The organism is Nonomuraea sp. NPDC048916 (assembly GCF_040649575.1).
Lineage (GTDB): Bacteria > Actinomycetota > Actinomycetes > Streptosporangiales > Streptosporangiaceae > Nonomuraea.
The window spans coordinates 55,833-113,503 of the sequence record NZ_JBEZFS010000014.1 but is presented as its reverse complement, the minus strand read 5'-3'; the positions used below and the strand labels follow the sequence as shown (position 1 = coordinate 113,503).

The 57,671-nt window shown below is 70.8% G+C and carries 51 protein-coding genes (2 of these 51 cut by a window edge); 19 read left to right on the top strand and 32 right to left on the bottom strand.

Annotation, left to right across the window (positions count from 1 at the left end):
* The 8 genes from AB0C16_RS17595 to AB0C16_RS17560 all read left to right on the top strand — a co-directional run.
* Positions 1-309, top strand: the 3' end of a protein-coding gene (locus tag AB0C16_RS17595; protein ID WP_357683979.1) for a sugar-binding domain-containing protein. 651 nt of this gene lie to the left of the window's left edge; only the last 309 of its 960 coding nucleotides appear in the window; its start codon lies beyond the left edge, outside the window; the stop codon is at positions 307-309.
* Positions 310-507: 198 nt separating this feature from the next.
* A complete protein-coding gene (locus AB0C16_RS17590; protein WP_357683976.1) occupies positions 508-1,596 on the top strand; it encodes a sugar ABC transporter substrate-binding protein in 1,089 nt (362 codons plus the stop codon).
* A 16-nt stretch (positions 1,597-1,612) separates the two neighbouring features.
* Positions 1,613-2,404 (top strand): ATP-binding cassette domain-containing protein, encoded by a 792-nt coding sequence (locus AB0C16_RS17585; RefSeq protein ID WP_357683973.1) that lies wholly within the window; start codon positions 1,613-1,615, stop codon positions 2,402-2,404.
* The gene (locus tag AB0C16_RS17580; RefSeq protein WP_357683970.1) at positions 2,401-3,645 is read left to right on the top strand and encodes a sugar ABC transporter permease; all 1,245 of its coding nucleotides are present in this window, start codon (positions 2,401-2,403) and stop codon (positions 3,643-3,645) included. The genes AB0C16_RS17585 and AB0C16_RS17580 overlap by 4 nt, the downstream gene beginning before the upstream one ends.
* Positions 3,645-5,144: an FGGY-family carbohydrate kinase gene (locus AB0C16_RS17575; protein ID WP_357683967.1), complete on the top strand. Its 1,500-nt coding sequence runs from the start codon at positions 3,645-3,647 to the stop codon at positions 5,142-5,144. The genes AB0C16_RS17580 and AB0C16_RS17575 overlap by 1 nt, the downstream gene beginning before the upstream one ends.
* Positions 5,141-6,580, top strand: coding sequence for an FGGY family carbohydrate kinase (locus tag AB0C16_RS17570; RefSeq protein ID WP_357683964.1), 1,440 nt, complete (start codon positions 5,141-5,143; stop codon positions 6,578-6,580). The genes AB0C16_RS17575 and AB0C16_RS17570 overlap by 4 nt, the downstream gene beginning before the upstream one ends.
* The gene (locus AB0C16_RS17565; protein WP_357683962.1) at positions 6,577-7,191 is read left to right on the top strand and encodes a histidine phosphatase family protein; all 615 of its coding nucleotides are present in this window, start codon (positions 6,577-6,579) and stop codon (positions 7,189-7,191) included. The genes AB0C16_RS17570 and AB0C16_RS17565 overlap by 4 nt, the downstream gene beginning before the upstream one ends.
* Positions 7,188-8,207: a 2-hydroxyacid dehydrogenase gene (locus AB0C16_RS17560; RefSeq protein ID WP_357683959.1), complete on the top strand. Its 1,020-nt coding sequence runs from the start codon at positions 7,188-7,190 to the stop codon at positions 8,205-8,207. Before AB0C16_RS17565 ends, AB0C16_RS17560 begins: the two co-directional genes overlap by 4 nt.
* Positions 8,208-8,222: 15 nt before the next feature.
* Here AB0C16_RS17560 and AB0C16_RS17555 read toward each other — a convergent pair whose 3' ends face one another.
* From AB0C16_RS17555 to AB0C16_RS17545, 3 genes are read right to left on the bottom strand one after another with little or no spacing between them, the layout of a single operon-like run.
* Positions 8,223-9,080 carry a carbohydrate ABC transporter permease gene (locus AB0C16_RS17555; protein WP_357683957.1) on the bottom strand — a complete coding sequence of 286 codons (858 nt, stop codon included), beginning with the start codon at positions 9,078-9,080 and terminating at the stop codon, positions 8,223-8,225.
* Positions 9,077-9,958: a sugar ABC transporter permease gene (locus AB0C16_RS17550; protein WP_357683955.1), complete on the bottom strand. Its 882-nt coding sequence runs from the start codon at positions 9,956-9,958 to the stop codon at positions 9,077-9,079. Before AB0C16_RS17550 ends, AB0C16_RS17555 begins: the two co-directional genes overlap by 4 nt.
* 57 nt (positions 9,959-10,015) lie before the next feature.
* Positions 10,016-11,305, bottom strand: coding sequence for an ABC transporter substrate-binding protein (locus AB0C16_RS17545; protein ID WP_357683952.1), 1,290 nt, complete (start codon positions 11,303-11,305; stop codon positions 10,016-10,018).
* A gap of 743 nt (positions 11,306-12,048) precedes the next feature.
* Here AB0C16_RS17545 and AB0C16_RS17540 point away from each other — a divergent pair.
* Complete coding sequence (locus tag AB0C16_RS17540; RefSeq protein WP_357683949.1) at positions 12,049-12,453, top strand: hypothetical protein; 405 nt, start codon at positions 12,049-12,051, stop codon at positions 12,451-12,453.
* Positions 12,454-12,671: 218 nt separating this feature from the next.
* On the opposite strand, the gene AB0C16_RS17535 is transcribed toward AB0C16_RS17540, so the two are convergent.
* The 3 genes from AB0C16_RS17535 to AB0C16_RS17525 form a co-directional block, all read right to left on the bottom strand.
* Entirely contained in the window at positions 12,672-13,232 is a 561-nt protein-coding gene (locus tag AB0C16_RS17535) for a GtrA family protein (protein ID WP_357683946.1), read from the bottom strand.
* A 301-nt stretch (positions 13,233-13,533) separates the two neighbouring features.
* Positions 13,534-14,988 (bottom strand): penicillin-binding transpeptidase domain-containing protein, encoded by a 1,455-nt coding sequence (locus AB0C16_RS17530; protein ID WP_357683943.1) that lies wholly within the window; start codon positions 14,986-14,988, stop codon positions 13,534-13,536.
* Positions 14,989-15,048: 60 nt separating this feature from the next.
* Positions 15,049-15,420, bottom strand: a complete 372-nt coding sequence (locus AB0C16_RS17525; protein ID WP_357683941.1) for a MerR family transcriptional regulator — start codon at positions 15,418-15,420, stop codon at positions 15,049-15,051.
* Positions 15,421-15,537: 117 nt separating this feature from the next.
* Between AB0C16_RS17525 and AB0C16_RS17520 the strand changes: the two genes are divergently transcribed.
* Positions 15,538-16,461, top strand: coding sequence for an aldo/keto reductase (locus AB0C16_RS17520; protein ID WP_357683938.1), 924 nt, complete (start codon positions 15,538-15,540; stop codon positions 16,459-16,461).
* Positions 16,462-16,660: 199 nt separating this feature from the next.
* Here AB0C16_RS17520 and AB0C16_RS17515 read toward each other — a convergent pair whose 3' ends face one another.
* Positions 16,661-17,299 carry a TetR family transcriptional regulator gene (locus AB0C16_RS17515; RefSeq protein ID WP_357683935.1) on the bottom strand — a complete coding sequence of 213 codons (639 nt, stop codon included), beginning with the start codon at positions 17,297-17,299 and terminating at the stop codon, positions 16,661-16,663.
* A gap of 93 nt (positions 17,300-17,392) precedes the next feature.
* Between AB0C16_RS17515 and AB0C16_RS17510 the strand changes: the two genes are divergently transcribed.
* On the top strand, positions 17,393-18,706 hold the full coding sequence (locus AB0C16_RS17510; RefSeq protein WP_357683932.1) for a GH1 family beta-glucosidase: 1,314 nt from the start codon (positions 17,393-17,395) through the stop codon (positions 18,704-18,706).
* Positions 18,707-18,808: 102 nt separating this feature from the next.
* On the opposite strand, the gene AB0C16_RS17505 is transcribed toward AB0C16_RS17510, so the two are convergent.
* Positions 18,809-19,705: a hypothetical protein gene (locus tag AB0C16_RS17505; RefSeq protein WP_357683929.1), complete on the bottom strand. Its 897-nt coding sequence runs from the start codon at positions 19,703-19,705 to the stop codon at positions 18,809-18,811.
* Between the two features lie 220 nt (positions 19,706-19,925).
* On the opposite strand from AB0C16_RS17505, the gene AB0C16_RS17500 reads away from it, so the two are divergent.
* Positions 19,926-22,928 (top strand): M14 family zinc carboxypeptidase, encoded by a 3,003-nt coding sequence (locus AB0C16_RS17500; RefSeq protein WP_357683927.1) that lies wholly within the window; start codon positions 19,926-19,928, stop codon positions 22,926-22,928.
* A gap of 144 nt (positions 22,929-23,072) precedes the next feature.
* Complete coding sequence (locus AB0C16_RS17495; protein WP_357683924.1) at positions 23,073-24,506, top strand: aldehyde dehydrogenase; 1,434 nt, start codon at positions 23,073-23,075, stop codon at positions 24,504-24,506.
* A gap of 246 nt (positions 24,507-24,752) precedes the next feature.
* Here AB0C16_RS17495 and AB0C16_RS17490 read toward each other — a convergent pair whose 3' ends face one another.
* The 4 genes from AB0C16_RS17490 to AB0C16_RS17475 are packed head-to-tail and all read right to left on the bottom strand — an operon-like array spanning position 24,753 to position 29,224.
* Positions 24,753-25,505, bottom strand: coding sequence for an alpha/beta fold hydrolase (locus AB0C16_RS17490; protein ID WP_357683922.1), 753 nt, complete (start codon positions 25,503-25,505; stop codon positions 24,753-24,755).
* Positions 25,506-25,521: 16 nt separating this feature from the next.
* Positions 25,522-25,911 carry an AMP-binding protein gene (locus tag AB0C16_RS17485; RefSeq protein WP_357683919.1) on the bottom strand — a complete coding sequence of 130 codons (390 nt, stop codon included), beginning with the start codon at positions 25,909-25,911 and terminating at the stop codon, positions 25,522-25,524.
* Positions 25,912-25,968: 57 nt separating this feature from the next.
* Positions 25,969-28,428, bottom strand: coding sequence for a LuxR C-terminal-related transcriptional regulator (locus tag AB0C16_RS17480; RefSeq protein WP_357683916.1), 2,460 nt, complete (start codon positions 28,426-28,428; stop codon positions 25,969-25,971).
* 52 nt (positions 28,429-28,480) lie between these two features.
* Entirely contained in the window at positions 28,481-29,224 is a 744-nt protein-coding gene (locus AB0C16_RS17475) for an AMP-binding protein (RefSeq protein ID WP_357683914.1), read from the bottom strand.
* A gap of 106 nt (positions 29,225-29,330) precedes the next feature.
* Here AB0C16_RS17475 and AB0C16_RS17470 point away from each other — a divergent pair, with 106 nt between their 5' ends.
* Positions 29,331-29,873 carry a TetR/AcrR family transcriptional regulator gene (locus tag AB0C16_RS17470; RefSeq protein WP_357683911.1) on the top strand — a complete coding sequence of 181 codons (543 nt, stop codon included), beginning with the start codon at positions 29,331-29,333 and terminating at the stop codon, positions 29,871-29,873.
* Between the two features lie 71 nt (positions 29,874-29,944).
* The gene (gene typA / locus AB0C16_RS17465; protein WP_357683908.1) at positions 29,945-31,795 is read left to right on the top strand and encodes a translational GTPase TypA; all 1,851 of its coding nucleotides are present in this window, start codon (positions 29,945-29,947) and stop codon (positions 31,793-31,795) included.
* Positions 31,796-31,862: 67 nt separating this feature from the next.
* On the opposite strand, the gene AB0C16_RS17460 is transcribed toward typA, so the two are convergent.
* The 6 genes from AB0C16_RS17460 to AB0C16_RS17435 form a co-directional block, all read right to left on the bottom strand.
* Positions 31,863-33,329 (bottom strand): DUF2079 domain-containing protein, encoded by a 1,467-nt coding sequence (locus AB0C16_RS17460; RefSeq protein ID WP_357683905.1) that lies wholly within the window; start codon positions 33,327-33,329, stop codon positions 31,863-31,865.
* Between the two features lie 9 nt (positions 33,330-33,338).
* Positions 33,339-33,989: a DUF2461 domain-containing protein gene (locus AB0C16_RS17455; RefSeq protein WP_357683902.1), complete on the bottom strand. Its 651-nt coding sequence runs from the start codon at positions 33,987-33,989 to the stop codon at positions 33,339-33,341.
* 20 nt (positions 33,990-34,009) lie between these two features.
* Positions 34,010-34,801 carry a polysaccharide deacetylase family protein gene (locus AB0C16_RS17450; RefSeq protein WP_357683899.1) on the bottom strand — a complete coding sequence of 264 codons (792 nt, stop codon included), beginning with the start codon at positions 34,799-34,801 and terminating at the stop codon, positions 34,010-34,012.
* A 27-nt stretch (positions 34,802-34,828) separates the two neighbouring features.
* Entirely contained in the window at positions 34,829-35,134 is a 306-nt protein-coding gene (locus AB0C16_RS17445; protein WP_357683896.1) for a hypothetical protein, read from the bottom strand.
* A 200-nt stretch (positions 35,135-35,334) separates the two neighbouring features.
* Positions 35,335-35,631: a helix-turn-helix transcriptional regulator gene (locus AB0C16_RS17440; RefSeq protein ID WP_357683893.1), complete on the bottom strand. Its 297-nt coding sequence runs from the start codon at positions 35,629-35,631 to the stop codon at positions 35,335-35,337.
* A gap of 118 nt (positions 35,632-35,749) precedes the next feature.
* Positions 35,750-36,334: a sigma-70 family RNA polymerase sigma factor gene (locus AB0C16_RS17435; RefSeq protein WP_357683890.1), complete on the bottom strand. Its 585-nt coding sequence runs from the start codon at positions 36,332-36,334 to the stop codon at positions 35,750-35,752.
* Positions 36,335-36,572: 238 nt separating this feature from the next.
* On the opposite strand from AB0C16_RS17435, the gene AB0C16_RS17430 reads away from it, so the two are divergent.
* Complete coding sequence (locus AB0C16_RS17430; protein ID WP_357683887.1) at positions 36,573-37,646, top strand: PLP-dependent cysteine synthase family protein; 1,074 nt, start codon at positions 36,573-36,575, stop codon at positions 37,644-37,646.
* 31 nt (positions 37,647-37,677) lie between these two features.
* Here AB0C16_RS17430 and AB0C16_RS17425 read toward each other — a convergent pair whose 3' ends face one another.
* The gene (locus tag AB0C16_RS17425) at positions 37,678-38,652 is read right to left on the bottom strand and encodes an iron-siderophore ABC transporter substrate-binding protein (protein ID WP_357683885.1); all 975 of its coding nucleotides are present in this window, start codon (positions 38,650-38,652) and stop codon (positions 37,678-37,680) included.
* A gap of 93 nt (positions 38,653-38,745) precedes the next feature.
* Here AB0C16_RS17425 and AB0C16_RS17420 point away from each other — a divergent pair, with 93 nt between their 5' ends.
* Genes AB0C16_RS17420 through AB0C16_RS17410 form a run of 3 tightly spaced genes read left to right on the top strand, consistent with a single transcriptional unit; the run spans position 38,746 to position 41,602 of the window.
* Entirely contained in the window at positions 38,746-39,780 is a 1,035-nt protein-coding gene (locus tag AB0C16_RS17420) for an iron ABC transporter permease (protein WP_357683882.1), read from the top strand.
* On the top strand, positions 39,777-40,823 hold the full coding sequence (locus tag AB0C16_RS17415; RefSeq protein ID WP_357683879.1) for an iron chelate uptake ABC transporter family permease subunit: 1,047 nt from the start codon (positions 39,777-39,779) through the stop codon (positions 40,821-40,823). The genes AB0C16_RS17420 and AB0C16_RS17415 overlap by 4 nt, the downstream gene beginning before the upstream one ends.
* Positions 40,820-41,602: an ABC transporter ATP-binding protein gene (locus AB0C16_RS17410; RefSeq protein ID WP_357683876.1), complete on the top strand. Its 783-nt coding sequence runs from the start codon at positions 40,820-40,822 to the stop codon at positions 41,600-41,602. Before AB0C16_RS17415 ends, AB0C16_RS17410 begins: the two co-directional genes overlap by 4 nt.
* Before the next feature lie 74 nt (positions 41,603-41,676).
* Here the strand turns inward: AB0C16_RS17410 and AB0C16_RS17405 are convergent, their stop codons facing one another.
* The 13 genes from AB0C16_RS17405 to AB0C16_RS17345 all read right to left on the bottom strand — a co-directional run.
* Positions 41,677-43,350: a tetratricopeptide repeat protein gene (locus AB0C16_RS17405; protein WP_357683873.1), complete on the bottom strand. Its 1,674-nt coding sequence runs from the start codon at positions 43,348-43,350 to the stop codon at positions 41,677-41,679.
* Between the two features lie 249 nt (positions 43,351-43,599).
* Positions 43,600-44,778 carry a signal recognition particle-docking protein FtsY gene (ftsY, locus tag AB0C16_RS17400; protein WP_357683870.1) on the bottom strand — a complete coding sequence of 393 codons (1,179 nt, stop codon included), beginning with the start codon at positions 44,776-44,778 and terminating at the stop codon, positions 43,600-43,602.
* 52 nt (positions 44,779-44,830) lie between these two features.
* On the bottom strand, positions 44,831-48,523 hold the full coding sequence (gene smc / locus AB0C16_RS17395; protein WP_357683867.1) for a chromosome segregation protein SMC: 3,693 nt from the start codon (positions 48,521-48,523) through the stop codon (positions 44,831-44,833).
* Positions 48,524-48,736: 213 nt separating this feature from the next.
* The gene (locus AB0C16_RS17390; protein ID WP_049556952.1) at positions 48,737-48,931 is read right to left on the bottom strand and encodes a hypothetical protein; all 195 of its coding nucleotides are present in this window, start codon (positions 48,929-48,931) and stop codon (positions 48,737-48,739) included.
* A 191-nt stretch (positions 48,932-49,122) separates the two neighbouring features.
* Positions 49,123-49,398 (bottom strand): acylphosphatase, encoded by a 276-nt coding sequence (locus AB0C16_RS17385; protein WP_357683865.1) that lies wholly within the window; start codon positions 49,396-49,398, stop codon positions 49,123-49,125.
* Between the two features lie 241 nt (positions 49,399-49,639).
* On the bottom strand, positions 49,640-50,485 hold the full coding sequence (mutM, locus tag AB0C16_RS17380) for a bifunctional DNA-formamidopyrimidine glycosylase/DNA-(apurinic or apyrimidinic site) lyase (protein ID WP_357683863.1): 846 nt from the start codon (positions 50,483-50,485) through the stop codon (positions 49,640-49,642).
* Position 50,486: 1 nt separating this feature from the next.
* Positions 50,487-51,206 (bottom strand): ribonuclease III, encoded by a 720-nt coding sequence (gene rnc / locus AB0C16_RS17375; protein ID WP_357684162.1) that lies wholly within the window; start codon positions 51,204-51,206, stop codon positions 50,487-50,489.
* A gap of 211 nt (positions 51,207-51,417) precedes the next feature.
* The gene (rpmF, locus tag AB0C16_RS17370) at positions 51,418-51,597 is read right to left on the bottom strand and encodes a 50S ribosomal protein L32 (RefSeq protein ID WP_033409409.1); all 180 of its coding nucleotides are present in this window, start codon (positions 51,595-51,597) and stop codon (positions 51,418-51,420) included.
* A 1-nt stretch (position 51,598) separates the two neighbouring features.
* Positions 51,599-52,150 (bottom strand): YceD family protein, encoded by a 552-nt coding sequence (locus AB0C16_RS17365; RefSeq protein ID WP_357684160.1) that lies wholly within the window; start codon positions 52,148-52,150, stop codon positions 51,599-51,601.
* Positions 52,151-52,221: 71 nt separating this feature from the next.
* A complete protein-coding gene (gene coaD / locus AB0C16_RS17360; protein WP_357683860.1) occupies positions 52,222-52,698 on the bottom strand; it encodes a pantetheine-phosphate adenylyltransferase in 477 nt (158 codons plus the stop codon).
* 14 nt (positions 52,699-52,712) lie between these two features.
* Entirely contained in the window at positions 52,713-53,342 is a 630-nt protein-coding gene (locus AB0C16_RS17355) for an RsmD family RNA methyltransferase (RefSeq protein ID WP_357683858.1), read from the bottom strand.
* Between the two features lie 428 nt (positions 53,343-53,770).
* The gene (recG, locus tag AB0C16_RS17350) at positions 53,771-55,945 is read right to left on the bottom strand and encodes an ATP-dependent DNA helicase RecG (protein WP_357683855.1); all 2,175 of its coding nucleotides are present in this window, start codon (positions 55,943-55,945) and stop codon (positions 53,771-53,773) included.
* A 274-nt stretch (positions 55,946-56,219) separates the two neighbouring features.
* Positions 56,220-57,671, bottom strand: partial view of a DAK2 domain-containing protein gene (locus AB0C16_RS17345; RefSeq protein ID WP_357683852.1) — the 3' portion only. The gene runs 93 nt beyond the window's last position; the window shows 1,452 of its 1,545 coding nt (coding positions 94-1,545); the start codon falls outside the window, past its right edge — the gene reads right to left on this strand; it ends in the stop codon at positions 56,220-56,222.

Genomic DNA, 57,671 nt, shown 5'->3' with positions numbered 1-57,671 from the left:
GGCTCGCCGCCGCTGATGCGGCAGGTCGTGCCCGCCTTCGTGCCCCGCTACGCCGACAGCCTGCGCCAGGCCGTGGGCGACGTGTGCTCGCGCTTCTACGACCGCGACGGCGAGCCCGTCGGTTATCCGGGCAGCGAGCGGCTGGTGGCGACCGGCCTGGAGGACCTGCGTCGCATCCCCTACTCCATCGCGGTGGCCGTGGGCCCCGAGAAGGTGGTGTCGATCATCGCCGGCGCGCGGGGCGGCTACTTCAACCGGCTCGTCACTGACGCGCTGACGGCCGAAAGTCTCCTCGCGGCCACCCGCTGACTAGTCTGGAGCGATTAACAGCAGGTCACAGGCGTTTAAAGTCTCTGAACACTTTTGCTGGACAAAAGTTCTGAGGGCGCGCTAGCGTGAGTCGCACCGCAGCGCGTTGCCGTGTGTGAGCGGTCCTGTGCCCTGCGGCACTCGGGGGAACGCGACGCAACCACCTCCGCGAGGACGTAGCAAGTGAGGAAAAGACCCGTGAACAGAACCCAGATGCGGACCACGGCGTTCGCCGCGGTGGCAGTCATCGCAAGCGCGGCCCTGTCCGCCTGCGGCTCCGGCACCAGCACCACGGACGCCGGCTCCGGCGGCAACGGCGGCGCGGAGAACGCCAAGGTCGCCTTCCTCATGCCCGACCTCGCGTCGACCAGGTACGAGCTGCAGGACAAGCCGCTGTTCGAGGCCAAGATGAAGCAGCTCTGCCCGAGCTGCACGGTCATCTACCAGAACGCCGACTCCGACGCCGCCAAGCAGCAGCAGCAGGCCAACTCGGCGCTGGCGCAGGGCGTCAAGGCCATCGTGATCGACCCGGTCGACTCGGCCGCCGCGGCCACCATCGTCAAGACGGCGCAGGCGCAGCAGGTGCCGGTCATCGCCTACGACCGGCCGATCCCGGCGACGCCCGCCGACTACTACATCTCGTTCGACAACGAGAAGATCGGCTCCATGATCGGCCAGTCGCTGGTCGACCACCTCAAGGCCGAGAAGATCGAGGGCGGCCTGCTCCAGGTCAACGGCTCCCCCACGGACGCCGCGGCCGGCCTGATCAAGAAGGGCATCCACAGCGCGATCGACCCGAGCGGCTTCGAGCTGCTCGCCGAGTACGACACCCCCGACTGGCAGCCGGAGAAGGCGCAGACCTGGGTCAGCGGCCAGATCACCCAGTTCGGCGACAAGATCGCCGGCGTCGTGGCGGCCAACGACGGCACCGGCGGTGGCACCATCGCGGCGTTCAAGGCCGCGGGGGTCAAGGTGCCGCCGGTCACGGGCAACGACGCCGAGACGGCCGCCGCCCAGCGGATCATCTCTGGCGACCAGTACAACACGATCTCCAAGCCGATCAAGATCGTGGCCGAGGCCGCGGCCGACGTCGCCTGGCAGTTCATGCAGGGCGAGAAGCCCGCCGGCAAGACCACGCTCTACGACACACCGTCGGAGCTGTTCATCCCCACGGTCGTGACCAAGGAGAACATCAACAAGGTGCTCTTCGACAGCGGGATCATGAAGGCCTCCGAGGTCTGCACCGGCGCCTACGCCGAAGGCTGCGCCGAACTCGGCATCAAGTAGAGCTCGAGGAGCCTCCTTGTCCTCCAACCGGCAATCAGACAGCGTCCTGTCCCTGCGCGGGATCAGCAAGACGTTCGGCGCGGTCGCCGCGCTGACCGGCATCGACCTCGATGTGGCCGCGGGACAGGTCGTGGCCATCGTCGGAGACAACGGCGCGGGCAAGTCGACGCTGGTCAAGATCCTGTCGGGCGTGCACCCGCCGGACTCGGGAACGATCACCTTCGGCTCGAAGACGGTCGACATCCCGACTCCGGCGGCGGCTCACCGGCTCGGCATCGCCACCGTGTTCCAGGACCTCGCGCTGTGCGAGAACCTGAACGTGATCCAGAACCTGTTCCTGGGTCAGGAGCTTCGGCCGCTGCGGCTCAACGACGTGGCGATGGAGACCCGTTCGTGGGAGCTGCTCCGCCAGCTCTCGGCCAAGATCCCCAGCGTGCGGGTGCCGGTGGCCTCGCTCTCCGGCGGTCAGCGGCAGACCGTCGCGATCGCCAGGTCGCTGCTCGGCGACCCCAAGGTCATCATCCTCGACGAGCCGACCGCCGCCCTGGGCGTCGCCCAGACGGCCGAGGTGCTCAACCTGGTCGAACGGCTCCGCGAGCACGGCCTCGGCGTCATCATGATCAGCCACAACATGGCCGACGTGAAGGCCGTGGCCGACAGCGTCGCCGTTCTCAGGCTCGGCCGCAACAACGGGGTCTTCGCCGTCGACGACGTCTCCACCGAGGACATCATCGCCGCCATCACCGGAGCCACCGACAACGCGGTGACCCAGCGGCAGGCGCGCCGGAAGGAAGGGCACTCCTCGTGAACACCACGGTCAACGGCACGACCACCGATCGCCAGGACGAGCGGCTGCAGCCGCGAGAGGGCCTGCGCGGCGCGATCTCCGACGTGGTCGAGCGGGCCCGGGGCGGCGACCTCGGCGTGATCCCGGTCGTGGTCGGCCTCATCGTGATCTGGAGCGTGCTGCAGATCCTCAACCCGGTCTTCCTGTCCAGCGCCAACCTGGTGAACCTCACGCTGGAGTCGGCGGCCGTCGGCATCATCGCGCTCGGCATCGTGTGCGTCCTGCTGGTGGGTGAGATCGACCTGTCGGTCGGCTCGGTCAGCGGGCTGTCGGGAGCGGTCCTGGCCGTGCTGTTCGTCAGCCAGGGGATGACCGTCTGGGTGGCGATCCTGGGCTCGGTCATCATGGGCGCGGTGATCGGCTGGGTCTACGCGCAGCTGTTCAACCGGTTCGGGGTGCCGAGCTTCGTCATCACGCTGGCCGGTCTGCTGGCCTTCATGGGACTGCAGCTGTACGTGCTCGGCAGCAAGGGCTCGATCAACCTGCCGTTCGACTCCGGGCTGGTGAACTTCGCCCAGCTGGCCTTCGTGCCCGACTGGCTCTCGTACACGTTCGCGGTGGTGACCGCGGGCTGGCTGTTCGCCACCGGCTACCTCCACGCGCGCGAACGCCGCAGGGCCGGGCTGTCGTCCAAGACGACGTCCATGCTGGTCATCAGGAGCGCGGCGCTGCTGGCGGTGCTGGTCTTCGTGGTCTGGTACCTCGGGCAGACGCGGGGCATCGGCTGGATGTTCGTCTTCTTCGTCGGGATGGTGCTGGTCATGCACTACCTGCTGTCCCGCACCAAGTGGGGCAGGGCCGTCTACGCCGTCGGCGGCAACGTGGAGGCGGCCCGCCGGGCCGGCATCAACGTCAAGGCGATCTACACCTCGGTGTTCGTGCTCTGCTCGTCCTTCGCCGCGGTGGGCGGCATCCTGGCCGCCGCCCGGCTGGCCGCGGCCAACCAGAGCAGCGGCGGGGGCGACGTCAACCTCAACGCCATCGCGGCGGCCGTGATCGGCGGGACGAGCCTGTTCGGCGGGCGCGGCACGGCATTCGGCGCGCTGCTCGGCATCATCGTCATCCAGTCGATCTCCAGCGGCCTGACCCTGCTGAACCTCGACTCCTCCATCCGGTTCGTGGTCACGGGCGTCGTCCTGCTGCTCGCCGTGGTCGTCGACTCGATCGCGCGCAAGTCGCGGACCTCACACGGAAGAGCCTGATGGCGGCGATCTGCGTCGATGCCGGGACCACGGTGGTCAAGGCGGTCGGCTACGACGGGACGGGCGCGGAGGTCGCGATCGCCCGGCGGGAGACCGGTGTGTCCCGGCCCGTGCCCGGCTGGGCCGAGCAGGACATGGGGATGGTCTGGGACGCGGTCGCGCGCACGGTGCGCGACGTCGCGTCCCAGGTCGAGGGGCCGGTCGACTTCCTCGCGGTCACCGCGCAGGGAGACGGGGTCTGGCTGGTCGACGCCGCCGGCGAGCCCACCGGGACCGCGATCCTGTGGAACGACGGCAGGGCCGTCGCCACGATCGACGCCTGGACCCGCTCCGGAGTGGCCGAGCGCGCCTTCCGCCTCAACGGCTCCTCCGCCGCCTCGGGCCTGCCGCACGCGATCCTCAGCTGGCTGCGCGAGCACGACCCCGACCGGCTCGACCGCTCGGCCGCCAGCCTCACCTGCGGCGGCTGGATCTTCTCCCGGCTGACCGGCGAGATCGCCACGGACGAGTCCGACGCGTCGGCCCCCTTCATGGACCTGCGCACGCGCGCCTACTCCCCCGAGCTCATGGCCATGTTCGGCCTGGAGTGGGCCGAACGGCTGCTGCCCGAGCCGCGCGACGACACCCGCCGCGTCGCCGGGCTGACCCCGGACGCCGCCGGGCTGCTCGGCCTGCCCGCCGGGACACCGGTCGTGATGGCGCCCTACGACATCGCCTCGACCGCGTTCGGCGCCGGCGCCGTCCGGCCCGGCCAGGCCTGCGGCATCCTGGGCACCACGCTGTGCACCGAGACCGTCGCCGACCGGCCCGACCTGGACGGCGACGCGGTCGGCGTCACGATCGCGATACCCGGCGGCTACCTGCGGGCGTTCCCCACCTTCGCCGGGGGCGAGGTCATCCAGTGGGCCTGCCGGCTGCTCGGCCTGCCCGGCCCGGCCGCGCTGGGCGAGCTGGCCGCGCAGAGCCCGCCGGGCGCCCGCGGCCTCGCGTTCCTGCCGTACTTGTCGCCGGCCGGCGAACGGGTGCCGTTCTCCGACCCGCTGGCCCGGGGCGCCTTCCTGGGCATGTCGTTCGACCACGGCCGCGAGCACATCGCCCGCGCCGTGCTCGAAGGGCTCACACTCGTCATCCAGGACTGCCTGGCCGCCTCCGGGGTCGTCACCAGTGAGCTGCGCGTGTGCGGCGGCGGCTCGGCCAGCGCCCTGTGGGTGCGCATGATCTCCGACCTCACCGGCCTGCCCGTCTACCGGTCGAGCGACGCCGAGGTCGGCGCGCGGGGCGCCTTCCTCGTCGGGCTGGTCGCCACGGGCGCCGCCGCCGACGTCCGGGCCGCCGCCGACCGCTTCGTCCGGCTGCGCGAAGCCGTGCGCCCCGAACCCGGCCCGTACGGCACCGCCTACCGGGACTTCCTCGCCCTGCGCGACAACAGCGCCCGAGCCTGGCCGCTGCTCGCCGAGATGCGGAACCGTGCCGGGGACCATACCTGGGGGCGTACATGAGCGTGTGGATCGGCATCGACCTCGGCACGCAGAGCGTGCGCGCGATGGCCGTCACCGGGACCGGGCAGGTGCTCGGCGCGGCGAGCCGGGCCCTGACCAGCCGCCGCGACGGGCCGCGGCACGAGCAGGACCCCGAGCAGTGGTGGCGTGAGCTGGCCGCCGCCACCCGCGAGGCGCTGCGCGACGTGCCGCCCGGCCGGGTCGAGGGTGTGGCCGTCGACGCCACCTCTGGAACGGTCCTACTCACCGATCGCGACGGCGACCCGCTCACACCCGGCCTGATGTACGACGACCGGCGGGCGACCGGCGAGGTCGAGCGGGTCAACGCGGTGGGCGCGCCGGTGTGGGAACAGCTCGGCTACCGGCGCATGCAGGCCAACTGGGCGCTGCCCAAGCTGCTCTGGCTGCTGCCGGCCGCTCCGGCGGGGGCGCGGCTGGCGCACCAGAGCGACTTCGTCAACCGCCGCCTGACCGGCCATGACGTCGCGACCGACCTGAGCAACGCGCTGAAGACGGGCGTGCACCTGATCGACGAGCGCTGGCCCAGCGAGGTGTTCGACGCGCTCGGGGTGCCCGCCTCGGCGCTGCCCCGGGTGGTACGGCCCGGCAGCCGGCTCGGCACGGTGTGCGCCGAGGCCGCCGAGGCCACCGGCCTGCCCCCGGGCACCCCGGTGATCGCCGGCACCACCGACGGCTGCGCCGCCCAGCTGGGCGCGGGAGCCCTGGAGGTCGGCAGCTGGAACTCCGTGATGGGCACCACGCTCGTGCTCAAGGGCGTCACCCGCGAGCTCGTCCACGACCCGCTGGGCGTCGTCTACTCGCACCGCGCGCCCGACGGCTCCTGGCTGCCGGGCGGCGCCTCCAGCACCGGCGCGGGCGTGCTGGCCCGCGACCTCGCCGGTCGTGACCTCGACGCGCTCAGCGGGCAGGCGGCCACCCGCTCCTGGCCCGATCCCGGCGCCACCATCTACCCGCTGGTCTCGCGGGGCGAGCGGTTCCCGTTCGACGCGCCGGGGGCGGAGGGCTTCACGCTCGGCCACGTCTCGGACGACGTCGAGCGGTACGCCGCGATCCTGCGCGGGGCGGCCTACATCGAGCGGCTCTGCTTCGACTACCTCGACCTGCTCGGCGCGCCGGTGGACGGCGAGATCATCCTGACCGGCGGGGCGACCCGGAGCGCCTACTGGAACCGGCTCCGCGCGAACGTCCTCGGGCGGCCGGTGACCCTGCGGGAGAACGCCGAGCCCGCGCTCGGCATGGCCGTGCTCGCCGCGGGGCCGGACGCGTCGGCGCGGATGGTCCGCACCCGCGAGGTCGTCCGGCCGGACGGGACCGACCTGCGCGAGCACTACCTGCGCTTCGTCGACGAACTGGAAGACCGCGGCTGGCTCCCCTCGCCGGCCGCCGCCCACGCCCGCGAGAGGACCACACGATGACCGAGCTGGTGCTGGTGCGCCACGGCGAGACCGTCTGGCACGCCGAGAACCGCTACGCCGGGCTCAGCGACATCGAGCTGACCCCGCGCGGGCACGACCAGGCCGCACGCCTGGCCGGCTGGGCCGCCACCGCGGGCCTGTCGGCCGTCTACTCCTCCACCCTCGGCCGGGCCCGGATCACCGCCGCGGCCGGCGCCCGCGAGGCGGGAGTGGAGCTCCAGGTGGACGCCCGCCTGGTCGAGCTCGACTTCGGCCAGGGCGACGGGCTGACCGCCGCCGAGATGCACGAGCGCTTCCCCGAGGCCCGGGCCGCGTTCGAGGCCGACCCGGCCGCGCACCCGCTGCCCGGCGGCGAGGACCCCCACCGGGCCGCCGACCGTTTCGTGGCCGCCCTGCGCGACATCCACGCCGCCCACCCGGACGGCCGGGTGCTGGTGGTCGCCCACACGACCGCCATCAGGCTCGCCCTGTGCCGGCTCATCGGGGTGCCGCTCGGCTCGTACCGGCGGCTCTTCCCGCGCCTGGACAACTGCGCCGTCACCGAGCTCCGCGTACGTGCCGGACAGGTCGCGATCCTGCAGTTCAACTCCCCGATTGGAGTCCTTCGTTGACACTTCGAGTCCTCACCGCCGGTGACCATTTCGTCGAGAACCGCCTGTTCATCGACGCGCTCCGGCGCGAGGTTCCCGGCGAGGTGGAGATCCGCGAGCTCACGCTGCCGTGGCCGGTGGTGCCGTTCGGCCGGGTGGGCGAGGTCGACGAGGCGTCCGACGTGGAGGACGAGCTGATCGAGGCTTTGCGGGGCGTCGAGGTGTGCGTCACCCAGATGGCCCCTCTGACGCGACGCGTCCTTTCCGCCAGCCCCGACCTCAGGCTGTTCAGCGTCAGCCGGGGCGGCCCGGTCAACGCCAACCTGGAGGCGGCCACCGAGGCGGGCGTCGCCGTGACCTTCGCCCCCGGCCGCAACGCCGTCGCCACGGCCGAGCACACGATGTCCATGCTGCTGGCCGCCACCCGCCGCATCCCGCAGACCCACGCCGACCTGGCCTCGGGCGTGTGGCGGGGCGACTACTACCGCTACGAGATGGTCGGGCCGGAGCTCGACGGCAGCACGGTCGGCCTGGTCGGCTACGGCGCGATCGGCCGCCGGGTCTCCCGGATGCTGGCGGGCTTCGGCGCGCGGGTGCTGGTGCACGACCCGTACGTCGACGTGCCGGGCAAGGTGGGGCTCGACGAGTTGCTCACCCGCTCCCGCTTCGTCTCCCTGCACGCCAGGGCGACGCCCGAGACCGCCGGCATGATCGGCGCCGCCGAGATCGCCCGGATGCCCGCCGGTTCGGTGCTGGTCAACTGCGCCAGGGGGGCGTTGCTGGACTACGACGCGATGTGCGACGCGCTGGACTCCGGCCACCTGTTCGGCGCCGCCGTGGACGTCTTCCCCGAGGAGCCCATCCCCGCCGGGTCGCGGCTGCTCACCACGCCCAACCTGGTGATGACCCCGCACCTGGCCGGGGCGAGCAAGGAGACGGCGATCAAGGCCGCGCGGATCGTCTCGGCCGACGTGGCCCGCTACGTGCGCGGCGAGCCGCTGGCCCACTGCGCCAACCCGGCCTTCGCCGCCTCCTGACCGAGGCTCGGCGGCTCAGCCCTTGAGGGCGCCCGCCATGAGGCCGCGCATGAAGAAGCGGCCCAGCAGCACGTAGATCAGCATCGTCGGGATCGACGCCAGGATGGCCGCGGCCATCTGCTGGCTGTAGGGGGTGGCCTGCGCGCCGGCGATGTTGTTCAGCATCACCGTGGCGGGCCAGCTCGTCGGCCCGGTGAGGAAGACGGCGAACAGGAAGTCGTTCCACAGCGAGGTGAACTGCCAGATGATCACCACCGCGATCGCGGGAGCCGACACGGGCAGCACCACCGACCAGTACGTCCGCAGCATCCCGGCCCCGTCGACCCGTGACGCCTCGATGAGCTCGTCGGGGATCGTGACGTAGTAGTTGCGGAAGATCAGCGTGCAGATCGGGATGCCGTAGACCACGTGCGCGAGCACCAGCCCGGGGATGCCGCCGTAGAAGACGCCCTGCAGCCCGGTCAGCTCGTTGAGCCCGACCAGCAGCTGCACCAGCGGGATCATCACGCCCTGGTAGGGGATGAACATGCCGAACAGGAAGAGCGTGAAGAGCAGGTCGGCGCCCGGGAAGCGCCACTTGGACAGCACGTAGCCGTTCATGGAGCCGAGCACGCACGACAGCAGCGAGCCGGGCACCGCCAGCAGCACGCTGTTCCACAGGCCGGGGGCCAGCTTCTCCCACGCCACCCGCCACGCGTCGAGGGTCCAGGTCTGCGGCAGGTTCCAGGCCTGTCCGGGGTCGGCCTCGGTGAGCGGCTTGAAGCTGGTGACCAGCAGGACGTAGATCGGGATCAGGAAGATCACCACGAAGGCGATCAGCACCGCGAGCCGCACCCCGGTGAACACCCGCCTTCGTCCCGCCACCGCTGTCATGGACGCCTCTCCTTACGCACGGACCAGACGAGGTAGGGGATCACGAAGATCGCGACACTCAGCACGATGTACGAGGCGATGGTGGCGCCCTTGGCCGGGTCGTGGGAGTCGAAGACCGCGACCCACATGAACACCGCCGGCACGTCGGTGATGATCTGCTTGCCCGACACCGCCACGATCAGGTCGAACACCTTCAGCGAGATGTGACCCAGGATGATCAGCGCCGACAGCGTCACCGGACGCAGCAGGGGCAGCACGACGTGCCGATAGACGCCCCACTCGGTGCACCCGTCGACCCGGGCGGCCTCACGCAGCTCCTCGGGGACGCCGCGGAAACCCGCCAAGAACAATGCCATGACATATCCGGACATCTGCCACACAGCCGGGAGAGCCATCGCGGCCATCCCCCAGTCCGGATCCCGGAACCACTGCCACTGCGGCAACCCGATCGCGTCGAACAGCCGGTTGAGCCCGACCGCCCGCTCGTCCATGCCGGAGTTCATCAGCCACCGCCACACGATGCCGGTCGCGACGAACGAGATGGCCATCGGGAACAGGTAGATCGCCCGGAACGTGCCCTCGCCCCTGATCCCCTTCTCCATCAGGAAGGCCAGCAGCCAGCCGAGCACCAGCGCGCCCAGCACGAACACGACAGTGAAGACGATCGCGTGGTTGACCGAGATGTGCCACCGGGGCTGGTCCCAGAGGCTGACGAAGTTGTCGAGCCCGACGAACTTCCCCTCGGTCACCTCGTCGTGCTGGTCGGTCATGGCCAGCCGGAAGTTCCAGCCCAGCATGCCGTACACGAACACGCCGATCGCCACGATCGACGGCGCCACCAGGAGTAGTCCCGGCAGCCAGGTGCGTGCCCGCCTCACAACCACTCCCTCCAAGGAGTACGGCAGGCGCCCCGGTGGACGCCTGCCGTACATGGGTTACTGGGCGTTGGCCGTGGCCGCGTCGGCCAGGGCCTTCTGCAGCGCCGCGACATCCTTGGTGCCGAGGAACAGGCCGACCGCCTCGTTGATCGAGGCCAGCCACGGCTGGTTCACCGAGACGCCGTGCTGGATCGAGCCGGCCAGCTTGTTGCCCGACCAGTCCTTCAGCGCGTCGGCCAGGTAGTCGGTGTAGAGCGACTGGTCGGCGTCCTTGCGGGCCGGGATGGAGCCCTTCTTCGGGTTGAAGGCGTCCTGGCCCTCCTTGCTGGCCGCGACCTTGAGCCAGGCGAGGGCTCCGTCACGGTTCTTCGCGCCCTTGGGCAGGGTGAAGCTGTCGGACAGCCACATGTAGGTGCCCTCGGTGCCCGGAGCGGGCGCCCAGTCGAAGTCGGTCTTCGAGGTCTTGCCCAGGCCGCCCTCCGGCGGGTTGTGGAAGTAGCCGTAGGCCCAGTCGCCCATGATGTTGAAGGCCGCCTGGCCGTCGGCCACCTGCTTGGCGGCGGGCTGCCAGTCGTCCTGCGGGTCGCCCGCGTACGACATGATCGTCTTGAAGCTCTCCAGCGCCTTGGTCACCTCGGGGCTGTTCCAGTCGGCGCCCGGCTTGAACAGCGCGTTGTAGGCGTCGGTGCCGAGCGAGCCGAGCAGGACGTTCTCCAGCAGGTGGGTGACGGTCCACTCGGAGCCGATGGAGAGCGGGATCTTGCCCTTGGCCTTGACCTTCTCCAGCGCGGCGGTGAACTCCTCGATCGTCTTGGGCGCTCCGGCCACCCCGGCCTCCTTGAGGACCGCGGGGTTGAACCACAGGACGTTGGAGCGGTGGATGTTCACCGGCACCGAGTAGATCTTGCCGTCCACGCTGATCTGGTCGATCAGCTGGCTCGGGAAGACGTCCTTGAGCTTGAGCTCGTCGTAGAGGGAGTTGAGCTCCTCCAGGTCGCCGGCCTTGATGTAGCCCTGGAGCTCGGCGCCCGCGTGCCCCTGGAAGGTGTCGGGCGGGGTGTCGGCCTGGAGCTTCGACTGCAGCAGCGCCTTGGCCTTGTCGCCGGAGCCGCCCGCGACCGCCGCGTCGAAGAACGTGAACGAGGGGTTCTGCTGCTCGAAGATCTGTTTCATCGCCTGCAAGCCGTCGGCCTCTCCCGGTCCCGTCCACCAGGAGAACACCTCCACCTGCTTCTTCGCGTCGCCGCCACCTGTGGTCGGCTCTGCCGCCTGGTCGCCGCCACAGGCGGACAGGCTCAGCACGCTGGCCATAGTGATCGCGACGGCCGCCATCCACCTTCGTCGCATCGCACACCGTCCCTTCGATACCCCGAGGAGAGTTGACAACGACGAGAGTTGACAACGTTGTCAGTAGGGCAATCAAGCCACCCCGCACTCACGGGCGTCAAGGTATGTGCGGTAACAGGTCCGCATACTCCCCCGAAACGCTTAAAGGCACCTCCTCTGCCCGTCGTCACGGTCACGCCGAAGTCACGACCCGCGCTCCGCAGGCCGGCCGCGCCGAGACCGCGGCGACCACCTGGTCGCGCCGCGCACCCGCCGCACCAGCCCCGAGGCCGCCCGGGTCACCTCGGTCACCAGCCTGCGGCGACCACAGCATCCGCAGATGTATGTAGAGCGATGTGCATTCGCCCGGGAGGGCGGGCCCGAACCCTGCGCGGTCCGAGCCCGCTGTCACACGCCCTGAGCCCGGCCTCCACCCCTCCGAGGAGACCCGGCGCTCGCGGGAGCGCGTGACGTCACCGGCGGACCGGCCACGACGCGTCGTGCGCAGAAAGCCCCAGGCAGGAGGAGCACGTACGCGTCGCGCCGCGGCCGGCCACAGGCATGAACGCTAGACGCGGAGGGCACGGCCGCACATGCGCCGAGATGGCCATTCGAGGATGTACTCGCGCGCCCCCGATGTGTAGGGACGCTCAGCGGCTCTCGACCACCCCCGCCGGCGCCCAGACCGCATGGGTAACGCGATGCGCGGTGTCCAGACCGCATGGGTAAGAGGAACTGTCGGCCCCTCTGGGCACACTCACCCTATGGCCGACGAACCCCTCGAGCTCGGCGAGATCTCCCTGTCCGAGTGGCACATCCACATGGACCAGATGGCCGAGGTGGGTTTCCTGACCATCGCCAGGCGGCTGCCCTCGCTGGTCCGCCAGGCGATGGGCATGGCCTGGCAGGCCAGCCGGCGCGACACCGCGGCGACGGTCGTGCTCAGCCTGCTGGGCGGCGTGTTCACCGCGTTCGGGCTGCTGGCCACCACCGGCGTGCTGACCGCGCTCTTCCAGGAGGGGCCGACGCCCGAGCGGGTGCGGGCGGCGCTGCCCAGCCTGATCATGGTGGGTGTGGCGGCGGCGCTGCGCACCACCGTGCAGGCGGGCGCCGGCTGGGCGCAGCAGCGCCTCGACCACGGCCGCGATTCCGTGAGCAAGTGCGGCTGATGATGAGCACTGTCCGAGCAAATCCGCGTGATCATGAGCTTTTGATAACGCTCCGTGATGTCGGACTTACGAGACTTTGTGATCCGTGGCGTGGGACGTGCCGTAGATCCGTACGCTTCGGATATGTTGTTCGGCGGTCATCCGCGGGGCCAAGCCCGTGGGGCGCAGCAGCGGCATGAACCAGTCCAACCACCGAACGGCTTCCGGATTCGCTGCCATCAAGCCGCCTCGTCCGTGGAATCGGGAGTGGGCACCAGCCGCACGCGGCCGGACTGGGCCTTCTCGTCGGGGAAGACCCACTTCCGGAGCGCCCAGAAGCGGAAGACCATGGCGATCAGCGTGCCGATGATCTGCGCACTCATGAAGTCGGCGATCTCCTGGGTCACCAGGCTCACGTCCGGGGTCTCCAGGCGGAATGCGTACCGGGAGATCCATAGCGGCGCGGAGCTGAGCACCAGACCGACGCCACTGACCAGGAAGAACAGCGCCGCCTCGTGACGGCGCTCGCGGCCGCCCCTGGTCCGGAAGGACCATTCGCGATTCAACACGTAGGACACGATCGTCGCCACGAGCACCGCGATGACCTTCGCGGTCACCGGCTTCGGTTCCAAAATGGTCAGCTTCAGCCCATAGAACACCGTGTTGTCCACTAAGAACGCTGTTCCACCCACCACCGCGAACTTCAGCAGTTCACGATGCTTCAGCGCAAGTGCGTGCAGGGGTTTCGGTAATCTCGCGAGTACGGCGTTTGCTATTCGGAGCACCCCCGATCTTCTCACCAGCCGAACACCCTGGTAACAAGATCACGGACACGGCTGCTCCGGCTGCAGATGGGGCGTCGTCCCGATCACGTGGCGCTTGGGTTCATACAGCAGGACAACCACGTCATGAGCATGGCCGGGATCCGTCTGATTACTCATGGCCAGACGGTGCGGCTGCCGGAGGACCGTGACGCTACGTGTCCAGCGACTGCTCTCAGATCCGAGCCGCTGCTCATCCAGAGCCGGACACTCAGTGCGCATCAAGCACGGATTCCAGCAACATGTGCTCACGCGAGTGCGGATCCTACAGTCCCGGCGGTCACGACAAGGCGGCCTGGAGGACGGCGCGGGCGATGGGAATGGCGGCCGAGTCACCGGGAGGCGCGTGTTCGAGGACGACCCCCACCGCCACCTCGGGGGCATCGGCGGGGGCGAAGGCGGTGAAGACGGCGTGGTCCCGCGGGCCGGCGCCGGTCGCCGGCCGGATGCCGGAGAAGGCCGCCGGCGTGCCGCCCGCCGCCACCTCGACCCCGGCGATGGCGGCCGCCGTGCCGGTGCCGCCCGGCCGGGTGACGGCGGTCATCATCGACGCCAGTTGCCGGGCCAGCGGGGCGGCCAGGGTGGTGCGGTAGGGCGTGGCGTCGCCCCGGTTGATGATCGAGCCGTCGGGCAGGCGCACGTCCTGCACCAGGTACGGGCGCATCATGACGCCGTCGTTGGCCACGGCGGCCGACAGCATGGCGATCACCAGCGGGGTGGCGCGTTCGAGGTGCCGGCCGGCGGCCGTCAGCGCGGTCCCGGCCCGGTCCAGCTCGCGGGGAAGGGTGCTGGGAACGACCCGCAGCGGGATCGCGAGGTCGCCGGCGCCGAACCCGAACGCCTCCGCCTGGTCGCGCAGGCTGTCCTGGCCGAGCCGCAGGCCGAGGTCGGCGAAGGCGGTGTCGCAGGATCTCCGGAAGGCGCGGGCCAGCGAGGGCGTGCCGTCGCCGCACGGCCGGCCGCCCGGGTTGGACAGGTGGTCCGGGCGGCCGGGAAGCGGCAGCCGGGCGGGGCCGGAGAGCCGCGACTCGGGCGTGTATTCGCCGGAGGCGAGCGCGGTGGCCGCGGTGACCACGGTGAACGCCGAGCCCGGCGGGTAGCTCCGTTCCAGCGCTCGGTTGAGCAGCGGCCGGCCCGGGTCCAGGCTCAGGTCGTGGTCGACCCTGGCCAGCCTGTCCGGGTTGAGGGTGGAGTAGGCGTTGGGGTCGTACGAGGGATAGCTGGCCAGGGCCAGGATCGCGCCGGTCGCCGGGTCGATCGCCACCGCGGCGCCCGGCAGGCCCGCCGATCTGAGGCTCTGGTAGGCGGCCCACTGGACGCGTTGCCTGATCGTGAGCCTGACGTCGGCTCCGTCCACCTCGCCGTCCCTGACCAGCCTGCGCATCCGCATCCCCGGGTCGTCTCCGGACAGCACCCCGTTCTCCGCCTGCTCGATGCCGGCGGCCTGGTGCAGGGAGACGTAGCCGGTCACGGGCGCGTACATCTCGCCGTCGGTGTAGACCCGCCGGTACTCGTACGGCCCGCGCCTGCTCTCTCGGCTCCTGACGATGGTCCGGCCCTCGTAGGTGAGGATGTCGCCGCGTGGATGGCCGAACCTGGCGAGGAGGGCGCGCTCGTTGCGCGGATCGGCGTAGAGGCCGCGCGCGCCAACCGTCTGCACGTAGGTGATGTTCGCCAGCAGCGAGAAGAACATCGCGCCGCAGACCAGTGCGACCCGCCTCAGCGGGATGTTCATCCTCTTCGCCCTGGGCCCGGCCATGGATCATGGTCTAACAGGCGGCCCGCCAAGCCAGGGCTACAGGAAGCTCCGGTAGTAGGAGATCTTGTTGTGGATGTAGCGCTGACGTTCGGCGAGGTTGGCGATCTGCCCCTCGACCCGGCGGTCGTGCTCCTCCAGCAGCTTGATCCGGTCCTGGATCGTGTGGTCGCCCGCGCGGACCAACTCGGCGAAGCGGAGCATCTCGGCGATCGGCATGCCGGTGTCGCGCAGGCACCGGACCATGCCCAGCCAGCCCACGTCCTCCTCGCTGAAGCGGCGCTGCCCGGCGGAGTTGCGGCCGACGGGCTCCAGCAGGCCGATCTTCTCGTAGTAGCGCAGGGTGTCGAGGGTGAAGCCGGTCTCCTCGACCACTTCCGCGGGTGTGTAGACGCTCACGACCCAGAGCATCGCACCTGGAGTGCCCTCCAGGTCAATGCGATGTCCGCTTATCCCGAAAAATGCCCTGGTGTCGGTATTCTTTGATCACTTGACATGGAGTGCACTCCAGCTTCCACAGTCGTGCCCATGAACATCGCACTCGGCACGATTCCGTTCGGCACGACCGTCGGCGAGGACGATTCCTTCGCCATCCTGGACCGCTTCTTCGAGGCGGGTGGCACCATGCTCGACACCGCCAACAACTACCCGTTCTGGGTCGAAGGCCGCTCCGGCGACGAGAGCGAGCTGACCGTCGGCGCCTGGCTGGCCGCCCGCGGCAACCGCGACGAGGTGTTCCTGAGCACGAAGGTCGGCGCCCGCCCGACGATTCCCGGCGACACCACGCTGGACTCGGCGGAGGGCCTGTCCGCCCCGGTCGTCGCGCGGGCCGTCGAGGGCAGCCTGCGCAGGTTGCGGACGGACTACATCGATGTGTATTGGTCGCACATCGAGGACCGCTCCGTCCCGCTCGACGAGACCCTGGGCGCCTTCGACGAGCTGGCCCGGCAGGGCCGGATCCGCAGCGCCGGCGCGAGCAACGTGTCCGCCTGGCGGCTCGAACGGGCCAGGAGCCTGTCGGTCTCGCGCGGCTGGCTGCCCTACACGTACGTGCAGCTGCGCCACACCTACCTGCGCCCCCGCCCGCTGACCAGGCCGGTGGAGTCGGGCCACGTGCTCGCCACGGACGACATGCTGGACTACGTCAACGCCGAGCCCGATCTGACGCTGTGGGCGTACAACACGCTGATGGCGGGCTCCTACACGCGCCCCGACCGTCCGATCCCGGAGATCTACGACCATCCGGGCACGGCCCGGCGGCTCGCCGTCCTGCACGAGGTGTCGTCGGAGCTGGGCGCCACGCCCAACCAGGTGGTGCTGGCCTGGCTCATCGCCGACGGGTACGTCCCGATCGTCGGCGTCTCCACGATGGCCCAGCTCGACGAGGCCATCGGCGCGGCGGACGTCAAGCTGGACGACGAGCTCCGCACGCGGCTCGGTGCCCCGTGCTGAGCCACTGGCGAAACCGCCGCCGGTCCCGCGACGAGCCGACGCGCGAGGGCCGCGGCGGCGAGATTCCCGGCGAACGGCGGCGCCGGGGACGGGCTCTCTTCGAGGAGGGACGGCGCCCGCCGGCCCACGGCAGGCTGATGCTGTCGGGCGGCGGCCTGTGGCTGGTCGAGCACATCCCGGAGGACGGCCGCCCGGGCGGTTACGGGAGGTGTTCGGCGAGGTAGCGGCGGACCAGCAGCTTGCACTCGGCGATCATGAGCGGGTCGCCGTCGGGACGCGTCCGGAACGCCACCTTCAGCACCGCGTCGGTGGCCTCCACCGCCACCAGCAGCGCCCGGTCGAGGCCGTCGCCCGGCGGCGCGTCGAGCAGGTCGAGGGTGAGCGCCCGCAGGCGCTCGGCCACGACGACGTTGTTGTCCTGGGCCCGGTCGAGCATCCGGCGGGTGCCCTCAAGGGGCGGCCCCCCGGGCGTGGCGAGCACCTCGCCGAAATCCACCACCGCGAACCCCGGTGTGGTGCGCTTCATCACGACGAACTCGTCGATCGCCAGGTCCACCAGGTCGGTCCAGTGCTCCAGGTGGGCCTCGGCGATCCGCGCGCTCACCCGGCTCAGGAAGGCGTCGAGGTTGCGGATGGCCAGCGCCCTCACCAGGCCCTGCTTGTCGGGGAAGAACTGGTAGAACGTGCCGATCGGCACCTCGGCCCGGCGCGCGACCTCCTTGGTGGTCAACGCCTCGTAGCCGATCTCGTCCAGCAGGCGCGCGCACTCGTCGAGCATCCGCTCCACACGCTCCACGCTGCGGCGTTGGGCTGGACGGCGGCGCAGGGCACTGGTCATGTCCCCATCCTCGCCTATTTCCGGCAGCCACACGCTTCCGACGTGGCGAGCCGATTAACATGAGCGACACTCGCATAACTTGAGGAGCCGCGAATGTTTCTCTGGGGTACGGCCACGGCCGCCTATCAGATCGAGGGGGCCGTCTCCGAAGACGGCAGGGGTGTCTCCATTTGGGACACGTTCGCGCACGAGCCGGGCCGCGTCCGCGACGGGCACACCGGCGACGTGGCCTGCGATCACTACCACCGCTGGCGCGAGGACCTCGAACTCATGACGGAGCTCGGGGTGAACGCCTACCGCTTCTCGATCGCCTGGCCCCGGATCCAGCCGGACGGCACCGGCGCGGCCAACTCGGCGGGCCTCGACTTCTACGAGCGGCTGGTGGACGAACTGCTCGCGGCGGACATCACGCCGGTGCCGACGCTGTTCCACTGGGACCTGCCCCAGGCGCTGGAGGACCGCGGCGGGTGGCTCAACCGCGACACCTCCGGCTGTTTCGCCGAGTACGCCGGAGTTGTCGCGGAGCGTCTGGCCGACCGCGTCCCGATGTGGATCACACTGAACGAGCCGTTCGTGCACATGGCCTTCGGCTACGCCATGGGCGTCCACGCCCCGGGCCGGGCCCTGCTGCTCGACGCCCTGCCGGTCGCCCACCACCAGCTGCTCGGCCACGGCCTGGCCGTGCAGGCGCTGCGCGCGGCAGGGGCCGGTCAGGTGCTGATCACCAACAACTGCACCCCCGTCTGGCCGGCGTCCGGCTCCAAGGAGGACCTGGCCGCCGCGGACGCCTACGACACCCTGCACAACCGCCTGTTCAACGACCCGATCCTGCTGGGCGCCTACCCCGATCTGTCGGCGTACGGGGCCGAGGTGGAGGTCCGCGACGGCGACCTGGCCACGATCTCCGCCCCGCTGGACGGCCTGGGCGTCAACTACTACAACCCCACCAGGATCGCTGCCCCCACGGCCGACGGCCTCCCCTTCACGGACGCCGGCGTCACCGGCTACCCCACCACGGCCTTCGGCTGGCCGGTGGTCCCCGACGGCCTCCGCGAGCTCCTGACGGGTCTCGCCCACAGGTACGGAGCCGCCCTCCCGCCGGTCTACGTCACCGAGAACGGCTGCTCCCAGCCCGACGAGCTCACCCCGGCCGGGGTCGACGACCAGGAGCGCATCGCCTACCTCGACGGGCACATCGACGCGGTCCGGCGCGCCCGGCAGGAGGGCGTCGACGTGCGCGGCTACTTCGTCTGGTCGCTGCTGGACAACTTCGAGTGGGCCGAGGGCTACCACCAGCGGTTCGGCCTCGTCCACGTCGACTTCGACACCCAGCGCCGCACCCCCAAGGCGTCGTACCACTGGCTGAAACGCCGCCTCGCGGAGCGCGACGACACGTTCCGCAGGTGACGCACGGCAGCCCGCACCACTCCCCGCCCGCGCCGGGGACGAGGGGCGGTGGGTGCGCCGCCCCGACGGGCGCCACCTCGCCGGACCGGCCCGGAACGCGGGTCAGAACACCGACACGTGCACGTGGTCGTAGTGGTTGGCGGTGACCCCGCCACGGTCGGACATGGGGTCCCAGCCGCCGCCGGACCGGATGTCGTAGTAGCGCTGCTTCCAGATGATGTACATCACCCCGAGCCGCGACCCGTTCCTGATCAGGTATTCGGCCAGCGCGTCGCCCCGGTCGGCGTCGGCGCCGGTGGCCGCCCGGCCGCCGCTCGACATCATGAAGTCGCAGGCCCGCCCCTTGCCGTGCTCGCCGGGGTCGCCGGAGCGCAGGCAGCCCACGCCGTATTGCATCGGGAAGTTCTGCATGACCTCGGCCCGGACCATGACCATGCGCTGGGTGAGCCCGCTGGAGCCGCCGGGCTGCTGGAAGCCGTACTTGGCGAGCAGCCGCTCCATCTCGCGGCGCTTGCCCTGCATGACCTTGATCTCCTTCTTAAGTTTGTTGATCTTGTCGTTGGCGGCGAGCTTGGCCTTCTTGGAGTCCGCGATCAGCTTCTCGATGCGCTGGACCTGGCTGGTGCGCTCGTTGGCCATGTAGGCCATGTTGGCCGCCTGGCCGAGCGCCTTGTGCGGCTCGATGGCGGTGCCGAACAACTGGGTGCCGTCGAACGGGCCCACGATGTAGGCGTTGCGGGCGATGGCGGCCACGTCGGCCCTGGCCTTGTCGAGCCGCGCCTGCAGCGCGCCCGAGGTCTGGGTGGCCCGGCCGGCCTGGATCCTGATCTCTTCGAGGCTCTGGATCTGGCCCCGGTAGAGCTCGTTGAGCTGCGACGCCTGCTTGGTCAGTTTGCGCAGCTCAGCGGGGCTCGGTTCGGCCGAGGCCGACCGCGGTGGCGGGAGTGCGAGCAGCCCGGCGAGGACGACGGCGAGTGCGGCGAAGCGACCAAGTTTCAATGCCCGTCCTCCCCTCATAGACGGACCGAAACTATAGAAGATGATCTTGATTTCTGTCATCCGAACAGTGGAACTCATGCACCTTAGGTGGAGTATGCCTATTTTGTCGGAAATAAGAGCTCAATAAAGTTTGGGTCTTGCCGAGATCGCCAGGCCGGTTTGAGATGGCGACGAACTCTCTGCGAAGGGGCAGACCGTGTCTCGTTTATCGTCCTCAGTCATGGCCGTCGTTCTCGGCCTCGGCACCTGCCTGGTCGCCGTGCAAGCCCACGCCGAGGTGGACCCGCTTCCACCCGGCGACCGAATCGAGCTCTACCAGCTGGACAGCCCTCCCGGCACCGGGCAGATCCTCCGGGAGAAGGGCTTCGACGTCGTCCAGCAGGAGAACAAGGGCGGCCAGGAGCACGTCGAGCTGACCGCGGTCCAGGCCGACCTCGACGGCCTGCGCAAACTCGGTTACAAGCCCGAACCCGTGCGCAACCCGCAGGGCCAGACCCAGCTGGAGGCCGCGAAGGCTCAGGCCACGGGCGGCTACACGGTCTGGAAGTCCTACTCCGAACCCGGCGGCATCGCCGACCAGCTCAAGGCCATCGCCAACGCCAACAAGGACATCGTCAAGATCCAGTCCATCGGCAAGACGCTGAGGGGCCAGGACATCCTCGCCGTCAAGGTCAGCACGCTGGCCAGGGCGCTCCCCGACGGGCTCAAGCCCGCGACGCTGTACTCGGCGACGCAGCACGCCCGCGAGTGGATCGCCACCGAGGTGGACATGCGGCTGCTGAGGTACGTGGTGGCCAACAAGTCGTCGCTGCGCGACCTGCTCAACAAGACGGAGCTGTGGTTCGTGCCGGTGGCCAACCCCGACGGCTACGACTTCACCTTCACCGAGGGCAACCGCCTGTGGCGCAAGAACCTGCGCGACGTGAACGGCGACGGCCAGATCACCAACGGTGACGGCGTCGACCCCAACCGCAACTTCCCCACGAACTTCCACTACGACGAGGAGGGCTCCTCCTCGATCCCGAGCAGCGAGACCTACCGGGGCACCGGGCCGGCCAGCGAGCCGGAGACCAGGGCCATGGACGGGCTGCTGAAGCGCGTCGGGTTCGAGATGCAGCTCAACTACCACTCCTTCGGCCCGCTGCTGCTCTACCCGATCGGCTTCCAGATCGCCACCGAGACGGCCGACAACCCGATCTACGAGGCGCTGACCGGCAACGACGCCAACCCGGCCGTCCCCGGCTTCGACCCCGACCTCGGCGCCGAGCTCTACACGACCAACGGCGACACCAACGACCAGGCGCACCGGCAGTACGGCACGCTGTCCTGGACACCGGAGCTCAACGAGGGCTGCGACGGCTGCGGGTTCGTCTTCCCCGACGACGAGGCGCTGGTGCAGGCGGAGTTCGAGAAGAACCTCCCGTTCGCCCTCGACGTCGCGAAGTCCGCGGTCAACCCGGTCGAGCCGGTGAGCCACCTGGGCAACAAGACGCCCGACTTCGTGATCGACCCCTTCGAGGTCAGCCACGGCCGCGACCAGGTGGTCCAGGTCAACACCAAGCGCAAGCTGGGCTCCGTCGCGCTCAACTACCAGGTCAACGGCGGCCGTGCCAAGGCGGCCTCGACCAGCGAGTGGAAGGGCGGCGAGCGCTACGGCAAGGGCTACGACCGCTACTACCACTGGATGCGCGGCAAGATCACCGGCACCAAGCCGGGTGACAGCGTCAAGGTCTGGTTCACCGCGGGCGGCAAGAAGAGCGCCGACTTCACCTACAAGGTGGCCGACGACATCGGCGGCAAGGTGCTGGTGCTCGCCGCCGAGGACGTCACCGGCATCAGCCCGGCGCAGGGCGTGACCGAGGCCAAGTACGCCGACGACTACGCCAAGGCGCTCGACGAGGCCGGCTACAGCTCCGACGTCTACGACATGGACAAGATGGGCCGCAAGGCGCCGCACCCGCTCGGCGTGCTCAGCCACTACAAGGCCGTCGTCTGGGAGACCGGCGACGACATCATCCCGCGCAGCGTGGGCCAGGTGCCCGGCACCACCTCCAAGGCCGGCGTCGACACCGAACTGGCCGTGCGCGACTACCTGAACGAGGGCGGCAAGCTGCTGCACGCGGGCAAGTTCCCCTCGTACGCGGCCAACAACAACGGCGCCTACTACTACCAGCCCGACCAGCCGGCGCAGCCGGAGTGCACGACGCCGAACGACCCGCCGTGCATCCCGGTGTTCAACGACTTCCAGCAGTACTACCTGGGCGCCTACGTCTTCTTCGACGACGCGGGCACCGACCACGACACGGGCCAGCCGTTCGCGCTGAAGGGCGTGGGCGGCAGCTTCGACGGATTCGCCGGCACGCTGGAGCCGAGCCACACGAACTCGTTCGTGGCGACCTCGGCGATCCTGCCCGCCGACCAGTTCCCGCTGTTCGCCAGCTCCGCCCCGGTCAAGTGGGTACGGCCGGGCGGCCCGTTCGACCCGCACACCGGATCCTGGGACGTCTACAGCGGCATCGCCGACGTCTCGTGGAAGCGGCTGACCAAGACGATCGACCTCACCGGCAAGACCTCGGGCGACCTGTCGTTCTGGACGTCGTACGACACCGAGGCCGACTGGGACTTCCTGACCGTGGAGGCCCGCACCGCCGGCGGCGACGACTGGACCACGCTGCCCGACGCCAACGGCCACACCACGCAGTCCACGGGCAGCAGCTGCGCGCCGCCGAGCGGCGGCTCGGGCTGGCGCACGATCCACCCGTTCACCCAGCGCTACCAGGGCGCCGACTGCTCGCCCACGGGCACCTCTGGCTCGTGGAACGCGGCCAGCGGCAACTCCGCGGGCTGGCAGCAGTGGAAGATCGACCTGACCCCGTACGCGGGCAAGCAGGTCGAGCTGTCCATCTCGTACATCAGCGACTGGGCCACCCAGGGCGCGGGCGTCTTCCTCGACGACTTCGCGGTCACCCTGGACGGCGTGGCGGCCGAGTCGACGTCGTTCGAGTCCGACCTCGGCGGCTGGGCCGTCGGCAACCCGCCGGAGGGCACCTCGCCCTCGATCAACAACTGGTTCCGCACGGACCAGGTGTTCGAGGAGGGTGGCGGCGTCACCACCAAGGACACCGTCTACCTCGGCTTCGGCGCCGAGAGCCTGACCACGCAGGCCATGCGCACCGACCTCGTCAAGCGGTCGATGCAGCACCTGCTCGGAGATCACCGCTGATCTGACGCGACCCTGAGGGAAACCCGGGAGGGAGGGGCACGGCGCGCCTGCCGTGCCCCTCTTGCGTGCGCGGACAGAACATGGTTCGGTCACCTTGAGGCTGTGCACAAACAAGCAAGCATTCGGTCGCAGGAGGCTCACGACATGCGCCAGCACGACACGCTGTTCATCGGAGGCGAATGGGTGACTCCGGCGGGCACCGGCACCATCGACGTCATCTCCCCGCACACCGAGGAGGTCGTCGGCCGGGTGCCCGACGGCACGGCGGAGGACATGGAGCGCGCGGTCGCCGCGGCCCGCGAGGCCTTCGACCACGGCCCCTGGCCCCGCATGACGTTCGCCGAAAGGGCCGCGGTGATCGGCCGGCTGGCCGCGATCTACGAGTCCAGGCAGTCCGAGATGGCCGCGCTGATCACCGAGGAGATGGGCTCGCCGATCACGTTCTCCAACCTCGCGCAGGCGCCGCAGCCGCTCAGCATGCTGCAGTTCTACGCCGGGTACGGCGCGACCTTCGAGCAGGAGGAGCAGCGGCCCGGCCTGTTCGGACCGGTGACCGTGCGGCGCGAGCCGGTGGGCGTGGTGGCGGCCGTGGTGCCGTGGAACGTCCCGCAGTTCGTCTCGATGACCAAGATCGCGCCTGCCCTGCTCGCCGGGTGCACGATCGTGCTCAAGCCCGCCCCCGAGACCCCGCTCGACTCCTACCTGCTGGCCGAGATGGTGCTGGAGGCCGGGATCCCGGCCGGCGTGCTCAACATCGTGCCCGCCGGCCGCGAAGCCGGCGAGCACCTGGTGTCCCACGCGGGCGTGGACAAGGTGGCCTTCACCGGCTCGACCGCCGCCGGCCGCCGCATCGCCGCGATCTGCGGCGAGCAGCTCAAGCGGGTCAGCCTGGAGCTCGGCGGCAAGTCGGCGGCCATCGTCCTCGACGACGCCGACCTCCCCTCCAGCATGGGCATGCTGGCGATCGCCTCGCTGATGAACAACGGCCAGGCCTGCGTCGCGCAGACCCGCATCCTGGCCTCGCGCAACCGCTACGACGAGGTCGTCGAGGCGGTCGCGAACATGGTGACCTCGCAGCCCGTCGGCGATCCCGGCGACCCGGCCACCGGCATCGGCCCGCTGGTCGCCAAGCGGCAGCAGGAGCGCGTCGAGGGCTACATCAGGGCCGGCATGGACGAGGGCGCCAAGGTCGTCGTCGGCGGCCTCGACCGGCCCTACGACCGCGGCTGGTACGTCGCCCCGACCGTCTTCGCCGGGGTGAGCAACGACATGCGGATCGCCCGGGAGGAGATCTTCGGCCCGGTGCTGGCCGTGATCCCCTACGAGGACGAGGCCGACGCCGTCCGCATCGCCAACGACAGCGACTACGGCCTGGCGGGCACCGTCTGGACGGCCGACACCGACCACGGCATGGACGTGGCCAGGCAGGTGCGCACCGGCACGTACGGGGTCAACTGCTACATGCTGGAGGCCAACACGCCCTTCGGCGGCTACAAGGCCAGCGGCATCGGGCGCGAGCTCGGCCCCGAGGGGCTCAACGGCTACCTGGAGTACAAGACCATCGCCCGCCTGGGCTGACAAGGACGTCGCAGGGCTCCGGCACTCGGTGTGCCGGAGCCCTGCTTCGCGCGAGACGGCACCCAGCGCGCCCCCGCAACGCTAGGTGCGTACCGCTACCGGCAGCGGTCCGCCGGACGCGGACCACTGTGAGCAACCGCCCGGCTACTTGAAGTATGTCCTAGTCCGCCGCCTGTAGCGGTTTCCTTCCCCATGGACTTTCTCCCGGCGGATTCTTTCCATCCGCCCTAGGTAGACGTGTATTACTCAGGAAAGGTTCGAGTCGATCCACTTTCCGATGCGACGGATGAGTTCGGGGGTCGCCGCCGCCTCCGCGTGGCCGTACCCGGTCTCGATCCAGAGTTCCTTGGGTTCGCGTGCCCCCGCGTAGAGCTGGTGCGCGTGCTCCAGCGGGAAGAACGTGTCGGCGTCGCCGTGGACGATCAGCAACGGCGTGGGTGAGACCAGCCCGGCGGCCTCGTGGGGCGGCATCGGGATCGGGTCCCAGGCGCCCCTCGCGATCCTGGTGCGCTTGGCCACCTTGGCCGCCCATCGCCCGACCGGCTGCTCGATGGCCCAGTGGACCTGCCGCATCGGCCTGGTGCCGCGGTAGTGCCACCGGGCGGGACCACTGACCGCCACGACCGCGTCGACGCCGCCCCGCAGCGCCGCGTGGCGCACGGCCACCGCGGCGCCCATCGAGAAACCGACCACCGCGATCCTGGAGTAGCCGATCACCCGCGCGTGACGGACGGCCGCGTCGACGTCGAGGATCTCCAGATCGCCGACCGTGGTCTCGCCACCGGAGCGGCCGTGGCCGCGGAAGTCGAACGCGATCACGCCACCGTGGCCGCTGAGCACGTGGACGATGCCCCGCGCGGCGCGCTCGCGCCACGAGCCCGTGAACCCGTGGGCCACCACGATGCCGAGGCCGGCGCGGGTCGACGGGGTGTGCGCGGCGTCGATCCGGACGCCGTCGTCGGTCCTGAGCATGACCGGGAAGTTGGGCGCGAACGGCATGACCTCAAGCGTATGGTCACCGCGGACCCGGGTCGCGGAACGACGGGCGCAGGACGCTCAGGTCGGCCACGCTCACCACCATCCGCACGTGCGAGCCGTCGGCCGCGTCCAGCGCCCGGGGCAGGTCGGAGATCATCACGCGGGCGTGGCTGGCCAGGATGCGCCGCCGTAGATCGCAGGTGTCGAGCTCGGCGGGAAGCGGCCAGGCGACCCCGCCGGCGGCGATCACCGCGTCGGTCGCCATGAGCAGGAAGGGGCCGACGGGCAGGCAGATGAGCACCGAGTCGCCCAGGCGCACTCCCCTGCGGCGCAGCTGGACGGTCGCCGCCGCCGACCACTCGTCCAACTGCCCCTCGGTGAGCCGGAGACCCGTGCCCGAGTCCACCATGACGATGCGCTCATCCATGCCGACCACGGTAAGGAGGGGCATCTCGGGGGTACATGGGGCGGAATATGCAGTTCGCTATGCAGAAGCCTCAGGGTGCTCGGCGGCCCACACCGCGATCTGGGCGCGTGAGGTGTAGCCGAGCTTCTCCATGATGTTGGCGATGTGCCTGGCCACGGTCGCCGGGCTGATCACGAGCTCCTCGGCGATGGCCCTGTTGGACAGCCCACGGGTGAGCAGCGCGGCGATCTCCCGCTCGCGCGCGGTCAGCACCGACCGGGGGGCGGGCTCGGCGGCCATCGGGCCGGCTGCCCGACCGGCTCGGCGGGACACCCGATCGGGCACCCGGCCGGGGCCGGGGATCGCCGGCCGCTCGCCCGCGAGGACGTGGTGGGCGGCGTCGGCGGGGCTCATGGTCCTGCCCCGCGACCAGAGCGAGGAGGTGCGGCCGTCGCCGAGCTTGGCCCGGGCGCGCGCGAGCAGCTCCTCGATGCGGGCCGTGGTGGAGTGCTGGCGGATCGACTCGCGCAGCGTGGCGGCCGCGGCCGCGGCCAGGACCGCCGCCTCCAGGTCGCCCTCGGCCTCGGCCAGCACCGACAGCCCCACGAGGCAGCGGGCCATGCCTTGGCGCTGCCCGGTGCGCCTGCTCAGTGACAGGCTCGCGGCCAGCCGCTCCCTGGCCGTGCCGAACTCGTGCAGCAGGGCCGCCACCCGGCCGGCGCGCGCCAGGCAGCGGGCCAGGTCGACGCCGCTGCCGAGCTCCTCCAGCCAGGGGACGGCCTGCTCGTAGTGGGTCATGGCCGTCACCAGGTCGCCGCGGGCCTCGGCCACCGCGCCGAGCTGCGTCGCCACCCGGGCCAGCATCCACCGGTGGCCGTGCTCGCGCGCCCGCGCCAGCGCCTCCTCTCCGTGCCGCTGGGCCTCGCGCAACCGGCCGCGCACCAGCGCGACGGCGGACAGCCCGGCCAGCCCCGCCGCCTGGTTCCAGTGGTCGCCGGAGGCCGTGGCCACGGCCAGGCACCGCTCGGCGTGGTGCAGCGCCTCGTCGGCCCGCCCCATGCGCAGCAGCACCATGACCGACAGGCTGTGCGCGACGCACGTCCGGAACAGGTCGTCGCCGAGCGCGGGCAGGCTCTCGGCGGCCAGCTCCAGGGATCGGGCCAGCTCGTCGCGGGCCTCCAGGCCGTAGGCGAGGTAGGCCTTGGCCTGGGCGAGCTGGTGGGCGGGCACCTCGCTCAGGTCGAGAGCGAGCAGCCGCTCCACCCAGCCGACGATCTCCGTCAGGCCGCTCACCGGGAGCAGTCCCGTGCTGCGGAAGCACAGCTGCAACCCCAGCGGCACGTTGCCCGACTCGATCGCCCAGTCGAGCGCCGCCCGCTGGTCGTCGAGCAGGGTGCGGCTCGCGGTCAGGGCAGCCAGCCGCCGTGCCCACGGGACCCGCGGCTCGGTCAGCTCGACCGTGAAGTGGCGCTGCATCAGCTCGCAGAGCACGTCGAGGTGGCGGTCGCGGACGGCCTCGCGCTCACCGGCCTCCGCCAGCCGCTCGGCGGCGAAGCGCTTGATGGTCTCCAGCAGGCGGTAGCGCCTGCGGGATTCGTCACACAGCACCAGGGACTTGTCGACCAGGCCGCCCAGCAGGTCGACGATCTCCGCCTCGGGGATGGGCCGCCCGGCGCACACCTGCTCGGCCAGGTCGAGGTCGAAGGCCCCGGCGAAGACCGAGAGCCTGCGCAGCAGCACCTGCTCCTTGACCGACAGCAGGTCGTGGCTCCACTCGACGGCGGCCAGCAGGGTGCGCTGCCGGGCGGGGGCGGTGCGCTCGCCGGTGGTGAGCAGGGAGAAGCGGTCGTCGATCCGGTCGGCGATCTGCCCGGGGTTGAGCAGGCTGGTGCGGGCGGCGGCGAGCTCCAGCGCGAGCGGCAGCCCGTCGAGGGCCCGGCACAGGCGCACCACGTCGGCCAGGCTCTCGGGGCCCAGCCGGGTGCCGGCGGCGGTCGCCCGGTCGCGGAAGAGCTGCGCCGCCTCGGCGTCGGGCGTGTCGAGATCGGGCAGGTCGAGCGGCGGCACCCGCCAGACCAGCTCGCTGGCGATGCGCAGCGGCTCCCTGCTGGTGGCCAGGACGCTCAGCCACCGGCAGGAGGCGACGAGCTCGGCGCTCACCTCGGCGCACCTGTCGACCACGTGCTCGCAGTTGTCGAGCAGCAGCAGGCAGCGCGTGTCACGCAGCCGGGCGGCCACGGTGTCGAGCAGGGGCCGGGTGTGCTCCTCGGGGACGCCGAGGACCCTGGCGATCTCACGCACCACCAGCTCGGGGCGGTTGATCCTGGCCAGCTCGACCAGCCACACGCCGCCGGAGTAGGAAGGCACCAGCCGGGCGGCGACGCGCAGGGCCAGCCGGGTCTTGCCGATGCCGCCGACTCCGCAGAGCGTGACCACACGGGTGTCACCGAACATGCCGCACAGGTCGTCGAGATCACGCTCGCGTCCGACGAACCGGTTGGGCTCGGCTGGGAGGTTGTGCCGGGGGGAGTCTGGCATGTGGTCACCCTGCGTCGCGGAAGGATCACACTCTTCCACAGTGTCGCACTTTTCACAGGGCCAGGGAGCTGACGACCGCCCTTTCGTCGACGACGCGCAGCGTGGGATCGCCGAGCAGGCGTCTGGCCAGCTCGTACGGGGCGACGACGAGCGTGGCGGCGTGCTCGTGGGCCAGCACCCGGCAGCCGATCAGGCTCGGCTCGTGGGCGATCACGACCTGCGCGCCCGCCATCATGGCCAGATCGAGCACCCGCAGGCCCTTGAAGGCGTCGCTCACCGCCGCGAGCACGACGTCGTCGGGGCCGACCAGCAGCCGCGTGGCCAGCTTGCGCAGGTCTCCGGCCAGCTCGTCGTGGTGGAGGATCCGCTCGCCGTCGACGCTCAGGGCGGGGCCCGCCAGCGGGCCGAACTCGACCGTGCGCTCGCCCATCAGCTCGCCGAACGGCTTGGCCCCGGAGGCCGGCTCCATGGTGAAGACGTGTTGCACGTCGACCGCGTCGGGGTCGTAGCCGCGGTGGGCGATCATCATGCGGGCGGCGCCGGAGGAGCGCAGCACGGCGACGCCGCCGGACCAGGCCACGGAGTGCACCGCGACCGCCAGGCCGGCGCCGAAGGGCAGGTCGACGAGCACGCGGTCGCCGTAGCGGAGACCGTGGCGGCGCAACCCGGCCGCCACGTGCGTGACCCGCCGGGCGAAAGCCGCGTGGGACAGCACCTCGCCGGTCCTGACGTCGGTCACCGCCGGCCGGTCATCCTGCGCCGGGGCCGCGCCCATCACCAGCTCTGTCCAGGTCATGCCGTCAATGTAGGGACCCCAGACCTTCCTGGCATGCACACAATTGTGCAACCCGCTATGTACCTCGTGACCCTCAAAACGGGACAACCGGCCCTACTCTTGATCCATGCGGGACGAGTCCGTCGAGCGCATCCTCGACGCCGCCTTCACGCGGATGCTGGCCGGCGGTCTGCGGCGGCTGACGGTCGACGAGGTCGCCAAGGAGGCGGGCCTGTCGCGGATCACCGTCTATCGCCGCTTCGCGCGTAAGGGCGACCTCGTCCAGGAGGTCATCCTGCGCGAGTTGCGTAGATTTCTGCGCTCGTTCGAGCAGGCCGTGGCGCCCCTGCCGGACATGCCGGAGCGGGTGGTGGAGGGCTTCGCCGTCACCCTGCGACTCGTACGCGGGCATCCGCTGCTGAGCAGGCTGCTCGCCACGGAGCCCGAGACGATCCTGCCGCAGCTCACGCTGGAGGCGGGGCCCTACCTCGCGGTGGCCAGGGAGTATCTGGCCGCCCACCTGGACGCCCCCGACGCGCAGGCCGTCGCCGAGACGTTCATCCGGGTGGCGCTGTCGTTCGTGCTCACACCGGACAGTGTGGTGCCGCTCGCCACCGACGAGCAGGCCCGAGCCTACGCCCGCAGGCACCTTGTCCCGCTCCTGCCATAAGAGGGATCAACTAGACTTGGTTAGTCGCGACATCGCGCGGCCGACCCCACGACAAAAGATCGAGACTCAACATGCCTTTGAACAGCCGCGACGACCTGCGGAACATCGCGATCATCGCGCACGTCGACCATGGTAAGACCACGCTGGTCGACGCCATGCTCTGGCAGTCCGGGGCCTTCCGCGCCAACCAGGATGTCGACGACCGCGTCATGGACTCCAACGACCTGGAGCGCGAGAAGGGCATCACCATTCTCGCCAAGAACACCGCGGTCGACCACGGCGGAATGACCATCAACATCATCGACACCCCCGGCCACGCCGACTTCGGCGGCGAGGTCGAGCGCGGCCTGTCGATGGTCGACGGCGTCGTGCTGCTGGTCGACGCCTCCGAGGGGCCGCTGCCGCAGACGCGTTTCGTGCTGCGCAAGGCGCTGAGCGCGAAGATGCCGGTCATCCTGTGCATCAACAAGGTCGACCGGCCCGACGCCCGCATCAAAGAGGTCGTCGACGAGGTCTACGAGCTGTTCATGGACCTCGACGCGACGGCCGAGCAGATCGACTTCCCGATCGTCTACGCCTCGGGCAAGGCCGGCCGGGCCTCGCTCAACCGCCCCGACGACGGCACCATGCCCGACTCCGAGGACCTCGAGCCGCTGTTCGAGATCATCAAGTCGACGATCCCGGCCCCCACCTACGACCCCAGCGCGCCGCTGCAGGCCCATGTCACCAACCTCGACGCCTCCTCCTACCTCGGCCGCATCGCGCTCTGCCGGATCCACCAGGGCGTGCTGCGCAAGGGGCAGCAGGTGGCCTGGTGCCGCACCGACGGCTCGGTGCAGAAGGTGAAGATCACCGAGCTGCTGATGACCGAGGCGCTGGAGCGCAAGCCCGCCGAGGAGGCCGGGCCGGGCGACATCATCGCCATCGCCGGCATCCCCGACATCATGATCGGCGAGACGCTGGCCGACCCCGAAGACCCTCGCCCGCTGCCGCTGATCACCGTCGACGAGCCGGCCATCTCGATGACCATCGGCACCAACACCTCGCCGCTGGTCGGCAGGGCCAAAGGCACCAAGGTCACCGCCCGCATGGTCAAAGACCGCCTGGAGAGGGAGCTCGTCGGCAACGTCTCGCTGCGCGTGCTGCCCACCGAGCGCCCCGACACCTGGGAGGTGCAGGGCCGCGGCGAGCTGGCGCTGGCCATCCTGGTCGAGCAGATGCGCCGCGAGGGCTACGAGCTGACCGTCGGCAAGCCGCAGGTGGTCACCAAGATCGTCGACGGCAAGGTGCACGAGCCGGTCGAGCGGCTCACGGTCGACTGCCCCGAGGAATACCTGGGTGCGGTCACGCAGCTGCTGGCCGTCCGCAAAGGCCGCATGGAGCACATGACCAACCACGGCACCGGCTGGATCCGGATGGAGTTCGTGGTGCCCGCGCGCGGCCTGATCGGGTTCCGCACCGAGTTCCTCACCGAGACGCGCGGCACCGGGCTGGTCCACCACGTGTTCGACTCCTACGAGCCGTGGTTCGGCGAGCTGCGCACCCGCAACAACGGCTCGCTGGTGGCCGACCGCTCGGGGCCGGTGACCGCCTTCGCCATGCTCAACCTGCAGGAGCGCGGCACCCTGTTCGTCTCGCCGACCACCGAGGTCTACGAAGGCATGATCATCGGCGAAAACTCGCGGTCCGACGACATGGACGTCAACATCACCAAGGAGAAGAAGCTCACCAACATGCGCTCCTCCACCTCCGAGGAGACCGAGAAGGTGATCCCGCCGCGCGTCCTGTCGCTGGAGCAGGCGCTGGAGTTCATCCGCGAGGACGAATGCGTGGAGATCACCCCCGAGGCCGTACGCATCCGCAAGGTCGAGCTCAACGCCGCCACCCGTGGCCGCAGCGTGGCCCGGGCCAAGCGCGCCTGACGCCTTCCCGCACGGCCGGCCATCCGCGATGACACCGTGACCCGCATCCTCAAGGGCGGCGACCCGGTCAGCTCCGCCCCGAGGTGAGAACCAGGTAGCCGTCCCGCTCGAACGTCACCCGGTAGCCGTTCGCGATCAGGGTGCGCACCCGTTCGCGCTGCTCGGCCAGGTTCTCGAAGGGGAACGTCCGGCGCCCCACCTCGGCCACCACCCATGGCGCCCAGCGGGGAGTGCGGTCCCAGAGCAGCACGGTGCTCCTGCCGGACAGGGCGGGGGCCAGGTTGTTGGCCGCCTCGACCAGCACGCCGTCGGGCACCACGGCGACCGCGGCGGCGGCGGCCCGCTCACGCCCGTCCCGCCGGTAGGAGTCGGGGTCGGCGAGGGCGGCCAGGGAGAAGAAGGGCACCGTGGCGACCGCGAACACCAGCACACCCGCCGCCCACGTCCGGGTCAGCCAGGGCGCCTTCGCCCGGGCCCGCCGGACGCAGTCCACCCCTGCGGCGAAGACGACCACCACGACGAAGGCGTTGTAGTGGTATTCGGGCAGCCACCAGTTGGGGAACGAGCTGGCCAGCATCCGCTCGGCGAGCAGCGGCACCGCCATCACGAACAACGGTGAGCCGAGCGCGGCCAGCAGGGTGAGGCCGAGCAGCAGGGCCAGCGTGACGAGCTTGACGGGAGGGGTGCCGAGCTGGGCGATCACCGTGAGGGGATCGGTCAGCGCGGTGCGGGCGGCGGCCGGCAGGTCGGGCCCCAGCGCGCCGTACGCCCAGTAGTAGTCGGACCTTCCGCCGAACAGCGGGATCAGCACCTGGGACGCCAGCCAGCTGAACCCGAGCCCGCCGGCCACGAACGCGCCGCCCGTCGCCCGCCCGCCTCGCTGGGTGAGCAGGAACAACCCGAACCCCGCGACGAGCAGGCCCATGTCCTCCTTGACGCAGAGCAGCGCGAGGGCGGCGAGCACGACGTGCCCGCGCCGGCCGGCCTGCCATCGTTCGAGGAGGACGGCGGTGAGCAGCGGCGCGAAGGCGGCCTCGTGGAAGTCGAAGGCGACGGTCTCGGCCACCGGCCACGACAGGGTGTAGGCGACCGCGACCACGTGCGCCACGCCGGGGCTGCCCAGCGCGCGCCTGGTGAAGACCCACAGCGGCACCGCCGCCGCGGCCATCAGCACCGCCTGGGCCACGAGCAGGGTCTGGGGGCCGTCGAAGATCCAGTAGAGCGGGGCGAGCAGGGCGAGGATCGGCGACCAGTGATCGCCCAGGATGGCGAAGCCGGGGCCGAAGTCGTTGTGGACGCCCTTGACGATGGCGACCGGGAGCTCGAAGCGGGAGTAGGAGCGGACGGCCTGGTCGAAGATGACCAGGTCGTAGGCGCCGGCCCGGAATCCGGCGAACCGGGTCAGCGACAGGACGGAGTAGGCCAGGGCCGCCACGCCCGTGATCGCCCCCAGGATGATCCGGTGGCGCTCGTGCCCGGCTCGGGCGCCGCTCTCACGCTGCCGGATGCGGGTGTCGCCGCTGCTGGCCGTCACCGGTGCGCCTCAGCGCCGCGGCAGTTCGCTGGCGCGCACGTGGGCGCCGAGCCACTCCACCAGCGGCCCGAAGGCCCGCCAGGTCTCGCGGACCCGGTCGGCCACCTCGGCCGTGTGGATCCACGGCTCGGGCGCGAAGCGGCACCCGGCGTGGAGGGATCTGTGGCGCAGCAGGTCGATGCGCGGATGGTCGTCGGCGAATCCGCGCGGTTTCGTCTTGAGACGGTCGCCCTCCAGGGTGTAGCCCGCCGCCTGGAGCCGGGCGGCCAGGGCGGCCAGCGGCTTGCCCGTGACGTCGTCGTCCACCGCCGCGCGGTAGCGGGCCACCTGGTCGGAGGCCTGGGTGTAGCAGCCGCCCGCGGTGTAGAGGCCGTCGGCGGAGATCTGGACGTAGAGCCCTATGCCGGGCACCAGATCGACGAACGCCCCCTGGTGGGTCTTGTAGGGCGACTTGTCCTTGGCGTAGCGGACGTCGCGGTAGGGGCGGAACAGCTGGGCCTCGCCGAACTCACCGGCCAGCCCCTCGGTGAGGGCCAGCATGGGCGCACGCACCGCGTCGTCGTAGAGGTGCCGGTGCCGGGTGAAGTACGTCTTGGAGTTGTCCGCCTCGAGACCCTCGTAGAAGACGAACGCCTCGTCGGGAAAGCCGGTGAAAGCCATGCCGTAAAGCGTGCCACGGCTCACTCGCGCTTCATCCACCGCGTGGTGTACTGCCTGCCGGGCACCGGCGTTCCGCCGTACAGCTCCGAGACGGTGACGAACCTGTAGCCCTTCTTGGCGAGCGTGTCGAGCACCTCGGGCACGGCCTCGACGGTCGTGCGGTGGATGTCGTGCATGAGCACGATCTCTCCCGGCTTGGCCAGGCCCGCCCGCCTGGCCACCACCGAGGAGGCGCGGTCACGCCAGTCGAGCGTGTCGAGGCTCCACAGGATCTGCGCCAGCCCCTCCCGGCGGGTCTCGGCGGCCACTCTGTCGTCCGTGGCCCCGTACGGCGGCCGCATCATCTGCATCCGCACCCCCGTCAGCCTCCGGATGAGGTCGCCGGTCTGCGTGAGCTCGGTCCTGATCTGTTCGTCCGTCAGGGCCGTCAGCGGCGGATGGCTCCAGGAGTGGTTGCCGATCTCGTGCCCTTCGTCCACGATGCGGCGCGCGAGGTTGTGCGGGTCGGCCGCCACCATCTGCCCCAGCACGAAGAAGGTGGCCTTGGCGTGCCGGCTGCGCAGCAGGTCGAGCAGCTTGGCGGTGTAGTCGCCGGGCCCGTCGTCGAAGGTGAGCGCGACGCATTTCTCGCGCCGGCAGTTGACCGGGCGGGTGGCGGGCCAGTCGGGTTGCATCGCGGCCAGGCGCTTGGCCAGGATCCGGGGGTCGACGACGGTCGGCGGGCGGGCCATCTGGGGTCGCGTCGCGGGCCGTGTGCTACAGGCCGTGCCCACCATCGCCACCAGCGCCAGAGCCAGACCCCACACGCGCACGCTTCCCCCCGAAGGCACAGGTGGGGGCTATGGATAGTCCTGTGCCGGGTCCCCCCGCAACTCCTTGGCCAGGTCCTCCCACCATGGTGGGATATCGACCTGCAGAGCGGTTAAGCGACGCGCCACTCTTATGGCACATCCGACCGGATCCGTACCCAGATGCCGACGTTTCACCGCGCCTTCGTGCCAGTGATAGAACCCGTCGTGGTAACGCACGACCAGGCCGATCCACACGCAGAGAGTGGCGTCGTCGCCCACTTCGTACGCGTCTGTGACACCGAGACCTCGGAGCTCGGCCATGAGCTTCTCGGTCGCCGCGCGGCCTTCGGTCACGCGTCACCCCCTGTCGGCGATACGACGCACTCACCGGGATGTACCCGCCCACGCGGGGCAGCCGTCAAGGACATGGAGCAATCTTGACTTCCTCCCACGCTTGAAGGCGGGGGATTCCAACCCTCGCAGGCCGGACCTTCCTGCTTCACAGGTGAGAGCCGTCCCGGTCAAGGCGAGGGGCGGAGAGCCGCCCGACGGTGTTACGTGACCTCCACAGGCTTCACATCCCGCCAGACGTCATTGGTCAGGTGCTTCTCGCGGCTCGGCCACGACCATGATGAGGCGGAGTTCGTCCGGCCCCTCGTTGGCGTAGCCCGCACCCCGCCCTGGTCGAAGGTGACCACGTCGGCCTGCTCCACGATCCTGACCACCGGCACGTCGGCGACCTCGACCAGCCGGGCCACGGTCACGCCGAGGGCGGAGGCGATCCGGGTGAGGGTGGAGACGCTGGGGTTGGTCCTGGCCTGTTCGACCTGGACCAGCATGCCCCTGCTCACCCCCGACCGCGCGGCCAGGGCGTCGAGGGTGAGCCCGCGGTGCGAGCGCTGCGCCCTGACGTTGTTGGCGATGGCCTGGGTGATCGTCTCCGGGGTACACCCGCGGGCGCCTCGGCGACTAGGCCGCGCTCTGGGCCGGCACGCGCACGGTGCCCTCGGCGCGGGCGTACGGCTCCAGCATGTCGCGCAGTTGGCGGCGGCCGCGGTGCAGCCGGGACATGACGGTCCCGATGGGGGTGCCCATGCGCTCGGCGATCTCCTTGTAGGCGAAGCCCTCGACGTCGGCCAGGTAGACGGCCACGCGGAAGTCCTCGGGCAGCGCCCGCAGCGCGTTCATCACGATGTTGTCGGGCAGCCGGTCGAGCGCCTCGGTCTCGGCGGACCTGAGCCCGGTCGAGCTGTGCGACTCGGCGGCGTGCAGCTGCCAGTCCTCGATGTCCTCGGCGGCGGAGAGCTTCGGCGACCGCTGCTTCTTGCGGTAGTCGTTGATGAAGTTGTTGGTGAGGATCCGGTGCAGCCACGCCTTGAGGTTGGTGCCCTCGCGGAACTGGTGGTAGGAGGTGTATGCCTTGGCCACCGTCTCCTGGACCAGGTCCTCGGCGTCGGCGGCGTTGCGGGTCAGGCGCATGGCGGAGGCGAACAGCTGCGACGTCACAGGCACGACGTCGCGCTCGAACCAGTCCTGACGCTGCTCATCGGTCATAGTGATCAATTCATTCCCCCTTGCACTGTCCCCCGTCTCGGCGCAGGCAGCGGAACCATGGTGGCAGAACCCCCGTAAGGGCCGCGTTAACGGTTGCGCCTGGTCAGAGAGGTAAAAGAGTCCTATTGCTCGCGGCATGCGTCATCACGTCCACGGCCGGACTAGTCTCAGTATCATAACACTATCCATCCAATTTCATAGAAAAAGTGGGCGGAGTCACATGAGATAGCGTATGGACATGTATTTCGTGGACCGTCATGACACGAGGACGCGTCACTGGGTGGCGGAGGCCATCCGCAAGGTGGAGGCCGACGCCAACCGAAGCTGTGACACGCACCTGCATGTCTTCCCGCTGCCCCCGCGCTGGGGGGTAAACCTCTACTTGAAAGACGAGTCGGTCCACCCCACCGGTTCACTGAAACACCGGCTCGCTCGCTCGCTTTTCCTCTACGGCCTGGCCAACGGCCGGATCGGCCCCGAGACCACGATCGTCGAGGCGTCCAGCGGCTCCACGGCCGTGAGCGAGGCCTATTTCGCCCGCCTGCTCGGCCTGCCGTTCATCGCGGTGATGCCCGCCTCCACCTCACCGGAGAAATGTCATCTGATCGAGTTCTACGGTGGCAAATGTCACCTGGTCGACGACCCGAGCACGATCTATGACGAGTCACACCGCCTGGCCACCGAGACCGGCGGCCACTTCATGGACCAGTTCACCTACGCCGAGCGGGCGACCGACTGGCGCGGCAACAACAACATCGCCGAGTCGATCTACGCGCAGATGTCGCTGGAGCCACATCCCGTGCCCTCCTGGATCGTGGTCGGCGCGGGCACCGGCGGCACCTCGTCCACCATCGGCCGCTACATCCGCTACCGCCGCCACGACACCCGTCTCGCCGTCGCCGACCCCGAGGGCTCCGCCTTCTATCCGAGCTGGGTGTCGGGCGACTCCTCGGTCACCGCCCCGGGCTCGCGCATCGAGGGGATCGGCCGCCCCCGGGTGGAGCCGTCCTTCCAGCCCACGGTGATCGACCGCATGGTGACCGTACCCGATGCCCGGTCGATCGCCGCCATGCACTGGGTGCGCGAGGTGACCGGGCGGGACGTCGGCGGGTCCACCGGCACGAACGTGGCAGCCTGCGTGGACCTGATCAAGGAGATGCGCGAGGCCGGCGAGCAGGGCAGCATCGTCACCCTCATCTGCGACGGCGGCGAACGCTACCGGGGGACCTACTGCGCCCCCGACTGGCTCGCCGCCCAGAACCTCGACCTCCGCCCTCACCTCGACGAATTGCGGGCGTTCCTGCCCGCCTGACGTCTAGGACGCCTCCGCCCCAGGACGTGCCCTAGGACGCCTTGGCCGGGTCGACCGCGAACAGCTTGGCCACGTCGTCGAGGATCGCGTGGCCGCCCTGGATGCCGACGGCGGTCATCCACGTGAGGTCGCTCACCTCGTGCTTCTCACCCTTGAGCTTGTCCCACAGCGGGTTGTTCACGAACTGCTCCTTGGGCCCGTCGGCGGCGGGGTCCGCGTAGGTGGCGACGAAGATGCGGTCGGCGTCCAGGTCGGCGATGCGCTCCTGGCTGACGTTCACCACGATCGAGTCGCTCACGGTGGGCTGCCCCTCCGGCCGGGGGAAGCCGACGTCCTTCATGACCAGGCCGGAGTAAGAAGCCTCGACGTACAGGCGGGCCGTCGGCTCGCCCGCGAAGCGGACGATGGAGATGGTCGGCATCTCGCCCTCCTTCTCCTTGATCGCGGAGCCGATCTTCCCGGCCCGCTCCTCGAACGCCTTGAGCCTCGCCTCCGCCAGGTCCTCCTTGCCGAGCGCCTGGCCCATCAGGCGGAGGTTCTCCTTCCAGATGGCGCCGGTCGTCTCGCTGAACACGGTCGGGGCGATCTTGGAGAGCTTGTCGTAGAGCGCCTCGTGGCGGACCTTGGCCGAGACGATCAGGTCGGGCTTGAGCACCATGACCTTCTCCAGGCTCGGCTCCTCCAGCGTGCCGACGGACGCCGCCTCCTTGCCGTACTCGGCGGCGACGGGGCCGAGGTAGTCGGGCAGCGCCGTGTCGATCGAGCGGTACGTCGTGTAGCCGACCACCGGCGTCTCCAGCGTGAGCACCGCGTCGACGAAGCTCTGGTCCAGCGCGACCACCCGCTTGGGCCGGCTCGGGATCACGGTCTCGCCCATCGCGTGCTTGATGGTGCGGAACGGCCCGGCCGAGCTCTCCGGGGCAGCGGACGGCTCGGTGCCGGTCGAGCCGCAAGCGGCCAGCCCTGCCACGAGTACGGCCCCTACCAGCGCACGCCACGATCTCATCAAAAGTCCTTCCAGGTTAGGTAACCCTAAGTTAGGTTAGCCGTGCCTAACCTGACATACTTCTCCGGGATCGGGCAAACGCTGGGGGGACGGGTGAGCGCAACCGCTGTCGCGCGACGCTCGCACACCCTCCGCCACCGGCGTCTCCTGCTGCTCGCCGCGCTGCTCGGGGCCGTCTGCGTGACCGTGGCGCTGAGCATCACGATCGGATCCAGGCCCGTGCCGCCGGCCGACGCCTGGCAGGCGCTCACCGCCCCGACCGGCACCGAGAACGACATCATCATCCGCTCGCTACGCGTCCCGAGGACCGTGCTCGGCGTGCTGGCCGGCCTCGCGCTCGGCGTGGCGGGCGCGCTCATGCAGGGCCACACCCGCAACCCGCTCGCCGACCCCGGACTGCTCGGCGTCACGCAGGGCGCCGCCTTCGCCATGGTCGCCTCGATCATCCTGCTCGGCGCCCAGAGCCTGCTCGCCTACATCTGGTTCGGCCTGGCCGGCGCCCTGGTCGCGAGCGTGGGCGTGTTCGCGCTCGGCATGGTCGGCGGCCGGGGCAGCCCCACCCCCGTCACGCTCGCCCTCGCGGGCACCGCCGTCAGCGCCTTCCTCTACGCGCTGACCTCGGCCATGGTCCTCCTGGACGAGCAGGCCATGGACGTGTTCAGGTTCTGGCAGGCGGGCTCGATCGCCGCCCGCGGCTCCGACGTGATCTGGCAGGTGCTGCCGTTCGTCGTGACCGGCCTCCTGCTGGCCATGGTCAACGCCCCCGGCCTGAACGCGCTGTCGCTCGGCGAAGACGTCGCTCGCGGACTCGGGCAGCGCATCGGGCTCACCCGGGGCGTCGGCGTCGCCGCCGTCACCCTGCTCACCGGCGCCGCGGTGGCCGCCTGCGGCTCCCTGGCGTTCGTCGGCCTGATCGTGCCGCACCTGGCCCGCTCGCTGTCCGGCACCGACCACCGGTGGCTGCTGCCCTACTCCGGCCTGATCGGCGTCGCGCTGCTGCTGCTCGCCGACGTGATCGGCCGCGTCGTCGCCCCTCCGGGCGAGCTGGAGGTGGGCGTGGTGCTCGCCCTGCTCGGCGCCCCCTCCTTCGTCGCGCTGGTCCGCCGCAGGAAGCCGGTGCGGCTGTGACGACCGCCCTCGCGCTCCGGATCGCCGGCCTTTCCTGGCGAGTACGGCCCCGCGCCGCCGCCGTCACGCTGGGCGGCCTCCTGCTGCTCGGCGTGCTCATGGCACTGAACATGCGCATCGGCGACATCCAGATGAGCCTGGCCGAGGTGGTGCGGGCCACGTTCGACACCGCGAGCGCCGGCCACTTCGTCATCATGGATCTGCGCCTGCCCCGGGCCCTGACCGGCGCGCTGGTGGGCGCCGCGCTGGCCCTGTCCGGCGCGATCATCCAGTCCATCGCGCGCAACCCGCTGGCCAGCCCCGAGATCCTCGGCGTCACCACCGGCGCCTCGGTCGCCGTCGTGGCCGGCGTCGTGATCAGCGGCAGCGTGTACGGCGGCGCCAGCGGGATGCTCTCCGCTCTCGGCATCCCGGCGCTGGCACTGGCCGGCGGGCTGACCGGCGCCGTGATCGTCTACACGCTGGCCTGGCGGCGCGGGCTCGACGGCTACCGGCTGGTCCTCGTCGGCATCGGCGTGGCGGCCGTGTTCACCAACGTCAAGTTCTGGCTGCTGACCATCGGCGACGTCAACGACACCAGCCGGGCCATGGTCTGGATCAGCGGATCGCTCAACGGACGCGGCTGGGAGCACGTCAGGCCCGTGGGCGTGGCCCTCGCCGTGGTCATCCCCTTGACGCTGCTCGGCGCCCGGTCGCTCGACTCGCTGCGCTTCAGCGACGACACCATCACGGCGCTGGGCGTGCGGATGAACCTGTCGCGGGCCCTGCTGATCCTCGCCGCCGTGCTGCTCGCCGCCGTCGCCACCGCCTCGGCCGGGCCGATCGCGTTCGTCGCGCTGGCCGCGCCGCAGATCGCGCTCCGGGTGGCCCGCTGCGCCCAGCCGCCGCTCCTGTCGTCGGCCGTCGTGGGCGCCCTGCTCACGACCGGCGCCGACCTGATCGCGCGCACCGCCTTCTCCCCCATCGAGCTGCCCGTGGGCATCGTGACCGCGGTGCTCGGCGCGCCGTACCTGATCCACCTCATCTGGAGGGCACGCACATGAGGCTCCAGGCCGCCGGCGTCAAGCTCGGGTACGGCGAGCGGACCGTCGTGGACGGGCTCGACCTCGGCATCGAGCCGGGCACGGTCACCACGATCATCGGCCCCAACGGCTGCGGCAAGTCCACGCTGCTGCGCGCCCTCGGCCGGCTGCTCAAGCCGCAGGGCGGCGAGGTGCTGCTCGACGGCAAGCGCATCGACCGCATCCCCACCCGCGAGGTGGCCAAGGTGCTCGGGCTGCTCCCCCAGGCGCCCACCGCGCCCGAGGGCCTGACCGTGGCCGACCTGGTCGCCAGGGGCCGCCACCCGCACCAGACCTGGTATCGGCAGTGGTCGTCCGACGACGAGGCCGCCGTGGGCGAGGCGCTGGCCATGACCGGCCTGGCCGACCTGGCCGAGCGCCCGCTGGACGAGCTGTCCGGCGGGCAACGGCAGCGGGCCTGGATCTCCATGGCCCTGGCCCAGGGCACCGACCTGCTGCTGCTGGACGAGCCGACCACCTTCCTCGACCTGGCCCACCAGGTGGAGGTGCTGGAGCTGGTCCGCCACCTGCACCGGGCGGCCGACCGGACCATCGTGATGGTGCTGCACGACCTCAACCTGGCGGCCCGCTACGCCGACCGGCTGGTGGCCATGCGCGAGGGCCGGGTGATCACCTCCGGCGCCCCGCACGAGGTGCTGACCGAGGACCTGCTGCGCGAGGTGTTCGAGCTGGACGCCAAGGTCATCACCGACCCGGTGGCGGGCACTCCGCTGGTCATCCCGATCGGCCCGCACCGCTAGCGACCCCGCCCAGCCGCCGCGCCGCCCGGCAGACCAGGCCGGCTCAGGGGCAGCTCGGCTCAGGCCAGCTCGGCTCAGGCCAGCTCGGCGAGCGCCCGCCGTACGTCCTCGTCGCCGGGCGCGAGCTCCTGGGCCCGGAGCAGATCGGCCCGGGCCAACGCGGGCTGCCCGGACGTCCGGAGCGCGAGCGCCCGGTTGAACCTGACCTCGGCGCTCTCCTCCAGCTCGATCGCCCGGCCCAGGTCCGCGATCGAGCTCTCGTAGTCGCCCTCCTCGTACGCGAGCGCGCCGCGCCCCGCCCAGGCCGCCGCAAGTCGCGGCTCGCGCTCCAGAGCCGAGTCGAACGCCTTGCGGGCCTCCAGCACGTGACCCTCGGCGGCCTCGATCTGGCCCAGCACGCAGAGCAGGAACGGGTTGCCGGGGTCGCGCTCGGCGTCGGCCCTGGCCCTGGCGAGCTCGTTCAGCGCCACGAGCAGCCCGGCCCGGTTGACGTAGGCGTCGGTGAACCCGGGGTCCAGCTCGATCGCGTGGTCGAGGTCGGCCAGCGCGCCCGCGAAGTCGCCGGCGGCGAAGCGGATCTCGGAGCGGTTGTAGTAGGGCTCGGGGAAGGGCGGGCCGACCCGTATGGCCGTCTCGTAGTCGGCCACCGCCTCGGCCGGACGGCCCAGCCGGTGCAGCAGGTTGCCCCGGTCGACGTAGTAGTCGGGGTAGCCCGGATCGGCCGCGATGACCGCGTCGAGATCGCACAGCGCGCCCTCCAGGTCACCCCGCAGCGCGGCAAGCTGTGCCCGGTTCGCCCGCAGCACGAGCTTGTGGATGGGGTGCCGCTCGGGCTCCAGGTCACGTTCGGCCAGCTCGATGGCCTCCTGCACGAGTCGCTCGGCCCGCGCGGCATGTCCTCTGCGCACCTCGACCAGCGCCTTGCCGTTGAGGTCGAAGCCCAGGTGGAAGGCCCGCTCGCGGCGGTCGGGCAGCAGCGAGGTGAGCGCGACGGCCTCGTCGATCCAGGCCATCGCCTCCTCGGGGTCGCGCTTGCCCGGGTCGTGGTGGCGGACCAGCAGCATCGCGGTGGCGTAGGCGGCCGTGGCGAGCTGCTTGGGATCGGTGCCGACCCGCCGGGCGTGGTCGAGCAGGTCGCGGGCGTCGTCCTCCCTGTCGAGGGCGGCCAGCGCGGTGGTCGTGCGGTGGAGCAGCGTCCACCACTCCTCGCCGTCCTCGGCCAGGGTGGGCAGCAGTGCCGTGCCGGCCTCGGCCAGGGCGTGGTGGAAGCCCTCGTTGCGATAGCGGTCGAGCTCCTCCATCGGCGGGACGACGGGCACGGGGCGTGGCGGCCCGGGCGGGGAGATCACGATCGCGAGAGATCCGGCGGGCACGCGACGCGCCAGCACGGCGAGGAATTCAGTATCGGTCGGGTCCGATTCCTCGGCGTTATCCACCCATAATGTCAGCGACACCGTGGCGGCCAGATGATCGCGGACGAACTCCGCCAGCCCGTTCGCCACCCGGAGCGTCCGCAGCGGCGCCGGCACCAGGATGCGTTCGTCCTGCGGCAGCCGGTCGGCCAGCGAGGTCCTCCGGGCGGGGACCCGGTCACGCAGGCCGGGCGCCGCGACCCTGATCTCGATGTCGTGCGCGGCCACCAGATCGGCCGCCGCGTCGGGGACCAGCGCCTCGAGCAGCCCGGACGCCAGCGTGTAGGGGCCGCGCAGCCTGCGATCGGCGTCAACCGTGATCTCTCTCAGCGTCACTCCCGGAGAAGGAGAGAGACCGGCGTCACCACCGCAGACGCCGGCCTCCGACGACCGTTCAGGGCAGGTCAGACCGAGTGCTTCGGAGTCGCGGCTCCGGACAGCTTGACGGTGCCGGGTTTGTGGACGACGACCTTTTTCATTGAGCGCTCTTTCCGATCAGTTTCCGAGGACCGCTCAATGTCAACACGGGACCGGTCAAACAACAAGACATCATCCGGTAAGTGACATATCCGAATTGATTTTGTGTCAGTCCCCGAGAATCGCGTCCACGAACACCTCGGGGTCGAACGGCGCCAGATCGTCGGAGCCCTCGCCCAGCCCGACCAGCTTGACCGGCACGCCCAGCTCGCGCTGCACCGAGATGACGATGCCGCCCTTGGCCGTGCCGTCGAGCTTGGTCAGCGCGATGCCGGTGATGTTGACCACCTCGGCGAACACCTGCGCCTGGCGCATGCCGTTCTGGCCGGTGGTGGCGTCGAGGACCAGCAGCACCTCGTCGACCGTGGCCTTCTTCTCGATGACCCGCTTGACCTTGCCCAGCTCGTCCATCAGGCCGGTCTTGGTGTGCAGCCGGCCTGCCGTGTCGACGATGACCACGTCGGCCTTGTCGTCGATGCCCTTGGCGGTCGCGTCGAAGGCCACCGAGGCCGGGTCGCCGGCCTCCGGCCCGCGCACCACGTCGGCGCCGACCCGGTCACCCCACGTCTGCAGCTGGTCGGCCGCCGCCGCGCGGAACGTGTCGGCCGCGCCGAGCACGACCTTCTTGCCGTCGCCGACGAGCGCGCGGGCGAGCTTGCCGGTGGTGGTGGTCTTGCCGGTGCCGTTGACGCCCACGACGAGGACCACCGCGGGCCGCTCGCCGTGCTTCTGGATGTGCAGGGTGCGGTCGAGGTCGGGATTGACCTGGGCCAGCAGCTGCTCGCGGAGCAGGGCGCGCACCTGGTCGGGAGTGCGGCTGCCGAGCACCTTGACCTTGGTCCGCAGCTCCTCGACGATGGCGTGGGTCGGCGCGACACCGACGTCGGCGGTGATCAGCGCCTCCTCGATCTCGTCCCAGACCTCGTCGTCGAGCCGGTCGCGGGAGAGCAGCTCCAGCAGCCCCCGGCCGAGCGCGCTCTGCGAGCGGGCCAGTCTCGACCGCAGCCGCACCATCCGGCCGGCGGACGGCGGCGGCACTTCCACCTCGGGCGGCAGCACGACCGGCTCGGCCGGCTTGACCGGGGGCGGGAGCGTGGTGGTCGCCCCCTCACCTTCCTCACCACCCGCGGCCGGACGCTTCTCCTTCTCCTCGGGAAGCAGAAGCGTCTCGGGCGGCTCGACCGGTGGCGCGGCCTTGCCTCCCGGTCTGAAGAGCAGGAACAGGCCGCCCGCCGCCACGAGGGCGACGACGACCACGATCACGATGACGCCGAGGTAACCATCCACAGACGTCAGTTTTCCAGATCGACCGGCATGGTCATGCCCGGGGCCACGCGGATCAGACCGACTCGCGCTCCCGCAACCGCTGGCTGACCACCTGGGTGACCCCGTCGCCCCGCATCGACACGCCGTAGAGGGCGTCGGCGATCTCCATCGTGCGCTTGTTGTGGGTGATGACGATCAGCTGCGAGCTCTGCCGCAACTCCTCGAAGAGCCTCAGCAGCCGCTGCGTGTTGGTGTCGTCGAGCGCCGCCTCGACCTCGTCCATGACGTAGAACGGCGAGGGCCGGGCCTTGAAGATGGAGATCAGGAACGCCACCGCGGTCAGCGACCGCTCGCCGCCGGACAGCAGCGACAGCCGCTTGACCTTCTTGCCCGGCGGCCTGGCCTCGACCTCGATGCCGGTGGTCAGCATGTCGCCGGGCTCGGTGAGGACCAGCCTGCCCTCGCCGCCGGGGAAGACCCGGGTGAAGATCTGCTCGAACTCGCGGGCCACGTCCTCGTAGGCCGAGGCGAACATCCGCTCCACCCGGTCGTCGACCTCCTTGACCACGGTCATCAGGTCACGCCGGGTCTTCTTGAGGTCTTCGAGCTGCGAGGTGAGGAAGGCGTGGCGCTCCTCCAAGGCGGCGAACTCCTCCAGGGCGAGCGGGTTGACCTTGCCCAGTTGGTTCATCTGCCGCTCGGCGGCCCGGGCCCGCTTCTCCTGCTCCTCGCGTACGTAGGGGACCGGCGGGTCGCCGGGGACGGGGGCCTGCGGGCCGTATTCGGAGATCAGGGTCTCGGGCTCGACGCCGAACTCCTCCAGGGCCCGGTGTTCGAGCTGCTCCAGGCGGAGCCGCTGCTCGGTGCGGGCGACCTCGCTGCCGTGCACGCGGTTGACCAGCTTGTCGAGCTCGTGGCTGAGCTCGCGGACGCGGACGCGTACCTGCTTGAGCTCGGCGTCGATCGCGACCCTCGCCAGATCGGCCGCGTCACGCTCCCCGGCCGCGAGCTGGATGGACGTGGCCAGCGCGGCCAGCACCCGCCTGGCGCCCCCGCTGACGGCCTCGGCGACGACCGCCTGCCGCCTGCGCCTGGCGCGCTGGGCCGCCGCCTGGGCACGCTCGTGGCGCTCGCGCTGCGCGGCCCGGACCAGGCCGTCGGCCCGGCCTTCGAGGCCCTTGACCCGCTCTTCGGCGGTGCGCACCCGCAGGCGGGTCTCCATCTCGCGCTGCCTGGCGGTCTGGCAGGCGGCGGCGAACTCGTCGCGGGCCTCGGTGGTGGGCTCCGCCTCCAGCTCCTGGGAGTATTCGGCCTCGGCCAGCCTGATCTCCAGCTCGGCCAGCTCCTCCAGGCCCTCGGCCCTGGACTCCTCGGCGGCGCCGACGCTGCGGCGCAGGCGCTCGGCCTCGTCGTGGGCGGCCTTGGCGGCGGCCTCCAGCTGGGCCAGGTGCCTGGCAGCGGCCGCGTTGCGCTGGTCGGCCTCCCGCTGCCGGGCCCTGACCTGGTCGAGGGCGCCCTGGGCGGCGCTCACCCCGGCCTGGGCCGTGCCGACCGCGGTCTGCGCCTCATTGACCCTGGCCTGCGTCTCCTCAACGGCCGCCTGGGTCGCCTGCTCGGCGGCGGCGGCCTCGTCGAGGGCCTCGGCCGTCCGCTCGGCCGTGGCCTCCGCGTCTCGCAGATCGGCGACGGCGTCGTCGAGCGCCGCCCGCACCTGGAGGACCGAGGTGCCGCCCGCGAACCCGCCGCCGGCCAGGTGGGCGCCGACCAGATCGCCGGCCCTGGTCACGGCACGCAGCTCCGGGTGACCCCCGACCACCCGGCGAGCGGCGTCGAGATCGTCGACGACGACCACGTCGGCCAGCACGTGATCGATGGCGGCCCTCAGCCGGCCGGGCACCCGCACCAGGTCGGCCGCCCACTCACCGCCTTCGGGCGCCACCAGGCGGGCGACCGGGGCGGCGCCGTCGGCCGACCTTCCGTCCGAGGAGGCCACCAGGAGGGTCGCCTGACCTGCTTCCTTGACCCGCAGGAGCTCCAGCGCCTCGACCGCCGTGTCGACGGACTTGACGGCGATGGCCTCGGCGACCGGGCCGAGCACGGCGGCGACCGCCGGCTCGGCGCCCGGGGTGACCTGGAGCGAAGCCGCGAGCGGCCCCAGCACCCCGGCCAGGTCCGCCTCCAGGAGGGCCGCGCCGCCGTCGCCTTTGGCCAGCCCGAGCTCCAAGGCCTCACAGCGGGCCCGCAGGGCGGCCACCGCCCGCTGGGCCTCCTGGTCGGCGGTGCGCGCCGCGACGACCCCGGCCTTGGCGGCCTGCGCGGCCGAACGCGGCGTGTCGAGGGCGGTCTTGGCCGCCGAGGCCGCGGCGCGGGCCTCGTCGGCGATGGCGCTCGCCTCCTCCACCAGCGCCTGCGCGGTGGCGAGCTCCTCGGCGAGCGCCGGATCGGCGGCGGGCTCCGCACGCCGCCGATCCTCCAGATCTTCGCGGGCGCGCTGCTCACGCTCGACCGCCTCGGCGACGGCCCGGTTGAGGCGGCCGATCTCCTCCTCGGCGGCTCGTGACCTGCTGCGGACGGAGTCGACCTGGCCACGGAGCCGGGCCAGGCCCTCGCGCCGGTCGGCGGCGGCCCTGGCGGCCATGGCGAGCCGCCGCTCCTCGGCGCCCAGCTCGGCCTCGGAGTCGGCACGCCGCTGGACCGCCTCCTCCAGCAGCTCCTGGGCGTGCTCCAGCTCGGCCCGCAGGACGAGCTCCTGCTCACGCACCTCGGCCGCCTCGCGTTCGAGGTCTTCGGGGTCGCGCCCGCGCCGCTCGACGGCGGCGTCGACGGCGTGGCGGTGGCGCTCGGCGGCCAGTTGTTCGAGGCCGGTGATGCGTTCGCGCAGGCTGGACAGCCGGAAGTAGGTCTCCTGCGCGGCGGTCAGCCGGGGCTGTGCCTCGGCCTCGGTGCCCTCCAGGGTGGCCTCGCGCCGCTGGCCCTCGGCCAGCTCGGCCTCCACCTGGGTGCGTCTGGTGAGGATCGCCGCCTCGTCGGCGGCCTCGCGCTCCAGCGTGGCGCGCAGGATGCCGACGTCGTCGGCCAGGAGCCGCAGCCGCGCGTCACGCAGATCGGCCTGGATCACGGCGGCCTTGCGGGCGATCTCGGCCTGGCGGCCGAGCGGCTTGAGCTGGCGGCGCAGCTCGGTGGCGAGATCCTGGACGCGGGTCAGGTTGGCCTGCATCGCGTCGAGCTTGCGCAGCGCTTTCTCCTTGCGCTTGCGGTGCTTCAGGACGCCCGCGGCCTCCTCGATGAACGCCCGCCGGTCCTCGGGACCGGCGTGGAGCACGGCGTCGAGCTGGCCCTGGCCGACGATGACGTGCATCTCGCGGCCGATGCCCGAGTCGGACAGCAGCTCCTGGATGTCGAGGAGGCGGCAGGTGTCGCCGTTGATCGCGTATTCGCTCTGGCCCGACCTGAACATCAGCCGGCTGATCGTGACCTCGGTGTAGTCGATCGGCAGCGCGCCGTCGGAGTTGTCGATGGTCAGCGTCACCTCGGCCCGGCCCAGCGGGGGTCTGGACGAGGTGCCGGCGAAGATAACGTCTTCCATCTTGCCGCCGCGCAGCGACTTGGCGCTGTGCTCGCCCATGACCCAGGCCAGGGCGTCGACGACGTTGGACTTGCCGGAGCCGTTGGGGCCCACGACACAGGTGATGCCGGGTTCGAAGCGCAGGGCGGTCGCGGAGGCGAAGGACTTGAAGCCGCGCAGGGTGAGGGTCTTCAAATACAAGCGCCGACCCCCTTCTCCCTGAACGGGCTTCTCCCTGAAGGAACTCGGAAAAGCCTACTGGTCCTGTCTGCCCCACGCTGGCCTCCGCAGTCGCGTCAGCGGTGGACCAGGCAAAAGAGCCACAAAGACATTCCGGGAAAGGGTCAACTAAGAGGGCAAATAACGAGGGACGCCTCGTGGAGACGTCCCTGGATCATGCGCTCCGATCACTCGTCAGGTGAGTGCCGGCTCGCGCTCTTGCATGCGACTGATTGCCTCATCGCGGGTTTGCGCCGCAAGAGCGTCATTCTGGGCCTGAAGTCGGATGAGTTCTGCCTCCAGATCACGGATTCGCTGCTGCAGACGGCGCATCTCCGAGACCATTCGAGGGTCAGGACCGCCGACGTGGCCGAGTAGAGCCTTCGCCATAGTAAAGGGTCCTCCACGCTGAGTGACCAGACTGGTTCGCGCACTTCTTATTCCGCGGGAGGGGTGCGCGTGGTACCTAACAAGAGTCGCACCGGCAGTGTGGGCGGTCAAGTCGAGCGAACCGCTGATACCCCCCAGTGGGCACTCTTGCCATATAACTATACCCCATTTGGGGGGTTTAACGGAAGCCCTTACCGCTCCTGGAATCCACCCAAACTACCTCGCACTTCGCTCCAGCGTTCCACTACTCCATCGACTCTGCCCGGCGTGTCGCAACCTCTCAGCAGCTCAAGCAGCTTGACGCACGACTCGCGGGGCCCTTCGGCGACCACTTCCACCCGGCCGTCGTCCGTGTTGCGCGCCCAGCCCTCCAGGCCGAGCTCCAGCGCACGGGCCCGGGTCCACCAGCGAAACCCCACTCCCTGCACCCTGCCCCGCACCCAGGCGGTCATTCGCACGTCCCGCACCCCTCGCCCCTCCTCACTCCCTGTAGTCGCGGATCGCCCTTTTCGGCCCTGCCGGACAGCCGCACCTTTGCTTGGTTTTGAGGCGGCCCACAACAGGGGCCGGCGTCCGAACGCGTGCCGGACGCCATCGGCCGCCTGACACGCCCGAGTGCCCGGGGCCGGTCTTCCAGGACCACTTCCGGTCGTACGCCTCTCAGCGGGCCGCTCAAGCGCACGGAGCCCGCCTCCGGGCGAACCGGTGTCAGCGCGGTCTGCGCTGGCATCGCGGGCAGGAGTAGGACGAGCGGTTCATGAACGCCTCCCGCCGGATCGGGGTGCCGCACCGCGAGCAGGGCTGGTCGCGCCTGCCGTACACCTCGAGGGAGCGCTCGAAGTAGCCGCTCTCGCCGTTGACGTTCACGTAGAGGCTGTCGAACGACGTGCCGCCCTGTGCCAGGGCTGCGCCCATCACCTCGCGTACGGCGGCCAGCAGCTCGGCGATCTTGGGCCGGGTGAGCGTCTGGGTGGGACGGGCCCAGTGCAGCCGGGCCAGCCAGAGCGCCTCGTCCGCGTAGATGTTGCCGACCCCGCTGATCAGCGACTGGTCGAGGAGTGCGCGCTTGATCTCGGTCCGCTTGCGCAGCAGGCCGTCCGCGAACGCCTCGTCGTCGAACGCCTCCTCGAACGGGTCGGGGGCGATGTGCGAGATCGGCTCGGGGACACCGTCCACCAGGGCCGTGAGCATGACGTGGCCGAACGTCCGCTGATCGACGAACCGCAGCTCGGGGCCACCGTCCGCGAAACCGAGACGTACCCGCAGGTGCTTCTCCAGCGGCGAGTGCGGATCCACGACAAGCAGTTGGCCGCTCATCCCGAGGTGGGCCAGGAGCGCCTCCTCGGCGCCCGACAGCGGCAGCCACAGGTATTTGCCGCGGCGTTCGGCGGAGATCACCGTGCGGCCCTTCAGCCGGGCGGCGAACTCCGAGGCGCCGGGAACGTGACGCCGGACGGCACGAGGATGCAGCACCTCGGCCGTGGCGATCTCCCGGCCGGACACCCACTGCGCGAGGCCCCGCCGGACGACCTCGACCTCTGGCAGCTCGGGCAACCTAGCCCGCCGGCTGGCTCTCGCGCTGCTCGCGGCGGGCCCTGATGCGGGTCCACGCCGCCTCGGCCGCCTGCTGCTCGGCCTCCTTCTTGCTGCGTCCCGTGCCCGAGCCGTAGGCCTCGCCGCCCACCAGCACCACGGCCGTGAACGACTTGGCGTGGTCGGGGCCGCTCTCCTCGACGTGGTATTCGGGCACGCCGAGCGCCTCGGAGGCGGTGAGCTCCTGCAGGGACGTCTTCCAGTCGAGCCCCGCGCCCAGCGAGGCCGAGCGGACGATCAGCGGGTCGAACAGCAGGTGGACCACGCGGAACGCCTCGTCCAGCCCCTTGTCGACGTAGACGGCGCCGATCAGCGCCTCCAGGGTGTCGGCCAGGATCGACGACTTGTCGCGCCCGCCCGTGCCCTCCTCGCCCCTGCCGAGCCGCAGGAATCGGCCGAGCCCCAGGTCGCGGGCCACGTCGGCCAGGGCGCGCATGTTGACCACCGCGGCCCGCAGTTTGGCCAGCTGACCCTCGGGCAGGTCGGGATGATTGCGGTAGAGGGTGTCGGTGACCACCAGGCCCAGCACCGAGTCGCCGAGGAACTCCAGGCGCTCGTTGGTGGGCAGGCCGCCGTTCTCGTACGCGTAGGAGCGGTGCGTCAGCGCCCGCTCGAGGATGTCGGAGTCGAGGCTGACGGACAGCACTCTCTCCAGCTCTGCTCCGGCGACCTCCACAGCCACCGGCTTAGGACCTGCGCCCACGTGTTTCCTCCTCGGACATCTTCACATGGCGCGACGGCCGCGGAGGATGCCCGAAAACGTGGTGGGCGTCGGGGAGAACAGAGCCCCGGCGTCCACCACGACCGCGGGCGGACCGCTACCGCACGCATCTGAGACGTTAACGCCGACCGGGGCACAATGGCACCCGGTCGGCATCACGTCAACTGCGAGATCAGGCGGACGGCTCGATGACCTGACGACGGTTGTAGGTGCCGCAGGTGGGGCACGCGATGTGCGGCTGCTTGGGCGAACGGCACTGCGGGCAGCTCACCAGGGCGACAGCAGTCGTCTTCCACTGGGAGCGACGGGCGCGGGTGTTGCTCCGCGACATCTTTCGCTTCGGGACGGCCACGTCACTTCTCCTGATCGTTATCGTTCTCGGTAACCAGACCTTGCAACGACGCCCAGCGAGCGTCGATCTTCTCGTGCCCGTGATCGTCGCCGGCCTCGGCCAGCTTGACCCCGCACTCCGTGCAGAGCCCCGGGCAGTCGTCACGACAGACGGGGCTCAACGGCAGTGCGAGCACCACCGCGTCGCGGAACGTCGGCTCGAGGTCGAGCAGCGCACCGTCGAGCAGTGAATCCTCCTCGGAGGCGTCCTCGTCGGAGTAGAAGAACAGCTCCTGCAGGTCGACCCCGATCTCCGAGGTCACCGGGTCAAGGCACCGCGCGCACTCCCCGCCGAGCGGGGCCTGCGCCGTGCCCGAGACGAGCACGCCTTCCATCACTGCTTCGAACCGGAGATCCAGCTCGACTTCGGCGTCCTTGGGGACACCGATCATGTCGACGCCGAGATCTGCCGGTGCCGGAAGGGTCAGGGTCACCCGCTTCATCGTGCCCGGCCGCTTTCCCAGGTCATGAGTGGAGATCACCCAAGGGGAGCGGGGGTCGAGGTGCTGAGTCATCCTGCTCTCGCTAGGCATGGCGAAACCGTCGCCGTCGTACAAGGCTGAAATAAAAGGATAGCAGGCCGCGGTCAGCTCCTGAGCCGCTCGATGAGCAGCGTGTGCACAAGATCTGGCACCAGGCCCGACACGTCGCCACCATAGCGGGCGATCTCCTTCACCCTGCTCGAGGACAGGAACGAGTATTCGGGATTGGTCGGCATGAACAGCGTCTCGACGCCGGACAGGCGGTAGTTGAGCTGGGCCATCTGCAGCTCGTAGTCGAAGTCGCTGACCACCCTGATCCCCTTGACGATGGCGGGGATGTCGTTCTGCTTGCAGAAGTCGACGAGGAGTCCGTGGAACTTCTCGACCTTGACGTTCGGATATTCCTTGGTCACGGTCTGCAACATGTCGATCCGCTCGTCGACGGTGAACAGGCTGCTCTTCTCGACGTTGATGAGGACGGCCACGGTCACCTCGTCATAGAGCCGGGCGGACCGGCCGATGATGTCGAGGTGACCATTCGTGATGGGGTCGAACGACCCCGGGCAGACAACGCGGCGCAAGACGCCTCCCAGGTCTACGGGTTCCCGGCGGCGCGACCGTACCAAACGGACGCTTCACCATAACGACGGACCCTCTCCTCAACGTAGCCTTCAGGCCACACGAGGGGCTTTCCCCTGGTTTCCCTCTCGAACGCCACCAAAGCGCCCTCGGCCAGCCACCCGTTGTCACGCAGCGACTCCAGCACGCGGGTGACCTCCTCACCGGTGACCGCGTAGGGCGGATCCGCGAAGACGATGTCGTACGGCTCACGCGCCTCGCTATGACATTGGTCACCGCCCGCGTCGCGCCCGCCCTGGCGGGGCCGGGACACCTCGGCGGGCCTGCCGAGCAGCCGCTCCACCTTCTCGGCCACCACCTGGGCCCCGTCGAGCCCCAGGGCCTGGATGTTGGCCCTGATCGTCCGGACCGCCTTCGGATCCGCCTCGACCAGCAACGCGTGGGCCGCACCCCTGGACAGCGCCTCCAGCCCGACCGCGCCCGATCCCGCGTACAGATCGATCACCCGGGCGCCCGCCAGCCCCTGGAGCGAGTCGAGGGTCAAGAAGATCCCCTCTCGCGCCCTGTCGCTGGTCGGCCTCGTCCCGCGCCCCGGCGGCACGACCAGCCGCCGCCCACCCGCGGTCCCCGCGATGATCCGAGTCATGAGAGCCATTGTTCCGCATGTCAGCGCAGGTCAAGAGTGCACAAGTGTCGGCCTCGAGAGCGCAAGGGTGATTCACATCGTCTGACCGGCCACGCATGATGAGTCCTGCGGCCTCCGAGGTGACCCAGCTGGAGGCCGACCGGTGTGATCGTGAGCCCTTCCGCACACCGGTTCCCTCGGCACCTGACCCGAGGGGTGGGCCCAGCCGGGGACGGCATTCGGGGGGAGGCCGTCCCCGCGGCTGGGTTCGTGATCCGCCGGCGAGCAGCCGCGATCTTCCGGTATCCGATCGACTCGCCGTACGTCTCCTGGCGAGAGTTCCTCATGGCCTCTGGCTGGAACCCGCCGTGATGCTCCGGCGACTTCTCGCCGTAGCCCTTGGGCAGGAGCGGTGATCCTCCGGTGAGAACCCCGCACCAGCGGTCGGATCAGGTCTTTTCCAGGTATTCGGCGCGTTCGTCTGCCAGGAGGCGGTCGATCTCGGCTCGGAGGCCGTCGTGGGCCGTCAGGGAGGGATCCTCGGCCAGGAGAGCCGCGGCCTCCTCGCGGGCCGTCTCGATCACGTCCTCGTCGCGCAGGAGCTGGAGCAACTTGAGCGACGACCGCTTGCCCGACTGGGCCGCGCCCAGGACGTCGCCCTCACGGCGTTGCTCGAGATCGACCCGCGACAGCTCGAAACCGTCCAAGGTGGAGGCCACGGCGTCGAGGCGGGCCCGGGCGGGGGTGCCCTCGGGGAAGTCGGAGACCAGCAGGCAGAGCCCCGGCAGGCCGCCCCGGCCGACACGGCCGCGGAGCTGGTGGAGCTGGGAGACGCCGAACCGGTCGGCATCCATGATGATCATGACGGAGGCGTTGCGCACGTCGACTCCCACCTCGATGACCGTGGTCGCGACCAGCACGTCGAGCTCGCCCCGGGTGAACGCGCGCATGACCGCGTCCTTCTCCTCCGGCGGGAGCTTGCCGTGCAGGACGCCCAGCCGCAGGTCGTGGAAGGGGCCTTCGGACAGCAGCTCGGCGACGTCCAGGACGGCCAGCGGCGGGCGGCGCTCGTCGTCGGCGGGCGGCGCGAGGTCGCCCTCGTCGCCCTCCAGATCGCCGATGCGGGGACAGACGATGTAGGCCTGCCGGCCCAGCGCCACCTCCTCGCGCACCCGTTCCCAGGTGCGCTCCAGGAAGTGGGGCTTGTCGGCGGCGGGCACCACGTGCGTGGTGATCGGGGCGCGGCCGGAGGGAAGCTGCGACAGGGTCGAGACCTCCAGGTCGCCGAAGACGGTCATGGCGACCGTGCGCGGGATCGGGGTGGCGGTCATGACCAGCACGTGCGGACGCCCGCCGCCGGCCTTCTCGCGCAGGGCGTCGCGCTGCTCCACACCGAACCGGTGTTGCTCGTCGACCACGACCAGGCCCAGGTCGGCGAACTGGACGTGCTCCTGCAGCAGCGCGTGGGTGCCCACGACGATGCCGGCCGTGCCCGAGGCGGCGTCGAGCAGGGCCGAGCGGCGGGCGGCGGCGCTCATGGAGCCGGTGAGCAGCGTGACCGCCGTGCCGCCGAACATGCCGCCCTGCGCCAGGTCGCCCAGCATGGCCCTGATCGAGCGGTGATGCTGCTGGGCGAGCACCTCGGTGGGGGCCAGCAGGACGGCCTGGCCGCCCGCGTCGACCACCTGCAGCATGGCGCGCAGCGCCACCACCGTCTTGCCCGCGCCGACCTCGCCCTGCAGCAGCCGGTGCATCGGATGCTCCCGCGCGAGGTCGGCGGCGATCTCCTCGCCCACGAGCGCCTGCCCCTCGGTGAGCGCGAACGGCAGCCGGGCGTCGAAGTCGGCCAAAATCCCGTCGTCGCGGCGCGGGCGCGGCCTGGCCGGCCAGGCGGTCGCGGCCTGCCTGCGCTGGAGCAGCACGGCCTGCAGGACGAAGGCCTCGTCGAACTTGAGCCGCTCGCGGGCCCGCCGCACCTCGCCGAAATCCTTCGGCCGGTGGATGGCCACCAGCGCCTCGCCCAGATCCTGCAGCCCGTGGCGGGCGCGCAGCTCCTCGGGCAGCGAGTCGCTCAGCGGCCCCAGCGTGTCGAGCACCACCCCGACCGCTCGCCTGATCACCCACGGCGTCAGGTCCTTGCCCGCCGGGTAGATCGGCACCGGCGCGGCGGAGAACTCGGCGGCACTGGCCTCGGTCTCCTCGAACAGCTCGAACTCCGGATGCGACAGCTGCCAGCGCGGGCTGGTGCGCGACCCGAACAGGCCCACCTTGCCGGCGAACATGCCGCGCCGCCCCGGCTTGAGCCGCGACTCGGCCACGTGGGAGCCCTTGCCGAAGAACGACAGGTAGATCTTCTTGCCCGTGCCGTCGACGACCTCGACCTCGAGCCAGGTGCCGCCCCGGTTGCGCATGGGCTTGCGCATGAGCCTGGTGACCTCGCCCACCACGGTGACGTGCTCGTCGACCTCGAGCGCGTCGAGCGAGGTGAGCTCGCCGCGCTCGGCGTAGCGGCGGGGGTAATGGCGCAGCAGGTCGCCGACCGTCTCCAGGCCGAGCACGCCGCGCAGCAGCTTGGCGGTCTTCGGGTCGAGCGCCTTCGTCAGGGGCTCGTCGAAACGGCTCACCGGGCACCCGCGGCGTGGAGACCTCGTCCGTCAGGGCGAGGGGAACGCGCGGCAGGGCCGGACACGGTGATCTCCCGAGTCTCCGCGAACCTCAACGCGACCTCCTCCTCGTGAGGTAGCTGCCGGTGGAACACCCCGCCTTCGGCTGCCGGGCGGGTGGTGGTCGTCAAAGCTCTATGTTCTACCGTCTCCGACCGACAGAACGGACCGCCCACGCTCCCTGGCGAGTCCCGTCGTCCGGATGACATCCGGATGAATCCCGATGCCGTCCGGATCATTCGACGCCGATGAGCAGCGGGTAGCCGCCCTGCTCGCCGTCGTAGACCACCAGGTCGAGGTCGGGCCTGGAGCTCCGCAGGTGACCGGCCAGCCGGTCGGCCAGCCCTTCGGGGGCGTCCGCGCCCGTGACCAGCGTCACGAGCTCGCCGCCGCCCGCCACCATCCTGCCCACGACCAGCGCGGCCACGTCGTCGAGTGTGCGGCCGATCACGGAGACGTCGCCGTCGATCAGCCCCAGCACGTCGCCGGGGTGGCACACGCCCGCGCTGGTGACCGCCTCCCTGTCGGCGATCGCGAGGTGCCCGTGGCGGGTGTGCCCGGCCGCGTCGGTCATCGCGACCACGTCGTCGTCGAATCGGCGTAACGGATCGTGTACGGCCAGCGCCGCCAGCCCCTGCACGGTCGCCCTGGTCGGCAGCACGCTGACCACCACGCCGTCCTCGCGGGCGATCTGCGCCGCCGCGGCCGCCACCGACCGGGCGCCCTCGTCGTTGGGCAGCACGGTCACCTCGCTGCCCGCCTGCCTGATCGCGGCCAGCATCTCGGGCAGGGCGGGCCGTGTGCCGGGCTCCCGGCGCACCACCACCGCGCCGCACTGCTCGAACAGCGCCGCGATCCCGTCGCCCGCGGCGACGGCCACCACTCCCCTGCCCGCGTCGCCGCGATGGGTCCGCTCGGCCAGGTAGGTGATCCTGATCCGGTGCGGTCGTCCCGCCCGCATCCCGGCCTCGACGGCGGGGCCGGCCTCGTCCACGTGGACGTGCACGTTCCACAGCCCCTCGCCGCCGACCACGACCAGCGAGTCGCCCATCGCGTCGAGCTCCGCGCGCAGCCCGGCCACCGCGGAGTCGTCGGCGTCGAGCAGGTACATCACCTCGTAGCCCGCGCCCACCTCGGTCATTGGCGAGACCCGCGACGTCGGCGCGGGCACGTCGTAGCGCTCGCTGTAGGAGTCGGTGACGACCGCGACCAGAGAGTCGAGGATGATCGCCAGCCCGGCCCCGCCCGCGTCCACGACGCCGCTGCGGGCCAGCACGTCGAGCTGCTCCGGGGTGCGACGCAACGCCGCCCGGGCCGCCCCCGCCGCCCGCCGCGCGACCTCGCCCAGGCCGCCTCTCTCATCCTCGACGGCTCGCGCCACCGCGCTCAGCACGCTCAGCACCGTGCCCTCGACCGGCCGCGCCACCGCCTCCCTGGCCAGGAAGGCGGCCCGGCCCAGCCCGGCCCGCAGGTCGGTCTCGTCCTTCAGCACCTCGGCGAGGCCCCGCAGCGCCTGGCTGACGATGACGCCCGAGTTGCCCCTCGCGCCGACGAGCGCGCCGTAGGCGAGCGTCTGCCACACCACCGCGACGTCCACGTCGTCGGGCAGCGCCTCGACCGCCTCGGCCGCGGACAGCATGGTCAGGTGCAGATTGGTGCCGGTGTCGCCGTCGGCGACGGGGAACAC

Excerpts from the sequence above, each read along its gene's own strand:
- AB0C16_RS17575 (WP_357683967.1), top strand. The coding sequence starts at position 3,645 with ATGGCGGCGATCTGCGTCGATGCCGGGACCACGGTGGTCAAGGCGGTC.
- AB0C16_RS17570 (WP_357683964.1), top strand. The coding sequence starts at position 5,141 with ATGAGCGTGTGGATCGGCATCGACCTCGGCACGCAGAGCGTGCGCGCG.
- AB0C16_RS17565 (WP_357683962.1), top strand. The coding sequence starts at position 6,577 with ATGACCGAGCTGGTGCTGGTGCGCCACGGCGAGACCGTCTGGCACGCC.
- AB0C16_RS17555 (WP_357683957.1), bottom strand. The coding sequence starts at position 9,080 with ATGACAGCGGTGGCGGGACGAAGGCGGGTGTTCACCGGGGTGCGGCTC.
- AB0C16_RS17545 (WP_357683952.1), bottom strand. The coding sequence starts at position 11,305 with ATGCGACGAAGGTGGATGGCGGCCGTCGCGATCACTATGGCCAGCGTG.
- AB0C16_RS17540 (WP_357683949.1), top strand. The coding sequence starts at position 12,049 with ATGGCCGACGAACCCCTCGAGCTCGGCGAGATCTCCCTGTCCGAGTGG.
- AB0C16_RS17530 (WP_357683943.1), bottom strand. The coding sequence starts at position 14,988 with ATGAACATCCCGCTGAGGCGGGTCGCACTGGTCTGCGGCGCGATGTTC.
- AB0C16_RS17525 (WP_357683941.1), bottom strand. The coding sequence starts at position 15,420 with ATGCTCTGGGTCGTGAGCGTCTACACACCCGCGGAAGTGGTCGAGGAG.
- AB0C16_RS17520 (WP_357683938.1), top strand. The coding sequence starts at position 15,538 with ATGAACATCGCACTCGGCACGATTCCGTTCGGCACGACCGTCGGCGAG.
- AB0C16_RS17515 (WP_357683935.1), bottom strand. The coding sequence starts at position 17,299 with ATGACCAGTGCCCTGCGCCGCCGTCCAGCCCAACGCCGCAGCGTGGAG.
- AB0C16_RS17510 (WP_357683932.1), top strand. The coding sequence starts at position 17,393 with ATGTTTCTCTGGGGTACGGCCACGGCCGCCTATCAGATCGAGGGGGCC.
- AB0C16_RS17500 (WP_357683927.1), top strand. The coding sequence starts at position 19,926 with ATGGCCGTCGTTCTCGGCCTCGGCACCTGCCTGGTCGCCGTGCAAGCC.
- AB0C16_RS17495 (WP_357683924.1), top strand. The coding sequence starts at position 23,073 with ATGCGCCAGCACGACACGCTGTTCATCGGAGGCGAATGGGTGACTCCG.
- AB0C16_RS17490 (WP_357683922.1), bottom strand. The coding sequence starts at position 25,505 with ATGCCGTTCGCGCCCAACTTCCCGGTCATGCTCAGGACCGACGACGGC.
- AB0C16_RS17485 (WP_357683919.1), bottom strand. The coding sequence starts at position 25,911 with ATGGATGAGCGCATCGTCATGGTGGACTCGGGCACGGGTCTCCGGCTC.
- AB0C16_RS17480 (WP_357683916.1), bottom strand. The coding sequence starts at position 28,428 with ATGCCAGACTCCCCCCGGCACAACCTCCCAGCCGAGCCCAACCGGTTC.
- AB0C16_RS17475 (WP_357683914.1), bottom strand. The coding sequence starts at position 29,224 with ATGACCTGGACAGAGCTGGTGATGGGCGCGGCCCCGGCGCAGGATGAC.
- AB0C16_RS17470 (WP_357683911.1), top strand. The coding sequence starts at position 29,331 with ATGCGGGACGAGTCCGTCGAGCGCATCCTCGACGCCGCCTTCACGCGG.
- typA (WP_357683908.1), top strand. The coding sequence starts at position 29,945 with ATGCCTTTGAACAGCCGCGACGACCTGCGGAACATCGCGATCATCGCG.
- AB0C16_RS17455 (WP_357683902.1), bottom strand. The coding sequence starts at position 33,989 with ATGGCTTTCACCGGCTTTCCCGACGAGGCGTTCGTCTTCTACGAGGGT.
- AB0C16_RS17435 (WP_357683890.1), bottom strand. The coding sequence starts at position 36,334 with ATGACCGATGAGCAGCGTCAGGACTGGTTCGAGCGCGACGTCGTGCCT.
- AB0C16_RS17430 (WP_357683887.1), top strand. The coding sequence starts at position 36,573 with ATGTATTTCGTGGACCGTCATGACACGAGGACGCGTCACTGGGTGGCG.
- AB0C16_RS17425 (WP_357683885.1), bottom strand. The coding sequence starts at position 38,652 with ATGAGATCGTGGCGTGCGCTGGTAGGGGCCGTACTCGTGGCAGGGCTG.
- AB0C16_RS17410 (WP_357683876.1), top strand. The coding sequence starts at position 40,820 with ATGAGGCTCCAGGCCGCCGGCGTCAAGCTCGGGTACGGCGAGCGGACC.
- AB0C16_RS17390 (WP_049556952.1), bottom strand. The coding sequence starts at position 48,931 with ATGGCGAAGGCTCTACTCGGCCACGTCGGCGGTCCTGACCCTCGAATG.
- AB0C16_RS17365 (WP_357684160.1), bottom strand. The coding sequence starts at position 52,150 with ATGACTCAGCACCTCGACCCCCGCTCCCCTTGGGTGATCTCCACTCAT.
- AB0C16_RS17355 (WP_357683858.1), bottom strand. The coding sequence starts at position 53,342 with ATGACTCGGATCATCGCGGGGACCGCGGGTGGGCGGCGGCTGGTCGTG.